This is a genomic window from Nocardia concava NBRC 100430, assembly GCF_000308815.1.
Classification (GTDB): Bacteria; Actinomycetota; Actinomycetes; order Mycobacteriales; family Mycobacteriaceae; genus Nocardia; species Nocardia concava.
Genome location: NZ_BAFX01000197.1, coordinates 1 through 52,697 on the forward strand (window position 1 = coordinate 1; position 52,697 = coordinate 52,697).

General features: G+C 67.8%; 50 protein-coding genes, 9 tRNA genes and 1 riboswitch. Of the genes, 18 read left to right on the plus strand and 41 right to left on the minus strand.

Annotated features, from left to right (window positions below):
* On the minus strand, positions 1-239 hold a 239-nt coding region (locus ON43_RS38400), incomplete at its 3' end, for a dihydrofolate reductase family protein (RefSeq protein ID WP_040815623.1).
* 35 nt (positions 240-274) lie between these two features.
* Here ON43_RS38400 and zapE point away from each other — a divergent pair.
* Positions 275-1,297 (plus strand): cell division protein ZapE, encoded by a 1,023-nt coding sequence (gene zapE / locus ON43_RS38405; RefSeq protein WP_040815650.1) that lies wholly within the window; start codon positions 275-277, stop codon positions 1,295-1,297.
* Between the two features lie 108 nt (positions 1,298-1,405).
* Positions 1,406-2,212 (plus strand): tyrosine-protein phosphatase, encoded by an 807-nt coding sequence (locus ON43_RS38410; RefSeq protein WP_040815624.1) that lies wholly within the window; start codon positions 1,406-1,408, stop codon positions 2,210-2,212.
* An 8-nt stretch (positions 2,213-2,220) separates the two neighbouring features.
* Here ON43_RS38410 and ON43_RS38415 read toward each other — a convergent pair whose 3' ends face one another.
* Positions 2,221-2,631, minus strand: a complete 411-nt coding sequence (locus tag ON43_RS38415) for a hypothetical protein (RefSeq protein WP_040815625.1) — start codon at positions 2,629-2,631, stop codon at positions 2,221-2,223.
* A gap of 203 nt (positions 2,632-2,834) precedes the next feature.
* On the opposite strand from ON43_RS38415, the gene ON43_RS38420 reads away from it, so the two are divergent.
* A complete protein-coding gene (locus ON43_RS38420) occupies positions 2,835-4,532 on the plus strand; it encodes an ABC-F family ATP-binding cassette domain-containing protein (protein WP_040815626.1) in 1,698 nt (565 codons plus the stop codon).
* Between the two features lie 27 nt (positions 4,533-4,559).
* Here ON43_RS38420 and ON43_RS38425 read toward each other — a convergent pair whose 3' ends face one another.
* Positions 4,560-5,090 carry a GNAT family N-acetyltransferase gene (locus ON43_RS38425; RefSeq protein WP_040815651.1) on the minus strand — a complete coding sequence of 177 codons (531 nt, stop codon included), beginning with the start codon at positions 5,088-5,090 and terminating at the stop codon, positions 4,560-4,562.
* Positions 5,091-5,116: 26 nt separating this feature from the next.
* A complete protein-coding gene (locus tag ON43_RS38430) occupies positions 5,117-6,349 on the minus strand; it encodes an MFS transporter (RefSeq protein ID WP_051179931.1) in 1,233 nt (410 codons plus the stop codon).
* Between the two features lie 221 nt (positions 6,350-6,570).
* On the opposite strand from ON43_RS38430, the gene ON43_RS38440 reads away from it, so the two are divergent.
* Together ON43_RS38440 and rox are read left to right on the plus strand one after the other, a co-directional pair.
* On the plus strand, positions 6,571-7,536 hold the full coding sequence (locus ON43_RS38440) for a hypothetical protein (RefSeq protein WP_245568977.1): 966 nt from the start codon (positions 6,571-6,573) through the stop codon (positions 7,534-7,536).
* Positions 7,537-7,757: 221 nt separating this feature from the next.
* Entirely contained in the window at positions 7,758-9,185 is a 1,428-nt protein-coding gene (gene rox / locus ON43_RS38445; protein ID WP_040815654.1) for a rifampin monooxygenase, read from the plus strand.
* 248 nt (positions 9,186-9,433) lie between these two features.
* On the opposite strand, the gene ON43_RS46975 is transcribed toward rox, so the two are convergent.
* The 3 genes from ON43_RS46975 to ON43_RS38460 form a co-directional block, all read right to left on the minus strand.
* A complete protein-coding gene (locus ON43_RS46975; protein ID WP_157514362.1) occupies positions 9,434-10,645 on the minus strand; it encodes a hypothetical protein in 1,212 nt (403 codons plus the stop codon).
* Between the two features lie 300 nt (positions 10,646-10,945).
* Entirely contained in the window at positions 10,946-11,272 is a 327-nt protein-coding gene (locus ON43_RS38455; RefSeq protein WP_157514363.1) for a hypothetical protein, read from the minus strand.
* Positions 11,273-11,358: 86 nt separating this feature from the next.
* Positions 11,359-11,431 (minus strand) — tRNA-Gly (locus tag ON43_RS38460).
* 238 nt (positions 11,432-11,669) lie between these two features.
* Between ON43_RS38460 and ON43_RS38465 the strand changes: the two genes are divergently transcribed.
* A complete protein-coding gene (locus ON43_RS38465) occupies positions 11,670-13,085 on the plus strand; it encodes a DUF1254 domain-containing protein (protein ID WP_051179905.1) in 1,416 nt (471 codons plus the stop codon).
* 206 nt (positions 13,086-13,291) lie between these two features.
* Here the strand turns inward: ON43_RS38465 and ON43_RS43150 are convergent, their stop codons facing one another.
* From ON43_RS43150 to ON43_RS45300, 6 genes are all read right to left on the minus strand, one after another.
* On the minus strand, positions 13,292-14,506 hold the full coding sequence (locus tag ON43_RS43150) for a DUF8176 domain-containing protein (protein WP_051179908.1): 1,215 nt from the start codon (positions 14,504-14,506) through the stop codon (positions 13,292-13,294).
* Positions 14,503-16,167 (minus strand): cutinase family protein, encoded by a 1,665-nt coding sequence (locus ON43_RS38475; protein WP_245568980.1) that lies wholly within the window; start codon positions 16,165-16,167, stop codon positions 14,503-14,505. Before ON43_RS38475 ends, ON43_RS43150 begins: the two co-directional genes overlap by 4 nt.
* Before the next feature lie 26 nt (positions 16,168-16,193).
* Positions 16,194-16,799 (minus strand): hypothetical protein, encoded by a 606-nt coding sequence (locus ON43_RS44505; RefSeq protein ID WP_051179910.1) that lies wholly within the window; start codon positions 16,797-16,799, stop codon positions 16,194-16,196.
* A gap of 209 nt (positions 16,800-17,008) precedes the next feature.
* Positions 17,009-17,824, minus strand: coding sequence for a MinD/ParA family ATP-binding protein (locus ON43_RS38485; RefSeq protein WP_157514365.1), 816 nt, complete (start codon positions 17,822-17,824; stop codon positions 17,009-17,011).
* 249 nt (positions 17,825-18,073) lie between these two features.
* Positions 18,074-18,694, minus strand: a complete 621-nt coding sequence (locus tag ON43_RS43155) for a DUF8176 domain-containing protein (RefSeq protein ID WP_051179914.1) — start codon at positions 18,692-18,694, stop codon at positions 18,074-18,076.
* A gap of 2,005 nt (positions 18,695-20,699) precedes the next feature.
* Complete coding sequence (locus ON43_RS45300) at positions 20,700-21,956, minus strand: hypothetical protein (RefSeq protein ID WP_157514366.1); 1,257 nt, start codon at positions 21,954-21,956, stop codon at positions 20,700-20,702.
* Between the two features lie 360 nt (positions 21,957-22,316).
* Between ON43_RS45300 and ON43_RS38500 the strand changes: the two genes are divergently transcribed.
* Entirely contained in the window at positions 22,317-22,973 is a 657-nt protein-coding gene (locus ON43_RS38500) for a DUF8175 domain-containg protein (RefSeq protein ID WP_051179915.1), read from the plus strand.
* 3 nt (positions 22,974-22,976) lie between these two features.
* Here ON43_RS38500 and ON43_RS38505 read toward each other — a convergent pair whose 3' ends face one another.
* From ON43_RS38505 to ON43_RS38515, 3 genes are all read right to left on the minus strand, one after another.
* Complete coding sequence (locus ON43_RS38505; protein ID WP_040815629.1) at positions 22,977-23,291, minus strand: DMT family transporter; 315 nt, start codon at positions 23,289-23,291, stop codon at positions 22,977-22,979.
* A 9-nt stretch (positions 23,292-23,300) separates the two neighbouring features.
* A riboswitch (guanidine-III (ykkC-III) riboswitch) is annotated at positions 23,301-23,364 on the minus strand.
* Positions 23,365-23,445: 81 nt separating this feature from the next.
* Entirely contained in the window at positions 23,446-23,637 is a 192-nt protein-coding gene (locus ON43_RS38510; protein WP_040815630.1) for a DUF397 domain-containing protein, read from the minus strand.
* Positions 23,634-24,539 carry a helix-turn-helix domain-containing protein gene (locus ON43_RS38515; protein WP_063712714.1) on the minus strand — a complete coding sequence of 302 codons (906 nt, stop codon included), beginning with the start codon at positions 24,537-24,539 and terminating at the stop codon, positions 23,634-23,636. The genes ON43_RS38510 and ON43_RS38515 overlap by 4 nt, the downstream gene beginning before the upstream one ends.
* Positions 24,540-24,712: 173 nt before the next feature.
* Between ON43_RS38515 and ON43_RS45305 the strand changes: the two genes are divergently transcribed.
* The 3 genes from ON43_RS45305 to ON43_RS38525 all read left to right on the plus strand — a co-directional run bounded on the left by ON43_RS45305 (position 24,713) and on the right by ON43_RS38525 (position 25,755).
* Positions 24,713-24,916: a hypothetical protein gene (locus ON43_RS45305; RefSeq protein WP_157514367.1), complete on the plus strand. Its 204-nt coding sequence runs from the start codon at positions 24,713-24,715 to the stop codon at positions 24,914-24,916.
* A gap of 4 nt (positions 24,917-24,920) precedes the next feature.
* Complete coding sequence (locus ON43_RS38520) at positions 24,921-25,196, plus strand: hypothetical protein (protein ID WP_040815631.1); 276 nt, start codon at positions 24,921-24,923, stop codon at positions 25,194-25,196.
* A 97-nt stretch (positions 25,197-25,293) separates the two neighbouring features.
* A complete protein-coding gene (locus ON43_RS38525) occupies positions 25,294-25,755 on the plus strand; it encodes a hypothetical protein (RefSeq protein WP_040815632.1) in 462 nt (153 codons plus the stop codon).
* Positions 25,756-25,803: 48 nt separating this feature from the next.
* On the opposite strand, the gene ON43_RS38530 is transcribed toward ON43_RS38525, so the two are convergent.
* Positions 25,804-26,286 carry a thiol-disulfide oxidoreductase DCC family protein gene (locus ON43_RS38530; RefSeq protein WP_306304995.1) on the minus strand — a complete coding sequence of 161 codons (483 nt, stop codon included), beginning with the start codon at positions 26,284-26,286 and terminating at the stop codon, positions 25,804-25,806.
* Between the two features lie 429 nt (positions 26,287-26,715).
* Here ON43_RS38530 and ON43_RS45310 point away from each other — a divergent pair, with 429 nt between their 5' ends.
* Complete coding sequence (locus ON43_RS45310) at positions 26,716-27,327, plus strand: endonuclease domain-containing protein (protein ID WP_157514368.1); 612 nt, start codon at positions 26,716-26,718, stop codon at positions 27,325-27,327.
* 454 nt (positions 27,328-27,781) lie between these two features.
* Here ON43_RS45310 and ON43_RS38540 read toward each other — a convergent pair whose 3' ends face one another.
* The 3 genes from ON43_RS38540 to ON43_RS38550 all read right to left on the minus strand — a co-directional run bounded on the left by ON43_RS38540 (position 27,782) and on the right by ON43_RS38550 (position 30,487).
* Positions 27,782-29,596 (minus strand): caspase, EACC1-associated type, encoded by a 1,815-nt coding sequence (locus tag ON43_RS38540; RefSeq protein WP_167333497.1) that lies wholly within the window; start codon positions 29,594-29,596, stop codon positions 27,782-27,784.
* 13 nt (positions 29,597-29,609) lie between these two features.
* Positions 29,610-30,023, minus strand: coding sequence for an effector-associated constant component EACC1 (locus ON43_RS38545; RefSeq protein ID WP_157514369.1), 414 nt, complete (start codon positions 30,021-30,023; stop codon positions 29,610-29,612).
* A gap of 152 nt (positions 30,024-30,175) precedes the next feature.
* On the minus strand, positions 30,176-30,487 hold the full coding sequence (locus ON43_RS38550; protein WP_040815635.1) for a hypothetical protein: 312 nt from the start codon (positions 30,485-30,487) through the stop codon (positions 30,176-30,178).
* 207 nt (positions 30,488-30,694) lie between these two features.
* Between ON43_RS38550 and ON43_RS43160 the strand changes: the two genes are divergently transcribed.
* On the plus strand, positions 30,695-31,066 hold the full coding sequence (locus ON43_RS43160) for a hypothetical protein (RefSeq protein WP_157514370.1): 372 nt from the start codon (positions 30,695-30,697) through the stop codon (positions 31,064-31,066).
* Between the two features lie 56 nt (positions 31,067-31,122).
* Here ON43_RS43160 and ON43_RS38560 read toward each other — a convergent pair.
* The 4 genes from ON43_RS38560 to ON43_RS38575 all read right to left on the minus strand — a co-directional run bounded on the left by ON43_RS38560 (position 31,123) and on the right by ON43_RS38575 (position 31,670).
* Positions 31,123-31,197: transfer RNA gene (locus tag ON43_RS38560), tRNA-Val, on the minus strand.
* Between the two features lie 17 nt (positions 31,198-31,214).
* Positions 31,215-31,287 (minus strand) — tRNA-Gly (locus ON43_RS38565).
* A 221-nt stretch (positions 31,288-31,508) separates the two neighbouring features.
* Positions 31,509-31,583, minus strand: a tRNA-Val gene (locus ON43_RS38570).
* Positions 31,584-31,597: 14 nt separating this feature from the next.
* Positions 31,598-31,670: transfer RNA gene (locus tag ON43_RS38575), tRNA-Gly, on the minus strand.
* A 302-nt stretch (positions 31,671-31,972) separates the two neighbouring features.
* Here ON43_RS38575 and ON43_RS38580 point away from each other — a divergent pair.
* Complete coding sequence (locus tag ON43_RS38580; RefSeq protein ID WP_040815636.1) at positions 31,973-33,163, plus strand: glycosyltransferase; 1,191 nt, start codon at positions 31,973-31,975, stop codon at positions 33,161-33,163.
* 69 nt (positions 33,164-33,232) lie between these two features.
* On the opposite strand, the gene ON43_RS38585 is transcribed toward ON43_RS38580, so the two are convergent.
* Together ON43_RS38585 and ON43_RS38590 are read right to left on the minus strand one after the other, a co-directional pair.
* Positions 33,233-34,102: a DMT family transporter gene (locus ON43_RS38585; protein WP_040815637.1), complete on the minus strand. Its 870-nt coding sequence runs from the start codon at positions 34,100-34,102 to the stop codon at positions 33,233-33,235.
* A 426-nt stretch (positions 34,103-34,528) separates the two neighbouring features.
* On the minus strand, positions 34,529-35,020 hold the full coding sequence (locus tag ON43_RS38590) for a MarR family winged helix-turn-helix transcriptional regulator (RefSeq protein WP_218003496.1): 492 nt from the start codon (positions 35,018-35,020) through the stop codon (positions 34,529-34,531).
* A 157-nt stretch (positions 35,021-35,177) separates the two neighbouring features.
* On the opposite strand from ON43_RS38590, the gene ON43_RS38595 reads away from it, so the two are divergent.
* A complete protein-coding gene (locus tag ON43_RS38595) occupies positions 35,178-35,669 on the plus strand; it encodes an anthrone oxygenase family protein (RefSeq protein WP_040815639.1) in 492 nt (163 codons plus the stop codon).
* On the opposite strand, the gene ON43_RS38600 is transcribed toward ON43_RS38595, so the two are convergent.
* Positions 35,642-35,854, minus strand: a complete 213-nt coding sequence (locus ON43_RS38600; RefSeq protein WP_157514371.1) for a hypothetical protein — start codon at positions 35,852-35,854, stop codon at positions 35,642-35,644. The genes ON43_RS38595 and ON43_RS38600 overlap by 28 nt on opposite strands.
* 128 nt (positions 35,855-35,982) lie before the next feature.
* On the opposite strand from ON43_RS38600, the gene ON43_RS38605 reads away from it, so the two are divergent.
* Entirely contained in the window at positions 35,983-37,716 is a 1,734-nt protein-coding gene (locus tag ON43_RS38605) for an N-acyl-D-amino-acid deacylase family protein (protein WP_040815641.1), read from the plus strand.
* Positions 37,717-37,807: 91 nt separating this feature from the next.
* Here ON43_RS38605 and ON43_RS38610 read toward each other — a convergent pair whose 3' ends face one another.
* The gene (locus tag ON43_RS38610) at positions 37,808-38,878 is read right to left on the minus strand and encodes a fused (3R)-hydroxyacyl-ACP dehydratase subunits HadA/HadB (protein WP_245568987.1); all 1,071 of its coding nucleotides are present in this window, start codon (positions 38,876-38,878) and stop codon (positions 37,808-37,810) included.
* A 372-nt stretch (positions 38,879-39,250) separates the two neighbouring features.
* Between ON43_RS38610 and ON43_RS38615 the strand changes: the two genes are divergently transcribed.
* Positions 39,251-39,745, plus strand: coding sequence for a DUF6924 domain-containing protein (locus ON43_RS38615; RefSeq protein ID WP_373283527.1), 495 nt, complete (start codon positions 39,251-39,253; stop codon positions 39,743-39,745).
* A 12-nt stretch (positions 39,746-39,757) separates the two neighbouring features.
* Here the strand turns inward: ON43_RS38615 and ON43_RS43165 are convergent, their stop codons facing one another.
* The 10 genes from ON43_RS43165 to ON43_RS38665 form a co-directional block, all read right to left on the minus strand.
* Entirely contained in the window at positions 39,758-40,282 is a 525-nt protein-coding gene (locus ON43_RS43165) for a hypothetical protein (protein ID WP_051179923.1), read from the minus strand.
* Between the two features lie 98 nt (positions 40,283-40,380).
* The gene (locus tag ON43_RS38625) at positions 40,381-41,898 is read right to left on the minus strand and encodes a serine/threonine-protein kinase (RefSeq protein ID WP_051179925.1); all 1,518 of its coding nucleotides are present in this window, start codon (positions 41,896-41,898) and stop codon (positions 40,381-40,383) included.
* Positions 41,895-43,151, minus strand: a complete 1,257-nt coding sequence (locus tag ON43_RS38630; protein ID WP_040815642.1) for a DUF7373 family lipoprotein — start codon at positions 43,149-43,151, stop codon at positions 41,895-41,897. The genes ON43_RS38625 and ON43_RS38630 overlap by 4 nt, the downstream gene beginning before the upstream one ends.
* The gene (locus tag ON43_RS43170) at positions 43,148-44,581 is read right to left on the minus strand and encodes a serine/threonine protein kinase (RefSeq protein WP_051179926.1); all 1,434 of its coding nucleotides are present in this window, start codon (positions 44,579-44,581) and stop codon (positions 43,148-43,150) included. Before ON43_RS43170 ends, ON43_RS38630 begins: the two co-directional genes overlap by 4 nt.
* 27 nt (positions 44,582-44,608) lie before the next feature.
* Positions 44,609-46,177, minus strand: coding sequence for a serine/threonine-protein kinase (locus ON43_RS38640; RefSeq protein ID WP_245568989.1), 1,569 nt, complete (start codon positions 46,175-46,177; stop codon positions 44,609-44,611).
* Between the two features lie 22 nt (positions 46,178-46,199).
* Positions 46,200-47,441: a DUF7373 family lipoprotein gene (locus ON43_RS38645; protein ID WP_157514373.1), complete on the minus strand. Its 1,242-nt coding sequence runs from the start codon at positions 47,439-47,441 to the stop codon at positions 46,200-46,202.
* A 27-nt stretch (positions 47,442-47,468) separates the two neighbouring features.
* The gene (locus ON43_RS38650; protein ID WP_167333499.1) at positions 47,469-49,025 is read right to left on the minus strand and encodes a serine/threonine-protein kinase; all 1,557 of its coding nucleotides are present in this window, start codon (positions 49,023-49,025) and stop codon (positions 47,469-47,471) included.
* Between the two features lie 113 nt (positions 49,026-49,138).
* Positions 49,139-49,894 (minus strand): hypothetical protein, encoded by a 756-nt coding sequence (locus ON43_RS38655; RefSeq protein ID WP_040815646.1) that lies wholly within the window; start codon positions 49,892-49,894, stop codon positions 49,139-49,141.
* A gap of 90 nt (positions 49,895-49,984) precedes the next feature.
* Entirely contained in the window at positions 49,985-50,647 is a 663-nt protein-coding gene (locus ON43_RS38660; protein WP_040815647.1) for a putative DNA-mimic protein, read from the minus strand.
* A gap of 42 nt (positions 50,648-50,689) precedes the next feature.
* Complete coding sequence (locus ON43_RS38665; protein WP_157514374.1) at positions 50,690-51,169, minus strand: chorismate mutase; 480 nt, start codon at positions 51,167-51,169, stop codon at positions 50,690-50,692.
* Positions 51,170-51,321: 152 nt separating this feature from the next.
* Here ON43_RS38665 and ON43_RS38670 point away from each other — a divergent pair, with 152 nt between their 5' ends.
* The gene (locus tag ON43_RS38670; RefSeq protein WP_157514375.1) at positions 51,322-51,870 is read left to right on the plus strand and encodes a hypothetical protein; all 549 of its coding nucleotides are present in this window, start codon (positions 51,322-51,324) and stop codon (positions 51,868-51,870) included.
* Between the two features lie 67 nt (positions 51,871-51,937).
* Here ON43_RS38670 and ON43_RS38675 read toward each other — a convergent pair.
* The 3 genes from ON43_RS38675 to ON43_RS38685 all read right to left on the minus strand — a co-directional run bounded on the left by ON43_RS38675 (position 51,938) and on the right by ON43_RS38685 (position 52,208).
* A tRNA-Val gene (locus tag ON43_RS38675) sits at positions 51,938-52,012 on the minus strand.
* Positions 52,013-52,041: 29 nt separating this feature from the next.
* A tRNA-Cys gene (locus ON43_RS38680) sits at positions 52,042-52,112 on the minus strand.
* 23 nt (positions 52,113-52,135) lie between these two features.
* Positions 52,136-52,208, minus strand: a tRNA-Gly gene (locus ON43_RS38685).
* A 404-nt stretch (positions 52,209-52,612) separates the two neighbouring features.
* Between ON43_RS38685 and ON43_RS38690 the strand changes: the two genes are divergently transcribed.
* Positions 52,613-52,687 (plus strand) — tRNA-Val (locus ON43_RS38690).
* Positions 52,688-52,697 lie beyond the last annotated feature (10 nt).

Sequence of the window (52,697 nt, forward strand, 5' to 3'; positions counted from 1 at the left end):
GCCGTCCCCGCCCCGACCAGCACCACATCGGCCAGATCCCGCAACAGCGCGAACACCTTCTTGTCCGCGGGCGTCCCCAGCCCGCCGGACCGCCCGTCCACCGTGACCGCCCCATCGATGCTGGTGACGAAGTTGACACGCACATACGGGACGGATGGCTCTACCGGATAGGCGTACAACTCCACCAGGTCGTCGCGGGTGAGATCTGTGAGCTGAATCGCATTCGGCATGTGCTGCATAAGGGTCCATCTCAGCACGGTTCTAGGCTGTGCCGGTGCAGCAACGCCTCGTCGATCGCCACCCGGAGGTTCCGGCCGACCAGCTCGTGGCCCAGATGGTTCCGCCGCCCACCTTCGACGAGGTGAGCTTCGGTTCCTACATCCCGGACCCGAACGAGCCCTCCCAGGCCGCGGCCGTGCAGACGGCCGCCCAGTTCGCCGAGCGCGTGACCGCCCTGCGCAAGGCCGCGGACAAGAAGCCCCTGTTCGGGAAGAAGAAGCCGGTGCACGGCATCGGCCTCTACCTCGACGGCGGTTTCGGCGTCGGCAAGACCCACCTGCTGGCCTCGATCTTCCACAGCGTGCCCAGCCCCAAGTCCTTCGGCACCTTCGGCGAGGTCACCAATCTGGTTGGCGCGCTGGGCTTCAACAATGCCGTCGAGCGCCTGTCGGCCAACAGCGTGCTGTGCATCGACGAGTTCGAGCTGGACGATCCGGGCGACACCATGCTGGTCTCGCGCCTGCTCACCGAGCTGACCGACCGCGGCGTCTCGATCGTGGCGACCTCCAACACCCTGCCCGGCCAGTTGGGCGAGGGCCGCTTCGCCGCCCAGGACTTCCTGCGCGAGATCAAGAAGCTGGGCTCGCTGTTCGAGGCCGTGCGCGTGGACGGCCCGGACTACCGCCACCGCGACCTGCCGCCCGCCCCCGAGCCGACCTCGCCGGAGGATCTGGTCGAGAAGGCCGCCGCCACACCGGATTCCACCCTCGACGATTTCGACGGGCTGACCAAGCACCTGAGCACCCTGCACCCGTCGCGGTACGGCGCGCTCATCAATGGCGTGTCGGCCGTGTACATCTCGAACATCCATCCGGTCGCCGACCAGGCTGTGGCCCTGCGCATCGTCGTCCTGGCCGACCGCCTCTACGACGCGGGCATCCCGGTGACCGTGTCGGGCGCGAAGCTGGACCAGATCTTCACCCAGGAGATGCTGGACGGCGGCTACCGCAAGAAGTACCTGCGCGCGATCTCGCGTCTGCTGGCGCTCTCGCGGTTCGAGGCGCCGGCACACGCCTGACCGAATAACGGACCCGGCGGTTCTTAAGGTCCCCACAGGTAATAAATTTCGAGGGTCAACGAAAATCGGACGCTGTTCGGTTTTCGTCCCCCCGGAAGGAGAAGTACCTTGCGCACCCGTGCTGTCACAGCCGCCGCGGCGGTCACCATTGCCCTCTCCGCCAGCCTCGGATCGGCCGCGACCGCCTTCGCCGCCGACCCGCCCGCCGCCACCAGCAGCGTGCTGGTCAACACCGACAACCGTGCCCTCGGCCTGACCGGTGTCCTGAACGCCCGTGACGCGGGCGGCTACCAGACCGCCGACGGCCACACCGTGCGCACGGGCCTGGTCTTCCGCACCGGCGACCTGTCCAAGGCCACCGACGCCGACCTCGCCGCCCTCACCGCGAAGAACGTTGTCTCCGTGCACGATCTGCGCACCTCCTACGAGCAGCAGCTGATGGGCGTCGACAAGGTCCCCGCCGGCGCGAGCGAGCACCACGACGACATCATCGGCCAGGCCCCGCCGCAGGTGATGGCCTCGACCCTGTCCGCGGGCACCGACCTGTACCGCGCCTTCATCACCGCGCCCGGCGCGAGCGAGGGCTTCGCCAACGTGCTGCGCGATATCGCCTACAACCCCGGCGGCGTGCTGTTCCACTGCACCGCGGGCAAGGACCGCACCGGCTGGACCTCGGCCGTGCTGCTCACCCTGCTGGGCGTGGACAAGGACACCGTCTACTACGACTACCTGCTGTCCAACTACTACCGCGGCGCCAAGGACGGCGACATGATGAACGGCGTCACCGCCGCCGCCCTGGACTCGGCCTTCGACCAGGTGAACCAGAGCTACGGCAGTTTCGACAACTACGTCCGCGACGGCCTGAAGCTGTCGGACGCGGATGTCGCCGCCCTGAAGGCGAAACTGCTCGCCTGACAACGGCTTCAGGTCAGCCAGTACTTCCTGGCCAATGCCGTCAATGCGAACCCGAGGAGCATGGTGGCGACCGAGGTCCACACCGCCACCTTGCCCTGCGGGTGTCCCTTCTGACCGGCGGCCAGCCCGAGAAGTATTCCGGCCCAACCGAACAGGCACGGCACCAGTAGCGCCAGTCCCGCGAAGACGAAGGCGGTGACGACCAGCCCCTTGCCTTCGGGCTGCGGCGCGTCGGCCTGCTCGGGAAAGGGGTGGTATTTCGGCACCGGCGGGGTGGGGCGGACGGGCTGGTCCGGGTAGTCGAACTGCGGGATGTATTCGCCTGTGCCGCGCAGGTATTCAGGTGGCGGCGCGGGTGTGGCGCCGGGTGTCGGCGGCTTCCAGAAGTCGTCGGGTGATGGTTCCGATGGCGTCCCCATGAGGGTCCTCCCGCCCAGGTCGATACGGCATGACCCAAATAACAATTGACGGCCGGGTCAGGCAGTGCCTACTCTACGAACCCTCATGGGTTTCTTCTTCTTGTTCGTGTGATCAGTTCGCCGCGTTGAGCTTTGCTCCGCCGCGAGTCCCTCATTCACCCCAAAAATGGGAGATCACTGTGCTTACCCTCCAATCTTCTGTCGTGTCCCAGCTCACCCTGTCCGCGGTGAGCAAGCGTTATGCCGACCGTGTCGTGTTCGATGCGGTGAGCCTGTCCATCCGCCCCGGTGAGAAGGTCGGAGTGATCGGCGACAACGGTGCGGGCAAGTCAACTCTGTTGCGGCTCATCGCAGGTCGGGAAGTAGCCGACAATGGTGAGCTGATCGTGTCGGCCCCGGGCGGCATCGGCTACCTGGCCCAGACCCTGGAGCTGCCGCCCACCGCCACCGTCGACGATGCGATCGACTTGGCGCTGAGCGACATTCGTGACCTGGAGTCCCGAATCCGCACGGCCGAAGCCGAATTGGCGGTGCCGGGTGCGCTCGGCCGCCGCCTGGACCGCTACACCGACCTGGTGGCCCGCTTCGAGGCGCGCGGCGGCTACCAGGCCGACGCCCGGGTGGACGCGGCCCTGCACGGCCTCGGCCTGCCCGGGCTCGATCGAAATCGACTGCTGGGCAGGCTGTCCGGCGGCCAGCGGCGACGACTGGCGCTGGCGGCCACTCTGGCCTCCGCGCCGGAATTGCTGCTGCTCGACGAGCCCACCAACGATCTCGACGACAATGCTGTCGAATGGCTCGAACGGCAGCTGCGTGAGCACGACGGCACCGTCGTCGCGGTCACCCACGACCGAGTCTTCCTCGAACGCATCACCTCCACGGTGCTCGAGGTGGACGCGGGCAAGGTCACCCGCCACGGCAACGGCTACACCGGTTACCTCCGCGCGAAGGCCGCGCAACGGCATCGCCAGGAGCTCGAATACCGCGAATGGCGCGCCGAGCTGGCCCGCAACCAACACCTGGCCGAATCCAATGTGGTTCGCCTGGACGCGATTCCGCGCAAACTCCCGCTCGCGGTATTCGCGGCGGGCCCCTTCCGGACCCGCAGCCGCGGCCACGGCGCACAATCCCGAATCCGCAACGCCAAGGAACGGGTGTCGCGTCTGACCTCGGAACCGGTTGCCCCACCGGCGGATCCGCTGCGCTTCACGGCGAGCATCTCAACGTCCGAGCCGCTGGATGAAGGCTCACCTCGTCATTCCGGCGCGCTTTTGGCCGGAATCCACCAGGCGGCGATGGATCCCGGCCGAGAACCTGTCGGGATGACGGGCGAGGCTGTCGTGCCGGTGGCCGAGGTGAATTCGGTTGTGGTGGAGGGTCGTCTGCGACTGGACGGCCTGCGGATCGAGGCGAGGGAGCGGCTACTGGTGACCGGTGCCAATGGCGTGGGAAAGACCACGTTGTTGCGGCTGCTGGCCGGTGAGCTGGCCGCTGACGCCGGCGAGGTGAGCGTGCGCGGCCGGGTTGGGCATCTGCGGCAGGAGGAATCCCCGTGGCCGCCGGCGCTGACCGTGCTGGAGGCGTTCGCCGCGGGCCGGGTCGGCTACGCGGACGAGCATGCCGGAGAGTTGCTGTCGCTCGGTCTGTTCCGCCCGGCGGAGCTACGCCTCTGGGTCGGTGAGTTGTCCTACGGTCAGCGCCGCCGCATCGAATTGGCCCGGCTGGTCACCGATCCGGTGGATCTGCTGTTGCTCGACGAGCCGACCAACCACCTGTCCCCGGCCCTGGTCGAGGACCTGGAACAGGCGTTGGACGGCTACACCGGCGCGGTGGTGCTGGTGACCCACGATCGCCGCATGCGGCAGCGATTCGCGGGCCGCCACCTCGAGCTCGCCGCATGAAGCACAGCGGCGGTGCCGCGGGACAGTTCAGAGTTGGTGCTTCATGACGTAGTCGTGGTGCAGCTGGGTCCCGACCGTGAAGGTCTTGGTCCCGGCCACCGTGAATCCGTGCTTGCCGTAGAAGCGCTGGGCGCGGGCGTTCTGCTGGTTCACGCCCAGCCACACGGCCGTGCTCCCGCCGTCACGGGCGGCGTCGAGGGCGGTGCGCATGAGCGCCCCCGAGACGCCGTTCCCGTGCTGGCCGGGCATCACATACATCTTGCTGATCTCGGTCACCGGCCGCTCGGTAATGACCGCGGCCACATCCGGATCGGCGGGCGGGAAAGTGTTGAGCAGCGCGTAGCCGACGATGCGTCCGTCCTGAACGGCCTTGAGAACCAGCCGTTCCGGATCGGCGAGGTACTCGGCGAATCGGTCCGGGGACAGGTGCTCGGCGATGAACGCGGCCTCGTCCTCGGGCGTGGATCCGGGCGGGCAGGCCAGCGGGAAGGTCGCGGCCGCGACGGCGGCCAGCGCGTCTATGTCGTCGGTTTCGGCTCGGTCGATGGTCGTGTCGATGTCTGTGGAATCGCTCACCGCTCCAGTCAAGCAGGTTCGGGCGCGGCCGCGGCGTCCGAGGTGGTCACGGACGCGCGAGCGTGGAAGATCCGCGCGAACCCGATCAGCACCACCGCGAAGGCGAGCGGAATCGCGAATCCGGCACGGAGATTCGCCGCATCGGCGATCGCGCCCACCACCGCGCCGCCGACCAGCGTGCCCGCGTAGTTGAACAGGTTGAGCCGCGCGATGAGCGCGTCCAGATCGCGGCCGCTGGTGAGTTGCCCGGCCTCGCTGAAGCACAGCGGCGCGATCACCGGCAGTCCGATGCCCGCGATCAGGAATCCGAGGATCGCCGCGATCGGTCCCGGCGCCGCGACCACGATCACCAGGCCGACAGAGCCGATCGTCGCGGCCGCCCGCACCACCGTGCGCGGCCCGAAGCGCCGCACCCACAGGTCGCCGGTGAGTCGTCCGAGCAGCGACGCGCCCTGATACGCGGCCAAGGCCAGCGCGGCCAACGTCGAGGAGGAGAGCAGTTCGTCCTTGAGGTACAGCGCCGACCAGTTGCCGACCGCCAGGTCGATGGCGAAGGCCAGCGCGATCACCACGCCGAAGATCAGGAAGATCCGCGTCGGCACGGAACTGGTCGGTTCATGTTCGGCCGGACCGGCTTCCGCCTCATCGGTGCCCAGCAGCCGCGGCCCGGCCCCGAGGCAGCCCGCCAGCACCAGCGCCGCCGCGATCAGCACCGCGCCCCACACCGGCACGTGCAGCGCCTCCGACGCCGAGACGAACAGCGCGCCCACGATCGATCCCGCACTCCACGCCGCATAGAACGAGGACAGCACGAAGCGGCCATAGCCGTGCTGAATAAAGACCGCTTGCATATTGGTTCCGGCGTCCACGATGCCGACCGCCACGCCGTACACCGCCAAGGCCACGAACAGCAGAATCTTGTTGGGCGACGCCGCGATTGCCACACCCGCCACCGCGATCAGCCCGAGCCCGATGCGCAGCGCGGTCCGGCTCGACCAGCGCAGCGCCAGCCGCTCGGCGGTCACACTGCCCACGCCCGCGAGCAGCGAGATGATCGCGACCAATGCCACGATCAGGCCGTCGGTCAGCGCGAATCTGTCCTTCACCTGCGGCAGTTCGGTGAGGATCACGGCCAGGAAGAACCCCTGCAGCGCGAAGGCCACCGAGTTGGCGGCGCGCGCCTGCCGCAGTGCCGGGGCGAGCGCCCGCGACTGCGGGTCGGGGGACTGCGGGGGGAGCATGGCGAAAGAGTAGCGGCGGCAAGACGGTCCGGCATCCCGGGCATCGGTTACGAACCGCCTCTCGTTGATCACGTGGGGCTCGCGATCGGGTAACGAATCTGGTCGCTTTCCTGCCGGTCGGTGGCCGCGTTGCTGCACTCTGGAAGTAACGGCACGGGCTGGTGGTTTCCGATGAGACGGAAGCGGTCCCTGCGGTGGAGTGTGGTGGCTGGGGTGATCTTGTGAGAACGAGGCGAGTCCAGGGTCCGCGCGAGCATTCGGTGGCCCTGGCCGACCCGGATCCGCGCTCGAATCCGACGACGGCGGTGGGTGATTCGCGTGATTCGCGCGGACATGCGGCGGGGGAGCGGTGCCGGGAATCCGACTGCGCGGATTGCCGCTGGGATGAGCGACGGCTCGAGTTCTGGTTGCGCGGGCGGCTGCTGGCCGCCGGCGCCGAGGACGTTCAGGTGGATGCCGCGTTCGGCACGCACACCGTGGACGTACTGTGGCGCAAGGGCGATCGGGTGTGCGCCATCCAGGTGTCCAGCGCCCCACCCGAGTTGACCCGCGCGCGGGTGCTCACCACCGAGCTGCGGAGCGACGGTTGTAGCGAAGTGCTATGGGTTTGCCCGCCCGGATTCTGGACGGCGCAACTGCCGGCCGTGGGCATCGACGACTTCGCCGCCGACGGCTGCGAATATCGAGTGGTCGGCGGGATGCTGGCCGCCGGACCGGGTGGAGTGGCCGCGGCCCGCCAATCCGCCTGCGAACTGCGTGAATTCATTACGGGCTGGGTAGCCGAGGAGATCGCTTTCGGCTGCCGCGACGAGCACACGGGAGGATGGGCGACGGTGACCGACTGGGAGCGCCACACCAGGACCCAGGCCGCCGTCATCGCACGGCAGCGCCAGGAACTCATGAACCAGCGCACGGCACTGGCCTTGGCGCGCAAGGCAACCCGCGACAAGACCAAACAACTCCTGCGCCTGAACCACCGCCTGGAACGCGCCGAGATCGCCGCTCAACAGCAGGCAGACGACCTGGCCCAAACCCGCCGCAAGATCGCCGACCACAACCGCGTCGACGCGACCCTGCGATTGACGGTGGCAAGCCAGAAAACCGCGATCATGCACTGGCAGCTCATCACCTGGTTCGCGGTGATGGTGATCGTCACATTCATCGTGGCGGGACTGGTGCTGAAATAGGAGGGGTCCGGGGGCGTAGCCCCTGGGATCTCGAGGGGGTTCGGGGGCGGAGCCCCTGAGAGTTACGAGAGTTGTCTTCCCTTCCCCTTTTCAACATATATCGCACCCGGGGGCTTGCGGCAAGCCCCCGGGGATAGCGCACAATCGTCGGCCGAAGGTCAGTACCTGCGGAAATAGCTTCCGTGAATTGCTGATCCGAACTTCGACGATGGGTGGGCTTCATGTTCGATGTGATCATTACCGGTGCCGGGCCGACGGGTCTGATGCTGGCTTGCGAATTGCGCCTGCAGGGCGTCGAGACACTGCTGATCGACCGCGACCCGGAACCGACCAAGGTCGTCAAGGCCATGGGCATGCACGCCCGCACGGTCGAGATCCTCGACCAACGCGGGATCGCCGACCGCTTCCTGGAGCTCGGCACCCAGCACCCGACCAACGGCTTCTTCGCCGGCATCTACACCGCCACGCCGATCGAGCTGGACACCACGTTCCCGTTCGTCCTCGGCCTGCAGCAGCCGATCACCGACCGCCTGCTGGCCGAGCACGCGGTCGAACTCGGCACCGAGATCCGGCGCGGTGCCGAACTGGTCGGCCTGACCCAGGACGACGACGGCGTCACCGTCGAACTCGCGGACGGCAGCACACTGCGCGCACGCTACCTCGTCGGCTGCGACGGGGGCCGCTCCACCGTGCGCAAGGCGATCGGTGTCGATTTCCCGGGCGAGCCCAGCCGGATCGAAACCCTGCTGGGTGAGGTCGAATTGACCACGCCGCGTGAGGAAGTCATCGCGACGGTGATGGAGCTCCATAAGACGCACCGCCGTTTCGGCGCAGTCCCCTTGGGCGGCACCCGCTATCGCGTGGGCGCTCCCGCCGAGGGCCTCTCCGACGACCCCCGCGTCCCGCCCACCTTCGAGGAGCTGCGCCGCCAGGTGCAATCCATCGCGGGTACCGACTTCGGCATGCACTCCCCGCACTGGCTGTCCCGCTTCGGTGACGCCACCCGCCTGGCCGACCACTACCGAGTCGGCCGAGTCTTCCTCGCGGGCGACGCCGCCCACATTCACCCGCCGGTCGGCGGCCAGGGCCTCAATCTGGGCGTCCAAGACGCCTTCAACCTCGGCTGGAAACTCGCCGCCGCCGTCAACGGCTGGGCCCCCGCCGACCTCCTCGACACCTACGAATCCGAACGTCGCCCCTGGGCCGAGGACGTATTGAACAACACCCGAGCCCAAACCGAACTGTCCCTGCCCGAACCGGGCCCGCAGTCGATCCGCCGCCTGCTCACCGAACTCATGGACTTCCCCGAGGTGAAGCGCCACCTCACCGAGAAAGTCATCGCTCTGAGCACGCGCTACGACTTCGGCGATGGCCCCGAGCTCCTCGGCCGCCGCCAACGAGACATCACCCTTAAGCGGGGCCGCCTCTACGAACTCCTGCACGAGGGCGGCGGCCTGCTCCTCGACCAGACCGGCAAGCTCTCCGTCGAGGGTTGGTCCGACCGAGTCGACCACGTCGTCGACGTCAGCGAACAACTCGAGGCCCCCGCCATCCTCCTCCGCCCCGACGGCCACATCGCCTGGCTCGGCAACGACCAATCCGACCTCCGCCCCGCCCTCACCCGCTGGTTCGGCACCCCCGCCGCCTGATAAGCCCCCGTCAACCTCGATCCACGCCCGCCACAACCCGATTCGCACACTGCGGCTCGGTCCCGCCCGCCGCTCCTCGCGCTGGCGGTTGCGGCTTGGTCCGATCCTGCCCGCCCCGGGCGCAGCGGCGTGGATCTCCGGCCACAGCCGGCGCAGGGTTCAAGATCAGGGAGCTCTCACGGTCGAGATTTGTCCGAGTTTGCGCACTGGGAGCTCCCTGATCTTGTTGACGGGCGAGTTCGGCGCGGTCAGATGGGGGAGGCTGCGGAGAGGCGGAAGGGGGCGCGGTCCCAGCGCCAGTTGTGGCGGAGGGTTAGGGTGGCGAGGTCCAGGAGGTCCAGGTCCGGGGTCAGGGCCTGGAGTTCGGGCCAGGGGAGGGGGCCTCGGGTCAGCCGGTTGGTGAGGGCGGAATCGTGGCGGGGGTCGACCTTTCGGGACTTCAGGGATTCGAGGGTGTGGCGGCTGCCGGTCCACGTGAGGTGGCCCCAGCCGTGGGTGTGGGCGTGGGCCAGGGAGGCGGCGGCGCGGGTGCGGTGGATGTGGAGGGCGGTGTGGGCCGGGGGGAGGACGTCGATGAGGAGGGTGCGGCCGTCGGTGAATTGGGCTGCGGCGGTGGGGTAGTGGAGGCGGTCGGCGCCGTCGATGGTGTAGGTGACCGCCGCGGGGAGTTCGCGGAAGGTGGTCACGCGGGGGCTGGCGTCGAGGAGGCGGAGCAGGCGGGCCTGGAGCGCGGTGTCGAAAGTTACTTCGCGGCCGAGCTTTTCGGAGTACATGCGGCCGCGGCCGTCATCGTCGTAGTCGAGGCGGCCGGCGGGCAGCACGGGCAGCTCGTCCGGGCTCCCGGCGGGCCAGTCCGCCTGCTTCAGCCAGGGATTCCAGATGTCGTCGGGCACGTCCTCGGGTTGCGCGTTGGGCATGAGATGCCAGCGCCCCTTCTGCTGCCACCCGGCGATCCGCTGAAACACGAAGCCCGCCAGCCGTTTCGAATCCTGCAGATCGTGCCCGGCCAGCCGCAGCTTCAGATACGCCCAGTCCTGTGCGGCGATATCCCCGTCTGTCGCATAGGTTTCCGCGAGCAGCGTCCGCACCAGCCGCTCGTCACCCCACCCCGCCGGATACCGTCGCGCGAACACCCCCAGATCCGGTTCCCCGGTGGCCAGCGCCTGCCGCACCATGTTCCCCACCGCCCGGGTGTACAACTGCCGCGCCCGATCCCGCGAAACCCCGAACCGAGCCCCCAACAGCATCAACGTCTCGGGACTCTCCCCATCGATCCCCAGTCGGCACGTGATCAACTCCGCGTCCCGCGGCCGATCCCCCGCCACCTCCCCGACCATCCCGGCCAACACCTCATTGACCTGCTCCAGCCCGAAATCCACCCCATCACCCGGATCCTCACCCACCCCGCCCGGATCCTTGCGCGACCCATCGCGCCCGGTGCGTACATCACTCGTCGTCAAGGCGGCCCCTAGTCTTCGCCAGTCTGTTCGACGAGCCTATCCCCGCCCACCGACACATCCGGCGTCCTGCACCCCTCGACACGACTCGAGTCCCGCGCCCATCCACACGGATCGGGCAGCGCGGCCCTCGCACGGATCGGCCGCTCTCCGGTTCGCGACTCCGGTCTGCCGCGGCGGAGAGGTCTGGTTCGGGGCAAACATGCACTGCCGCTGGCCCGTTCGTATCGGTGGCCCGTTGCGCGGCCGGTGTGATTCGTCGCGCTGCGGGCCGACCGGGCCGGGGTGGCGGGGGAGTGTGTGTCAGGAGCCGATGGCGGCGTTCATGATGGTGCCGGCGCTGGTGGCGATGATGCCGCCGATCATGGCTCCGGCGACCATCTTCGGGGAGGCGAGGCCGCCGCCGGACCACTTCTCCCAGGCGAAGCGGCCACCGGCGTAGGTGATGCCCATGACGCCGGAGAGCAGTACGAACCAGGTGAAGTAGCGGACGAGCTTGAGGAGCTTGTCGGCGACCGGCGGAGTCTCCGGGGTGGGATTGCCGAGCTGGGCGAGCACGGCGGGCTGGGAGAGCGCCGTATCGAACTGGGAGAGCACAGTGTCGTGGAAGGCGCTGAGCAACATGGTCACCAGGCAAAGGTACCGCGAAATCATGGCGACATGCCCGGGATGTGTGCGAGATCTACTGCGCGGGAACAACTTTCGTTGTCGTGTTGAGCGGATGACGAGATTCGAACTCGCGACCCTCACCTTGGCAAGGTGATGCGCTACCAGCTGCGCTACATCCGCATCGCTTCCTTCGGGGCGTTTCGGCCCGTCCGGCTGCGAGAGAGAACGATAGCCGACCCGCCGCGCATTTCCAAAACGCCTGGCAAACCCCGAGTTTTCCGGCGCGCCGCCGGGGGCTCGGCCCGAAATTCAGCGAATCGGCGGCGTGCCGTGTCAGCGTGTCAGATGTCGATGGTTGCCACCGGCTCGATTATCTTGCAGCCTTGCTGCAAGTAGTTCCGGAAATCAGGAGGTCAGCGTGGCGAAGTTGTCCGGCGGTATCAGCCGTCGCGGTCTGTTCGGCGTGGGTTTGGCGGTGGCCGCGGGCGCCGCCCTGGCCGCGTGTAGCTCCGACAAGGACAGCGGCAGCGCGCCCACCACCTCGGTCAGCAACGACCCCACCGCCGTCGCGGCCGACGCCTACGTCTTCGGCTACCCGCTGGTCCTCATGGACGCCACCCGCACCGCAGGCGGACCGACCAACCAGTTCGTCCACGCCGATTCCCTGCCGACCTCGGAGGATCGGTACGTGGTTCGCATGAACCTGGACACCCTCTACTCCCAGGCCTGGCTGGACCTGACCGCCGAACCTCTGGTGCTGCAGGTCCCCGGCATGGAGTCGGACCGCTACTGGCTCATGCAGATCCTCGACGCCTGGACCAACACCATCCACGACCCGAACAGTATTCGCCCCCAGGTGAATTCGGGCCAGCAGACGCCGCCGTTCACCTATCTCATCACCGGCCCCGGCTGGACGGGAACCGTGCCCGCGGGCATGACCCGCCTGCAGATGCCGACGAATACCGTCTGGGTCATCGGCCGCGTCCAGGTCAACGGCACCGACGACATCCCGGCCGTGCGCGCCATCCAGGAGAAGATGAAGCTCGCCCCGCTCAGTGCGTATCAGGCCGACCCCGAGATCTCCACGCCCGGAGTGCTTTTCAGCGCCGGTCCCAAGGGCGCGTCGCCGTCGAAGGAAGTCGCGAACCTGAACGGCCCGGCCTTCTTCGCCAAGCTGTGCGCGCTCATGGCCGCCAACCCGACCACCGCGGGCGACGCCCCCGCCCTGAAGCGCTTCGCCGCCTTGGGCATCACCCCCGGCGGCACCCCCACCGCCGATGCCGCGGTACTCGACGCCGGTGTCACCGCCGGGAAGAAGCAGCTCGCCGACTACCGGAACCCGCAGGCCACGGAGGCCAACGGCTGGTCGTACTCGGCCAATGTCGGGGCGTACGGCACCGATTACCCGCTGCGCGCCCGCACCGCCCAGGTCGGCCTCGGCGCGAATCTTCCACAGGACGCGCTCTATCCGACCCTCAACGCCGTAGCCGACGTCAACGGCGCCCCGCAGCGCTTCCGCCTGCACTTCGCCCCCGACCAACTCCCGCCCGTCGACGCCTTCTGGTCGATCACCGCCTACGACGCCGATAGCTTCCTGGTCCCCAACCCCGCGAACATCTACGCCGTAGGCCACCTGATCCCCGTCACCAAGAACCCCGACGGCTCCCTCGACATCACCGTCCAGAACGCCGACCCCGGCCCCGCCGTCCCCACCGGCAACTGGCTCCCCATCCCCGCCACCGGCAAATTCTCCCTCACCCTCCGCCTCTACGCCCCCAAACCCGCAGCGTCACAGGGTAAATGGCAACCCCCGAAGCTGGACACGGTCTCCTGACCCCCTGAGCACGGCAGCAGAAGGTCCCCTTGTCATCCCGGCGCGCTTTTAGCCGGGATCCATACTTGCCGGGTGGATTCCGGCCAAAGGCACGCCGGAATGACGAGGAGTACCTCCAACCAGCCGCTTAGGCGGTGAGAATGCGTTGGTGGACATGGCTTCTCGGCCGATGTGTCCACCAGCGCATTCTCGGCGGCTGGGTGGGGCTATTTGGGGGTGTCGGCGTTCAGGGGGACTATGGCGGAGATGAGGGTGGCGTCGCCGATCTTGGTGGTGAGGACGAGTTGGGGGGCCCAGGTGCGTTTGGTGGCGTCGGGGTGTTGTTCGGTGACGACCATGACGTGCTGGCCGTCGAAGGGGCCGGGCATGATCTGGACGCAGTAGGTGGTGCCGGCGGGAATGGAGTCGATGCCGGCTTGGATCTGTTCGATGGTGGGGGCGGCGGCGTCGGGGGCGAACATCTCGCGGACGGCCTTGCCGGAGCGGTCGACGTAGTACCGATTCTGTAGCGCGAGAATGACATCCGGTCCGGATTTGGTGCTGCCGGGGCCGTTGCCGCGGACATTGCCGCCCTTGGTCTCGTTGGGACAGAGACCGGCGGGTACGGCGGCGGCCGGTTGGTCGAAGGCGGAGGCGGTCGGGGGTGTGGTGACCGCCGGTGCGACGGCGGGCGGGGTCGCGGCGGGTGGGGTGGCGAGGCCCGGTTTCGCGGAGGTGCTGTCGCCGGTGAGCTTGGCGATCTGGACGGCGACCGCCGCGGTCACGGCGAGTATTGCCAGCAGGCCCAAGAGCGGGACCGCCCATTTGCGTCCGCTGAGGTTCAGGGAGAAGCCGAATCTCTCACGCTTAGGGGACGTGCGGGTCTGTCGTTTGAGCGGTCGCCGCTCGGTCGGGTAGCCGGGCGGCGGGCCGTCGAGGTCGCCGCGCGCGGGCCGCGAAGACGGATCGAACGAGGCTCGGGCCTGCAGGACGTCGTAAGCCGTTCGGGCACGGGGTGATTTGTAGGTTGCCCGGCGTGGAGTGCCGCTCGGCCGGGCCGCCGGTGGCTGTTCGGCCGCTCGAGCGTGCTGCGGATGCTCGCTCGAACGGCTGTACAGCAGGGCGTCGCGGGATCCCGGGCCGGACTCGGAAGACTCTGCGCGGGAGGGGGAGTGGGGTTCGTAGTACTCCTCATCCGGCTGCGGCTCGAAATACTCCTCACGCGGCAATGGCCGGGGCTCGAAGTATTCGTCGTCCTCGTCGCCGAAGTCGTCGTATTCGTCGTAGCCGGAGGCGTATTCGTCGTCCCGGGTGTGCCGGGCCCGCGTCGGGGCGGGTGCGCCGGTGATCCAGTCCGACCAGCTGCCGGTGTATTCGTCGTCCTCGGCCGGGTTCGGCGGTTCCGATCCCGTTGTCCGCGAATTCGATTCGGTGGTGCTCATGGCGTGGTCCGGCCGCTGAGATCGGGGATGAGAGGTGACCCGCTCGAGGGCGGCGTGCTGGATCCGGGGTTGAGGTCCAGTACCGACGCCCCGCTGGTCGGTGTGGTGGTGGCCGTGGTGCCGCCGCCGAGCGGGAACTGTCCGTTGGGCGGGACGCTGGCGGTCACGGTCGAGGTGCCCGCGAAATCCATTCCCACGCTGGGCTTGTCGCTGCCGCCGCTGGGGATGGCGCCCGGCTTGGCGGCTCCGGACAGGTCGTGGGCGACGGCGGCGAACCACTGTCCGACCCAGCCGGTCGGGCTCGCCCCGAATCCGGCGCCCTGCGCGTGGGTGTAGTCGTGCTTCTGCGCGGTGTCCCAGTACCGCACCCAGGTGGTGATGTCGAGCAGATCCTTGTTGTCGGTGATGTTCTGGGTGACGGCCGAGAACGACTGGGTGACCAGCCGGCTGATCGTGGTGGGCGGCACCAGGTTGGTGACCGCACCGAGCAGCTTGCCGCCGAATACCGCCAGCCCCGCAAGGGGATTGGCGAGTCCGGCGGTGGCGATCTCGGCGATATTGGCGGGCGTCAGGATGTCCTTCACCACGGCCACAATGGAATTGATGGCGATGGTGCCGACCTTGAGCAGCGCCTGCAACGCGCCCGGGATATCGACCTGGGTATTCGGGTTGGAGGCGTCGGCGATGCGTTGCGAGATCGACTTCTGCGGCTGATATGACAGATCCGAGAGCGACTTGCCCGACACGTCGTTGTTCACCACCGAGGTGACGGTCTTGATCGAGGTGAACGCCAGCGCCTCCGCGATCGACTTGAGCGAGCCGATCGGGTCACCCGCCGAAAGCTCCACCTGCCCCGCGATATTGGCGACGGTCCGCACCAGCGGCGCGCCCACCGGGGTATCGCAGGCCAGATCGCCCTCGGTGCAGAATTCCGCGACCCGGCCGACCAGCTGTCCGAAGTTCTCGAGGGTCGCGCTGTCGGGTGCGATGCCCGCCCCGGACGCGGTCTTGGTGGCGGGCGGATCCGAAAGCTGGGCCACCGCCTTGCCATCCGTGCCCGGTGCCGCTGTGGGCAGCTTCTGATCCGGCTTGCCCGGGAACAGCGGGGCATTGGCATTGCGGTTGGGATCGCCGAAAAGCGCTACCGCCGCGATCTTCTCGGCCGCGACCGTGCCCTTGCCCGAGCCAACCTCCTCCGCGAACTGCGCGGCCACGTGCGCGCCCTGGGAGTACCCGGCCAGCGCGAGTTTCGTGCTGGGGCAACGCTCGACGACCTGTTTCGCCATGGAGCGCAGCCGATCCAGCCCGTCGCCGACGGATTTGGTGTAGCTGACGGTGCTGACGCCGGTCGCCCCGCCGAAGGACGCCTCGTAGGGCACGTAGGCGCGATCGACCAGGCCCGCGTCGCTGGCGGCGGCCATCATGGGCCGGAACACTTCCGAGAGCATGCCGGTGTCGGTGGTGACGGCGGCGTCGGGGGAGGATTCGCCGGTGCCCTGGATGCCGAGCGCGAACAGCGCCGGGCATTTGTCGATGGGGACCGTGGTGTCCGGCGGTCCGCCGTGGGCCAGCCCGACGGCGGCCGTGGCGACCACGGTGACCGCCGCGGTCAGTAGGACGGAACTCCGGAACCCCAGGGTGGGCAGCAGTTTTCGATGCACGTCGCACCTCGTTCAGGTCATGGACTTCAGGTTGCCGCGCCGTGCTGCGCGCGTTCGGTGATCCGGGCCCCGGCGGTTCGCGCCGCGGTGAGGATCTGCTCGGCGAGAAGCCGAACCGGTTGCGGGGGAGTGCGGGTGGGGTCGCCGTCGTCCACCGGAGAGCCACCGGCGGCGGGATCCCAGGCCGCCAATTCATAGGGTTCGAGTGCCCGCCACTGCTCCAGCCAACCCAGCCGCCACGTGCGGGCGCCCAGGGCCAGAGCCAGTCCCTCCATTTCCTCGCGCCGCTGCGCCACCGGAACCGGCAGCGGGCGAGCGGCATCCGCGACGGTCAGCACGCCGACCACGTAACTTCCGGCCGGTGCGGCCTGCGCCTCGTACGCGAGCAAGGCGCGGTGCAGTGCGTTGACTCCGCGCAGATGACTGCGGCCCACGAGCACCACCAACGGCGAATCCATATCGCCCGTGAGGCCGATCCGCGCGGGCCACCGCTGCCCGGCATCCCCGGCCCAGCTGAGGCTGGCCGCGAGACTGCTCACCCCCGCGCCCCCATGCACCCCGACCAGCCAGACGAGCGGTGGGCGCGCGGGCCGGTTCGGGACGGCCCGATGCCACATCGGTACCGGCTGCATCGCCGGTGCTGGTGCCGCCTGTGCCGACGTGGGTGCCGACTGTGCCGACGTGGGTGCCCCACTCGTCATCCCGGCGTGCTTTTGGCCGGGATCCACTGCCGCCGCCTGGATTCCGGCCAAGAGCGCGTCGGAATGACGAAGGGTGCTGTCGGTCGCCTGGTGGGCCGCTGCGAGTCCCCAGAGTTGGGTATTCCTCTGTTCGGTGTTCGTCATCGCAGTGCTCCCAGCAGGGCCAGGTACGCGTCGCGGGTTTCGGCGGTGAGGCGATGCCACGAGATGGGCCCGCCACTGGCCAAGTGGATGTCGAAGGGAATCTGCACGACCGCCCGCACCCACGAACCCAGGTGTGTCCGAACATGATCGACGACCGCGGCCGCCGACCCCGGCACCTGCTCGGTGAGCACAATGACCGCGTCGCCGACCACGAATTCGCTGAAGTTCTCGTCCAGCCACCCCAGCGCGGGTTGCAACCGGTTGATGGCGTCGGGCCGCGCCGCGACGGTGATCACCAGTCCCTCCCGCGGATCCGCCAGCAGCGGCGCGGCCAACCGGCTGGTGACCGGCGCGCCCGCATCGAAAACCCCCAGCAGCCCGGCGGTTTCGAGATGCCGAGCCACCGACACCAGAGATTCCCTGCGCGGCAACGGGTCCGGCGTCCGCGCCAGCACCCGCACCCCCGTCGACGTCTGCCCCGAACACGCGCCCACACTCGACGCCAGCCCCGGATACGCAGTCCCCAGCCACTTCTGCAACGTGCTCACCGGCGCGACCGCATCGCACCCTCGCAACGCCACGTCCCCGCCCCCGAGCGTCGCATCGACGACGACGGGCCAGACTTCCCCGTCACTGTCCACCGCAGCGGCCGCAGCCAGCCCCAACGCCGTCGTCGACGCCCCGGACGACCCCGACCCGCCCAGCACCAGCACCGACGGCACCGCCGCCCGCACCAGCCGCCCCTCCCCACCCCGCAACGGCACCGCATCGGTAGGCGACCCCGCAGGCGCAGCCTGCATCAGCTCACTCACCCGCGAATCCCCCTCGCCCTCTTGCCCACTCACCCGCACCGCCTCGATCAACCGCGCCGCCACCGCACTCCGCCTCGCCGACTGCCCCGACCGTGCCACCGATTCGTCGGCCAGCGACGTGCGACCGCTGTGGGGCAATGCGGGGTTCTGGGGCACAGTGGCGTCGTGTGGTGCGTCGGGGTTGTGGAGTGGGGTGGGTTGGTCCGGCCGGTGGGGTGGGCGGGGCCGGTCGTCTATGTCGACCATGGGTCACCGGCTTCCGGCGACGATGGAGGTGATGCGGACCTGGCCGTCGCGGGTGGTGGAGGTGGTGATGACCTGTTGCCAGGTGGTTTGGGTGCCGTCGGGGTGTTTCTCGTCGACGGTCACGTTCCACTGGTCGGGGCTCGCGCCGGTGATGGTGACGCAGTGTTTGGTGTCGGCGGGGGTGGCCGCGATGGCGTCGCGGGTGGCCTGTTCCGGGGCGACGCGCGCGTCGGGGGCGAGCAGGGCGCGCACCGCGGCCGCGTCGCGCTGGACGTACCAGGCGTATTCGAGGCGCATGATGACGCCGGGCCCGCTGCCCAGATCGCCCGCGCTGGCCCCGCTCACCCGGTCCGGCGTGCTGACCTCCTGGCACCACGCCACCAGTCCCGGCTGGTTCGCGGAGGTCGTCGTGGGCGCGACCGCGGTGGCGGTCACCGGAACCGCCTGGGGCGCGGGCGAATCCGCTGGTCTGACCACCAGCCACACCACGACGGCCGCGATCACGAGCACCAGCGAAGCTCCAGCTATCGCGATGGCGCGGGTCCGGATCCGCAGTCGCCGCTGCGTCTGCGCCGCCCGCCGCCGCGCCTCCACAACCAGCGCCGCCATCGGATCCTCGGCCATCAATTCATAAGGACTGACGGCCCTCTCGCGCTCACCCCCGCGCTCGCCACCCTCCCCGGCCCACGAGGCCTCGTTCAACCACGAAGCCCACCCCGGCGTCCCCGCCGCCGCAGGCGCGACCTGCCCACTCCCGGAAGGCGCGAGCGCAGGCATAGGCGGCCGCCCAGCCCCCAGCCCCGCCCGGTCGCGACCATCGCGACCCACGTCGCCGCTGCCGCGACCCGTGTTGTCGTTGCCGCCACCGCTGCGACCTGCGTTGCTGTCGCCGCTACCGCTGCGACCTGCGTTGCCGTTGCCGCCACCGCTGCGAGCCGCGTCGCCGCTGCCGCCACCACTGGGGCTCGCGACGCTACTGTCGCCAGCGTTGCGACCGGCGTTGCCGCTGTTGCGATTACCGGGGCTCGCGTCGCCTCTGTCGCCAGCATTGCGAACGGTGTTGCCGCTGTTGCGATTACTGGGGCTCGCGTCGCCTCTGTCGCCAGCATTGCGACGGGCGTTGCCTCGGTCGCCACTGCTGCGCTTGGCGTCGCCTCCGTCGCCCCCGGCGCGACCAATGTCGCTTCTGTAGCCTTCGTCGCCGCTGTCGTCGCGGCGTGTGAATCCGCCATCGGCTCGGCGAGCCGACGTGGCGTCGTCTCCACGAGGCCGCTCCTTGTTGTCCCCGTGCGCTTTCGGACGCGACCAGTAATTGGGGTCGTCACCCTGAAGCGACGAGATCCTGCGCGGCCCAGTGTCCTCACCGATGTCGCCCGGTGCGCCGCCGCCGAGTTGACCTGCGCCCGAACGAGTTGGAGAGCCGCTACCCGCAGGCAGGTCGGGGCCGCTGCCGGTGGGTTGGTTGGAGCTGGTGCCGGATCGAGAGGCATCGCCGATGGATTGGCCGGTGGCCGGTCCGCTCAGCGGGGTCCCGCCAGCTGGTTGGCCGGTGGACGATCCGCCCAGCGGGGTCCCGCCAGTTGGTTGGGCAGTGGACGATCCGCCCAGCGGGGTGTCGCCAGTAGGTTGGCCGGTGGCCGGTTTGCTTAGCGGGACATCGCCGGTAGGTTGGCCGGTCGCCGTGCCGGTTGGTTGACCGGAGCTGCCGCCGGGTTGCGGAGTGTCGCCGGTCGGTGTGCCGGGGTTGGTGCCGGTTGGCGGCGCGGCGGTCGTCGGTTGGGCGGGACCGGTGCCGGGCCGGGCGGCATCGCCGGTGGGTCGGCCCGTGGACGGTCCGAGTGGAGGGGTGTCGCCGGTGAGGCGGCGGGTGGTCGATCCCGTGCGGCCGGTGCCGCCCAGGCGCACCGTGCCTGTTCCGGGACGTGGGGTATCGCCGGTGAGGCGAGCCGTGCCGGGCCCCGGGCGCGGGGTGCCATCGGTGGATTTGCTTGTGCGCGGGGCGGATCGCGCGGTGTCGCCGGTGAGGCGGACGGCGGGGAATCCTGCCCGGGTTTTGGCGGCACTGGATTCGGTGGGGGTGGCACCGGATTCGGTGGGCGCTGCCTGCGGGGTCGAGTCGGCTGGTTCGGATTCGTCGGATATCGGATTCGAAGCTCCCTGCGCGGCACCGGGAGTGGTGGGTGCCGTGTCCGGGGCGGCGGGAATGGCACCGGATTCGCTCGGCGATCGATCCGCCGCTGAGTCGAGGGTGTCCGACTTCGGTTGTGCCGCAGACGTCGCGGTGCGGGCTTGAGCCGAGGCGGGCCCGGTGCGGGCCGAGTCGGATGGCGCCGCCCGTGAGGCGGGTTCCCCGGAGGTTCGCGGCGGCGCGGGTTCCTCGGAGGTTCGCGGCGGCGCGGGTTCCGTCGAGTTCTGCGCCGCCGCGGGTTCTTCCGAGTTCTGCCGCGCTGCCGCCCCCGTCGAGGTTTGCCGCTGTGCCGGTTCCGGTGAGGTTCGCGGCGACGCGGGATCAGGCGGGGTGGGGGTGAGGTCGGTGAAGTCGGGGGTGGGCTCCGGGGTGGGGGATAGGTGGTCGGGGGAGTCGGCGGGGGTGTTGTTCGTGGTCACGGCGTTGCCCGTGTTGTTTCGGTCACGCACCGGGCGCGGCGGGTTGTAGCGCGGCCATGAATGCATCCGGGGTCAGCGCGGGCATTTGCGCCACCGCCGTCCGGAGCGAATCCACCTGTGTGTTCACGGCTTCCGCGACCTGATCCACCACGGGCGCGGCCTGCGGCAGCACCGCGCTCACCTGCTGACCCACGGCCGTGACGGCCTGCTCGACCACCGGCGCCGCGGCCTCCACCACCGGCTGCACCTGCTCGACCGCGGTCACGGCCTGCTCCACCACTGGCGCGACGGCCTCCACCACGGGGGTGGCCACCTGCGCGATCGGCGCGGGCACGCCGGGCAGATTGGCAATCGCCGAAACCGGCTGCACCGCGGGCGAACCCGTTGCTCGATCGGCACTATTGGCCGGGTCCGAACCCGGTACCTGCGCAGCGGCATCGATCAGCGATGGGACATTCGCCGGAGGTTGGGGGTTGTTCTGCGGTGATACGAAGCCGCCCCACGCACCGCCGAAAATGGTGCCCGCTGTGGCACCAATCAATACTCCGGGCACGCCGAGGGCCGCTGCGCCGAGGGCACATCCGGCAACGCCGCCAACCACAGCGCCGACAGGGGCTCCAACGCCCGCCGTCGGAACGCCGCCGATCAGCGCACCTGCGAGCGCGCCCATCGCCGCGCCAGTGGCGCATCCACCAGCGACGCCAATCGCCGCAATCGCCGGTGCGCCTGCGACGCCGCCGAGAATTCCGCCAGCCAGTGTCGAGGCGGCTCTGCGATCGGATTCGTCCTTGGGCAAGCCCAATCCGTCATAGGCTGCGGCCAATTGCCATTCGGCCATGTCGACATAGGCTTGCGCCTTGTCGCGCGTCTTAAGATCGACCCAATCCGGAAGCGCGAGACTATTGGTGCCCAACCGGAGCTGATGCGGGTCAGCTGGCATTACTTCCGGCGCATTCGCCTGCTGGTCAGGTTGCGTAGCCTCCGGTTGCGTCGGCTGGACCTGCGGCTGCGTCTGCTGGGGCTGGATGATCGTGTCCTGCTGCGGCTGGGTTTGCTGCTTGGGCCGCGGCCGGTTCGGGGGAGCCACCGGTGGGTCCGGAATCCAATCCGCCGGGCTGGGGGCCGAATTCGCCGGCGGCTGCGGGGTACTCAATCCCGGCTGCCCATCCCCCGGAACCGCAAGCCCCGGCTGCCCCGGAGCGGCGGCCGCAACCCCTTGGCCCGCAACCAACGCTATGGGCAACATCGACAACAGGATCGAAGTTCGCTTGTTCTTCATATCCCCAATTCCCATTCACCGAATGGACAGCGACGGGCTCGCGACCCGAATGTCCCGGATGCCAGGGCCTTTCGCATCACGGGGGCCATCCCTACCACCGGCCGACCGCCCAGGTGGCCCATCGGAACCGGGTCGGCCCCGATGATCCGTCATGAAACCCCACCACCTGCGATGATCGTGTTGCGGCCCTGATCTTACCCGGATCGTGAAACCCCACAACCGGTTCCGTGACAGGAGTGACGAATTGTTAAACCCAACCGAGCCTGACTCGTAGGATCAACCGGATCCTGCCCCCGGCATCCGATCTCGCGCCACCCCAACGCTTCTCGATCACCCCGTGATCTACCCGAAGGAATCCCCATGCGCGCCAAGCCAGCACACTACGCGCAAACATTCGCCACCCAGGCGGCCGCACTATTGCTGACGGCCTGCGCGCTCACCGCCTCTGCCTGCGGAGTCGGTGACAACAATGCCTCCGGCCCGAAGACGACGACGGTCGATCCGGCCCGCGCCCCCGCGAACGTACGCTGGGAAAACTATCAGGGCGTCCAGCTTCCTATCGGCGACCATGACGGTCCCAGCAAACTCGGCACCACGGCCGCGGGCTACTCGCACACTCCGCAGGGCGCGGCGCTGGCCGCCATCAACCACAGCACGCGGCTGTCTCTAGCCCCTGACGGTGTCTGGCCACAAGTTGCCGCCATCTCCCTGATTCCGGGTCCGGCCAAGGACTCCTGGGTCCTGGCCCGAGCCCAGGTCTCCGTCACCGCCCCCGCCGATCCGGTGGTCGCCCCCCGCATCACCGCCTACAAGATCACCAACTACACCCCCGACCGCGCCGACCTCACCGTCTACGCCACCTACTCCGACGCCAGCATCAGCGCGACGGCGGAAACCGTCCTCTGGGTCTCCGAGGACTGGCGACTCCTCCTCCCCGACCCCGCCGCCAAAACCCAGACGGTCCAATCGGTCCCCGCCATCCCCGCCGACACGGTCAAACTGGAACCCCCGAAATAGCCGCTAACCCACCAGCTTCAACCCGATCACGCACGCCACGATCCCGCCGAGCAGAAGCAGCTTGACCGCACTGACGGCAGCCCCACCGGTAGCCATCGAGTAAACAACGGTCAGCACCGCCCCGATCCCCACCCACACGGCATAAGCGGTCCCCACCGGCAGCCCGCGCATCGCATAGGCCAACCCGGCCATACTCGCGATCAACGCGGCACCGAACACAACTGTCGGCCCGAGCCTCGTGAACCCTTCCGACTTCCCCAGAGCCGTGGCCCACACTGCCTCGAAAACCCCGGACACGACGAGCACCAGCCAAGACATGACAACCTCCGAAGGCCGTCTTGTCGCACACCGGGTACGGCTCCATCGTCCGGGTCCCAGATCGGGACTACCTACAAGATGGCAAACATCCAGCGACCGGGGCAAATTCCGTGCTGGTGATCTCCGCCTCCATCAACGGAGATCACCAGGTCACTCACCGGAAGAGCCCGATAAACCGATCCCACTGCTCCCCGGAGAACACGAGCGCCGGGCCTCCCGGATCCTTGGAGTCCCGCACGCCGACAATGTGAGCCCCATCGCCCACAAAGGCGACCTCGACGCATTCCGATGCATCGGCTGACTTGGAGGACTTGAACCATTCGGCGTCGCGCAGACTGTTGATCATGTCGCGTACTCCTTCGCGGTGGCGGACAGCAGGTCTCTGGTGTCGTCTTCACTCAAAGCTACTCGTCTGAGGTCGGTGATCGCTCGTCTGAATCGGTCGATCACGTCGGTCTGATCCAAATACAGTGCGCCGACGGAACCTTCGACGTAGACGACTGGAGGCTCAATGAGATGGTTTGCGAAGGGCGGAAATTCAAGCAGGGTGAACGACTGGACGGCGAAACCGGCATGGGTGCCGGCGGCGAAGGGCACCACCCGGATGGAAACGTTCTCACGATGCCCGATATCAGCCAGGTGTAGCAACTGGTCCCGCATCGTCGCCGGGCCTCCGAGTCCGTGCCGAAGCGCGGCTTCCGACAGCAGTGCATCGAAGCGAAACTCCTTGTCGGCGAGTCGCTCCTGTCGCCGCGCGGCGAGTTCCAATCGGCGTTCCATGTCGACGGCCGAAAGATCTGGATGTGTGGCCTCCGTCAGACTGCGCCGGTATTCGGAGGTCTGTAGGAGCCCATGAACCATTACCAATTGGTGCGTGGTGAGGTGATTGGCCGCAGTCTCCAGATTCAGGTAGTGGTCGAAGTGCGGTTTGAACTGGTCGCTGTAGGACCGCCACCAACCCTTTGTGTTGCCAAGCGCTTTCGACACCAGATCCTGTTGCTTCACCTCTTCCCACAGCCCCAGCAGCTCATCTCGTTCGGAGCTGGGGTTCGCGACGCCGTAGAATTCGAGCAGGTCACGTATTTGAGCCGTTGATATTTTGACCCGCTGACCATCTTCCATGCGACTTATGCTTTGCGGAGACATCTCGGCGACACGGGCAGCGACGAATTGCCCCTTGCCTGCTCTTAATCGGAAGTTGCGGAGACTTCGCCCGAGTGCCCTTCGTGGAAGTGTTGATCCGGCCATTTTGTTAGCCTCGCTATCTGGGGAGCGCCGTACTGGAATAGGCCAAACTGGATGTCCAACGAATTCGATGGAATTGCGCTCTTTGATAGTGCCAATTGCTGCCGCCTGATGTCTACTGGGTTTCGGCGCGCCACACCGAATCTCGCAGAAGTGATTGCTAAAGGGAGCCTGAAATGTCCTGGGACGCTTGGGCGCTGCTGTCCATCATCGCGCTCTGCCTCACCGTGATCGCCCGCACCTGCTGGGACTCCTACCGGGTCAACCACCCCGGCAGCAGCGACACCCTCCGGCTCTCTTTATCCACCGGCGGTCATCTCGACATCCCCTGTCCACCAACCCATTCCACCGGCCGCCACCGCACACGACCCAGTAGGTGACCCCATGACCCCCGCCGAAATCGCCGTCCTCGCGGCCCTCCACCCCGACCGCACTCTCACCTGCCCCCAGATCCAGAAATCCGCCACCCTCAGCGCCCACCGCACCCGAACCGCTCTCTCCCACCTCCAATCCCGGGGACTCATCACAGCCACGTACCTCCGCGGCCACTACCGCATCACCCCCCGAGGCCGCGCCGCCCTGGTCACCAAAGGCCGCCGCTTCGGCGCAGCTGCGCCGGACACTCGTGGCCCGGGCGGCCTGCGCGATCAACCGAGCTGAGCCCGCACTATCGCCGGGGAGATGACAAGAAACTGCCTCTCGGGCATGGATAGTGCGGGATAGGCGCGGTTTCGCCCGCGCTGATACGTTGACTGCGATGGGAATTGTGAAGACCCTCTGGGAGACCGGGAGGGTACTGGGGGATGACGCGCTGTACCGTGCCGATGACACCGGCCTGGAGTTATTCGTCGAGGGGCCGGGGGCGTACCACCCGGATGCGGGCCAACCGATTCCGTTTCGGCTCGGTGAGCCGTTCGATGTGGCCGAGGACTTCGAGGCGGACGACCCATTCGAGGAGTGCTTCTGGGACGAGGTCGACGTCTTCTTCGACATCCCATTGCCGGACGGCTCCGGGCGGACGTGCGGCGGCGGCGCCGGCGGTATGGGCAATAAGGGCTTTCTCGCACGTCTCGACGCCGACGGCTCGTTGCGGTGGGTGGCCTACATGTACCTGTCCAACCCGTTCATCAACGTGCGCTACGAAGGCACGACCGCCATCTTCACCAACGACTGGCGCAACTGCCTGACCCTCAACCTGACGAGCCCCGCCCTCCTCTGACCCCGCCCGACCGCGTATCGGATCCTTATCCGCCGCTGATCGCCGGGTTCAGCGCTCGCTCGGTCCGGGGAAGGCGCAGGCCGGGGTGCCGCCGGGGAGACGGTGCCGGTTCTGCGCGACGAGACGGTAGACCACGGCGGCGACCCAGCTGAACGGTGGGATCAACATGACCGTGCCCAGCAGCCGCCAAGGCCGTGCGGCACGCCGCAAAAGCATTGCCCCCGCACGTGCTCCGGAGGCGCGACCCCCGTCACTGCCGATCCATTGCACAGCGTTTTCGACCTGCTCCTCCGTCAGTCCCAGAGCGGGTAGGTCGAGCCGCTGCCACGGGACGAATTCGACATCCGGCCGAATTCGATTCCGTATGCGATCGACACTGGCGGTGCAAAACGCACAGTCGCCATCGAATACCACGAGCGGCCGAGCCGCCGAGCGCAAGCCGAATACTGACTCCATCATGGGCCTTCCCGCCGTTGGGATCGCACCTCCAATCCTAGAATTCCCTTGGCCCCCAGGGAATCCCATCCACATCCGACGAGACCGAACTCACCCCGCCCACTCCAACATCAGCGCCGCCGAGCGGCACATCCTGGAGGGGAATTGATCGTAATGTCCGGCTTTTGCCTCCAGGATGTGCCGCTCGACGAATTGGGGGGTGCGAGGTTGGGAAGTGGGAGGGGGAGGTGGGGGATTCGGGGGAGGATTGTGGGTATGGGAGATGCGGGGGAAGCCTTCTTGGGGAGTGCGGCTGTTGCGGCGGGGGTGAGGACTCCGTGGGGGTTGAGGGGGTGTCGGAGGATTGGGCCGAATTTGTATACGGCACAAGAGGTTGAGTTGGATCTTCGGGGGCGGTTCAGGTCGGCTGTCTTGTGGGGTGGGGACGACGCGGTGTTGGTGAGGAGTTCGGCGGGGGTGATGCATGGGGCGCTTTGGATGGATGACAGGCCGGTTGAGATTGCGGTGCCGCGTCGGACGCGGGGGCTGGAAGGCGTGCTGGTGCATCGGGATGTCATTGCCGAGGACGAGGTTTGCCTGGTGGATGGATTGCGATGCGCCACTCCGGTGCGGACGGTGTACGACCTCGGGCGATCGGTCCCCGGTGACCTTGCCATCGCACTGATCGATTCGATCTGTCGTGCAACAGGAGTCAAGCTCGAAGAGGTCGAAGAGTTCACGACGCGGTATCCGGGAGCACGGAACTGCCGGAGGTTGCTGAGCCTGCTGCCATACGCGGACGCCGGCGCGGAATCCATCCCGGAGACCATGACCCGCCTACTGCTGCACCGATCGGGCCTCCCGAAACCCGAGACCCAGATAGTCGTCTCTCACCACGGAGCATTCATCGCCCGCCTCGACATGGGCTACCGCAATTGGCAGGTAGCCATCGAATACGACGGCGCCCAACACTGGACCGATCCCCGCCAACGCACCCGAGACCTCGACCGCCACAACGACTTGGCAGCCCTCGGCTGGCTCGTAATCCGAACCAACGCCACCCTCCTCGCCGCCCACCCCCGAGACCTCGTCGACCAAGTCCGCTCCGCCCTCCTCGACCGCGGCTACCGCCCCTAGCCTGCCGAGCGGCACATCCTGGAGGGGAATTGATCGTATTGTCCGGATTTCGCCACCAGCATGTGCCGCTCGATGGGGGGGTGGGGTGGGGGATGAGTATCGGGGGCTTATTTGGCGGCAATTCGGGCGGGGTAGCTTCCGAGATGGGTGCGCCCAATGTGGTGGTGCACCAGCGATATTCGTACAAGGGGGGCTGATGATGAACCGTCCATACCCGTATGCCCGGCGAGTCGAGGGTGGGATTCTCATTCCGAAGGCGGTTCACGGGCCAGGTGGGATCATCGGGGACGGGCATGAGATCGTGGGGCCGGAGGATCCGCGTTATGCCGAGTTGGATCGCTTTCTGCGGGAATGGGATTCGAAGACTACCGAGGAGCCGGATGCTCCCTTGGATGAATCGCGGTTGACGAAGCGGCGGTGGTGGTCGCGGCGCCGCTGATCACCTGTCAATGGCTCAGTTGGTGATTCCGCTCGGGTTGAGTTCCCAGAGCTGGATCGTCTTGTCGCGGGCTGAGGTTGCGATCAGGCGGCCGTCGGGGCTGAAGGCGGCGCGAGTGGTGATGGTGTCGTGGGTGATGGTGTGGAGGCAGGAGCCGGTGTCAGGGTTCCAGATTCGGATGGTGTTGTCGCCGGTCACGGTCGCGAAGAGTCGGCCGTCGGGGCTGAAGGTAAGCGACCGCGCATCCCCTCGAGCGCTGTTGGCCTCCTTCGAGGCATGCGCGGACCTCCGCCAGTCGCGGTGACGAAAGGCACGTGAACGTATTGCCGCGCGGATGTCCCACAGAGCGATGTCGCCATCCATATCGATGGTCACGAATCGATCTCCACGCGGATCCCACTCCAGCCAGAATGCCCGGTTCGTGGTTATTGCTCTGAACTGGTCTTCCCCGTCCGTATTCCAGATCCGGATCTCCCCTTCGCGCCTTGTGGTCGTGGCGAGAAATGCCCCATCGGGGCTGAATGAGCACCGTGCGAAATCGTAGGTCGAGATGACCGCCCGGGGATCGCCGCCACTCTGGCTGTCGTACAACAACACGCGCCCCTCGTCGAGCGTGGCGAGCAGTTTGCCGTTCGGGCTGAACCGAACTCCGTGCACCGCGCCGATATTCGCGAGCTGTGCTACCTCATCGCCCGTCGCGGCGTCCCACAGCTTGGCCGCACCCTGGCCGACGGCGGTGGCGAACCTGGATCCATCGCGTGTGAAGTCGATATCGTGGCAGGTGGAGCGGCTCTCGATCACTTTCCGGCGGTTGAAAATCAAGTCGGTTCGAGGCACGACTCGGCGGCCATGCCGTACCGGGAGAATTGGCCGGCCCGAGAGGTCCATGACAACGGCCCTGCCGTCACTACAGACCAACCCCAGGTGTTCGCCGAACGGGGAGAATGTTAGTGCGAGAACCGGTGCCGGTGCCTTGATCGTTCTGAGGCATCTAGGGTGGAGTTCCACCTCGGACACACCATCTGGTGCCTGCGGGCCGATGACTGGTGGCTCGATAACAAGCGGTGAACTCCTCGCCCGCCTACGAACCGGACGCGCCTCGACGGGTGCGATGGGAGCTGAACTCCACTCCGCATTACGGGCCAGCGCGAGTTCGGCGGCGGTGTTGCGGCCCGTAGCGCGTGGGCGGGGAAATCCCGCACTCCGGAGTGCCGCGTCGAGAAGCGCGAAAAGCCGTGTGAAGGTCAGGAATTCACCGCCGTGTGGATCGCCGGTACGCAAAAGGCGGAGCATTGTGCCGGTGAAGGCCGTGCACCCGTCGGGCCCATGGGCAGCGGCGAACCTGGTGGCGGCCGTCAGGACGTATGCGCCTTCGATCTCGGCGTAACTCCGAAGCGCCTCGCCCTCACTCTCTCCGGCGAGTGCACCATGGCCGAACGCCTTGCCGCTGTGGCAGCAGTCGAGGATCACCACTTTTACTGCGGCGCGAGAGGATCGGATGTCGTCGCGGATCACCGAGTAGGGCAGCGTCGAGTAGCCCGGCCGGCGTAGGGATGACGCGCGGTGGGTGAGCGCCAGTTCAGTGCTGTCGTTACCGATGGTTACGCCGTGCCCGGAGTAGTAGAACAGCAGGAGGTCCTCGGCCGCCTCTACAGCGGGTTCGAGTGCCCGGGCGAAGTCCTCCGGGCCATCCGGATCGACCAGTACCTCGATGTGGGTGAGGTTGGTCAGCTCCCGCAGCAGCGCTGCGAACCGCGTCAGGTTCTCGGCGACCTGCGGTACCGGGGCGAAGCCGGAATCCTCCGCGTACGTGGATGTTCCGATCAGCACCGCCCGCGAGCGTTCACTGTGGGGGAGCCGCATCCCCCGGTTCCTGACCGTTGTCGTCGACGGGTTCCGCACCCTCGAGTCGCTTCTGCTCCGCCGAAACCTGCTCCAGCGCCTGCCGAACCAGGTCCTCGGAGACCTGCCCGTTCACCGAGATCGACTTGTCTCCGATCTTCAGCGTGAATTTCGTTCTGCGAGTGGACAACCAGTGAGTCACGCACGCCGTGACCGCGCCCATCAGCGGCGCGGATTCCACGACCAGCCGGATGATGTCCTCGGCGCCCAGCACATCCGGATCCGGCGCCCCGCTGACCAGTTGCTTGCGGACCACGCGCAGATCGTCGTCCTCCACGATCGCCTCGAACAGCGAACCCAGCTCGCCGACATCATCCTCGGCATCGGTGATCGAGATGGTGATCGAAACGGCCACGTGCATCCTCCCCGCGAACAGTGTCCCGCAATTCTAGGTCGCACCCACGGGCTGCGCGTTGCCGATCCAACCCTCGGATTCCCGGGTGAGACATTTCGGGCCGGGGCGCCATGTGGCGACCCGGCCCGAAATGCGCTGCGGAAGCTGGACGGCTATGCGCCGCGCTGGCAGATGCCGTTCAGGATCGGGATCGCGGCGCCGATCATCGAGTTGTCACCCGACTCGAGGGCGCTGGCGTAGTTGTCGATGGCCCACTTCTCGTCACCGGTGGCGTCGAGGGCGCGCAGGCGGTTGGCGGCGTCCTTCAGCTGCGCGCCGTACGGGCCCAGCGAGCCGTAGCTGTTGCTGATGTCGGCGGCGCCCTGGCAGGCGGGGGACAGGGCGTAGGCGTTGCCGGCGGGCAGCACCAGCAGGGCGCCCGCGGCGCTGGCGGCCATCACGGCGGAGGACAGGATCTTGCGCATTCATTCACTCCCGAGTAGCTCGTATGACGTTAGCGACATCGAGTCTGCCTGATACACAGCCGGAATCGATCATCGACGTCCGCGGAACGGCCCGCCGCCGCCAGAATTAGGGGAAATCCCCCAACGCTCCGCCGAGTGGCACACCACCGAGGGATATGCCCGATCTGCCCGCGCCGGCGTGCCACTCGGCGGACTAGCCTTGCCGGGGTGAATGCGCCGAAACTTCGTGTGTCCGAGGCGAGTGGCCGGACGCTGGACGACCCGACCGACACCCAGGTCTACGACCTGTTCGCGGATCTGAACGCGCGCTGGAGCTTCGCCATCGTGGACCGGCTCGACCGTGAACCGGAGGGGCAGTTCTACTTCCAGGTCCGGCTCGATTATGTGGATTCGGAGGGGTCCGTGGACTACGAGGTCGAGTTCCGGGCCGGAAGTCCGGTCGAGCACTACGCCGCGCGAATCAGCGGGGCGAACGGATTCGCGGGAATGGATCTCGTGCACAAGGTGTATCGCGCGTGGCGGGCGGACGACCCGGCGTTGCGAGACCTGGTGTCGTGGGCTCCGGTGGACTTCGACTGAAGCCATGGGCTGAAAAGCGTTGTGGCCCAGTCTAAACCGGGCCACCAGCCTTCCGATGGTGCGCGATACTGGGATTGAACCAGTGACCTCTTCCGTGTCAGGGAAGCGCTCTCCCGCTGAGCTAATCGCGCGGGTAAATCCCCCGTTGAGCGGATGACGAGATTCGAACTCGCGACCCTCACCTTGGCAAGGTGATGCGCTACCAGCTGCGCTACATCCGCGTGCTCACCCGGCCTTGTGGGCCGATTGGCTTGCGGGAGAGAACATTAGCCTACAAGTAGGTGGTTGACGCAAATCGCCAGGACAACCTGGATTTCCGGGCGTGTCAGGCGGCGAGGTTCAGTAGCAGATTGCGGCAGCGCTGCGACACCGGCGACCGAGGGGGCTTGCCGTATGACAGCAGAAAGGCCCGGCGGGAACCGGGCCTGATCTGGGATTTCTATGGTGCGCCATACTGGGATTGAACCAGTGACCTCTTCCGTGTCAGGGAAGCGCTCTCCCGCTGAGCTAATCGCGCAAAGTTGTGTTCTGAGCGGATGACGAGATTCGAACTCGCGACCCTCACCTTGGCAAGGTGATGCGCTACCAGCTGCGCTACATCCGCATGCTCACCGGGGCTTGTGGGCCGATCGGCTTGCGGGACAGAACATTAGCCTACCGATGGGTGGTAATAGCAAATCGCCTGGAAAACCGGGTGATTCGGGCGCGGCGGCGGGGATGGGAGGAATGGCTGCGGTCGACGGGCCGAGGGGACGGAAATCTCACCGACTGCGGAAACCGAAAGGGAGACTCGGCGTGCTGCCGAATCTCCTTCCCACTTCACCATACCGCGCGGGGGAGGGCTTGCGGCAAGGGGCGGGCGGTGGGCTATAACTGCTGGTCGAAGGCCGGACGGGAGGAGTTTCGATGCGGGTGCTGCTGTCGACGATCGGGTCGCGGGGTGAGGTTCAGCCCATGCTGGCGCTGGGGCTGGAGTTGACGCGGTTGGGGGCGCGGGTGCGGTTGTGCGCGCCGCCGGATTTCCGGGGACTGGTCGAGCGGTTCGGGCTGGAGTTCGTGCCGGTCGGGCCAGAGGTGAGTCGGGCCGGGGCGCGTACGACGCCGCCGACGCCGGAGGAGCGGCGCGCGATGATCGCGGGGACGGTGGGCGATCAGTTCGACGCCGTAGGCGCAGCGGCCTCCGACTGTGATGTGCTGGTTGGTTGCGGGGCGCTGCAGATCGCGGCGCACTCGATCGCCGAGCTGCGTGGGATCCCGTACGTTTACGTCGCGTACGCCGCCAATACCCTTCCCTCCGAACAGCTTCCGCCGCCTCCGCTGGGGCCCGGAGTCGACGCCAGTGCCGACAACGGCACGCAGTGGAAGCAGGATGCCCAGCGCTGGAACGCGCTGTGGTCGGAGCCTCTCGACACCCACCGTGCCGCCCACGGCCTGCCCCCGGTCGCCGATGTCCGCGACTACATCTTCACCGACCACCCATGGCTTGCCGCCGACCCCGTCCTCGGCCCCTGGCCTACGCCATCGGATCTCGATGTCTGGCAACCGGGCGCGTGGATGCTGCGCGATCGGAGCCCACTCGCCGCCGAGATCGAGGAGTTCCTCGCCGCGGGCGAGCCGCCGGTGTACTTCGGTTTCGGCAGCATGCATATGGCGGCGGAGGCGAGCCGCGCCGCCATCGACGCCGCGCGTGCGCTCGGGCGGCGGGCGATCGTGCTGCGGGGTTGGTCGGAGCTCGGGCTGATCGACGAGGCGCCCGACTGCCTGGCGATCGGCGAGGTCGACCACGCGGCCCTGTTCCCGCGTGTCGCGGCCGTCGTGCACCACGGCGGCGCGGGCACGACCACCGCCGTGGCCCGCGCGGGCGTGCCACAGGTGGTGGTTCCGCAGCGGTTCGACCAGTACTACTGGGCCGACCGCGTGCGGACGCTGGGCATCGGATTCGCCCACGCCCCAGGCGAAGTCACCCGAGACTCCCTGCTGTCGGCGCTCGGCCACGCCCTTATGCGCGAGACCGCCGCCAGCGACCTGGCTCCGACCATCCGCACCGACGGCGCGACCCGCTCCGCCGAACGAATTCTCACCCTCGCCGGATCCTGACTTCCCGGCGGCGCGCGTATCGGCCGCACACAGACACGGGGGTGACCCACCCACGGCTGGAGCGGCGGCTCAATCCAGGGCGGGCTGAGCCTCGGGCAGGGGAGCGGCCTGGGCGCGCGAAAGGCGCACGGCCGCAACGCACATGACCACGACCGAGGCCGCGACGAAGGCGGTGCCGACCGGGCCGCTGCGCAGGCGCTCGTCCAGGACGGTCATGCCGAGGAATGCCGCGCCCAGCGGTTCGGCGACGGTGAACGCGGGCAGGGACGCCGACAACGGACCCACCTGATATCCGCGCTGCTGCACATACAGGCCGAGGATGCCGCAGGCGACCAGCACGTACAGCTCCCAGCTGGTGAGCGCGGTCGCGACGCTATCGCCGAACAGCTGGGTGACGTTCTCGGTGAGCGCCGCGGAGATCCCGAACAGCAGGCCCGCGACCGAACCCAGCAACAGCGCCTGCAGCGTCGGCACTTTCACCGTCGCGGCCACCACGATCCCCGCCACGATCACCGCCGCCATCAACCCCAGGGGCAGCACCCACCTGTGCCACGGCGCCTCCGACACCCCCTCGGTCGGCTCACCCACCACCAGGAAGCACGCCAACGCGATCGACAGCGCCGCCGCCTGCCCCCACATCGCCCGCGTCACCCGCCGCCCGCTGTAATGCGCCGCCAACGGCAGCGCGAACACCAGCGCCGTCACCAGAATCGGCTGCACCACCAACACCGACCCCAAGGCCAGCGCCGCCACCTGAAACCCGAACCCGCCCGCATCCCCGATCAACCCCGCCACCCACCGCGGATTCCGAATCAACTTGGCCAGCAACGCATCCCCCGCCGGCACATCCGCCGCCGCCCGCTGCTGCGCCACCGCCGACACAGCGAACAACACAGCCCCCACGAAAGCACACACCACAGCCGCGATAGGTAGGTTCACCCGGCCAGTCTGCCCGACCCACCCACCCTGGTCCGTCGCCAGACCCCCGGCCTCTCCATCCACTGAGCGGCACACCCTGAAGACATTCAACGAACGGCACATCCTGGAGACGAAATCCAGGACAAACCAGACAATCACCCTCCAGAATGTGCCACTCGGCCATCGTGCGCGGATCGATCGACATGGCTGGCTGCAGCCCCTTTCGTCCGAAGCCGGGGCGCGGACTGCGGCGAGTGGCTGCCGCGGCCGTGATTCGTCGAGCGGCACATCCTGGAGGCGCAATCCAGGAGAAAGCGGACAAAAGCCCTCCAGGGTGTGCCGCTCGGCATGCTGGTGTGCCACTCGGTGATCGGCGTGTGGTGCTGGCTGGTTCGGGTGTGTTGGTCGGGGGTGAATTCGGGTGCTCGATGGTGAATCGGCGGGCGGTTAGAGGTCGAGTTCTTCGGACCAAGCCTGGAGGCCGGCTAGGAAGCCTTCGCGTTCGGTGGGGGTTAGGCGGGTCATGGCTCGGAGGAGGGGGTTGGAGCGGCGGGTGATGAAAGCGGCTACGTCTTCGCTGCGGGCTTCGGGGAGGGAGAGGAGGGTGCGGCGGTTGTCGGCGGGGTCGTTGTGGCGTTGGAGCCAGCCGGCTCGGTTGAGTTCTCCGGCAAGTTGACTCGCGTTGGTGAGGCTGATGCCGAGGCGGCGGGAGAGGTCGCTGACGCTGATGCTGCCGGCGGCGAGGACCTGGGCCAGGACCGCGCCGTGGCGGTTGCCGAGGCCGTCGGCGTCGAAGGATTCGCGGAGGGCGGGCGGCATATCGCCGTGGGCGCGGCGGAAATGCGTGGCGATGAGGGGCGCCAGCGCTTCCAGTCGCCGCTGGTCCTCGGCGCTCACCGGACTGCCGGTGGGGCGTACCGGAGTTCCGGTGGTGCTCACGGGGCTGCCCGTGGTGTCCGCCGCCCGCTGTCGCCGAGACATATGCGACACGAACCCTCCGATCGATCTCGAACTCTGTCTTGACACAGCAAGGATACAGGTTCAAAAATCAGAACAGTTCGGAAGTCTGAACTATCTGATGACGGAAGGCTCACCCATGCGCACCCGCCTGCTCACCGCGGCCGCCCTGCTCACCACCGGATATCTTTGCGGCGCTTTCGGTTACGGCTTGATCAATGTCGCCCAAGCCTTAAAGACCGTGCCGCTGGATGTTCGCTTCACGTTCCACACCGCCCTCATGAAGGTGAACGGCCCGGTCATGCAATCGACCATGGCATTGGCCGCCCTGACCTCCCTGCTGCTGGCCGTCTACAGCACCGGACTCGTCCGCCGCTGGGCCGCAACGGCTTTCGCGCTGGAGGTGACGTCGTTCCTGATCACGCGTTTCGGCAATGTCCCCATCAACGGCAAGATCAAGCAGTGGGCCGTCGGCCCGGTCCCGTCCGATTACGCCCAGCTCCTGCACCGCTGGGAGCTGTTCCACATCGCCCGCACCACCGCGGCGCTGCTGGCGTTCCTGATCATCATCGCCGTGGCCGTCTCGGCCCAGGCCCCGGCCCGTCAGCCGGTTCTGGTGGCCCCCAACTGAATTCGCGCCGCCGGGGCGGCCCCGTGATAGAAGTGCCGCCCCAGCCCGACCGAGAACACCATCATCCCGTACGCCGCGTGCTCCACCGACGCGGTGAACAGCGACTGCGTGCGCAGATACCGCGCCGCGAACCACGCCGCGTATTCGGCGGCCAGATAGGCTCGCTGCCACCGCCGAATCCTCATGGGATCCACCATAATTTGCGGCCCGCGAACGCGCTGAACACGGCGAATTCTCGCGATTCCGAACTCGGTAGACGTAATGTCTAGTTAGTCTGTGCAGTGTTAGCGAAACCCCACCGCTAGGACCTCTCGTGAGCTATTCACTCATCATCGCCAATGGCACGATCGTCGACGGCACGGGCGCGGAACCCTTCCGGGCCGATATCGCCGTGCAGGACGGCCGCATCGCCGTGATCACCGCGCCCGGTGAACTCGCGCACGCCGAGGCGGAGGAGCGAATCGACGCGGACGGTCTGCTGGTGACGCCCGGATTCGTCGACATCCACACGCATTACGACGGTCAGATCACCTGGGACCCGCTGCTCACCCCGAGTTGCTGGCACGGCGTCACCACCGTGGTGATGGGCAATTGCGGCGTCGGCTTCGCGCCGGTCACGCCGGAGAAGCGGGAATGGCTGATCGGCCTGATGGAAGGCGTCGAGGACATCCCGGGCGCGGCGCTCTCGACCGGAATCCGTTGGAACTGGCAGTCTTTCCCGCAATTCCTCGATGCCCTCGAACAGCTGCCGCTGGCCATCGACGTCGGCACCCAGGTACCGCACGGCGCGGTCCGCGCGTATGTGATGGGGGAGCGCGGCGCGAAGAACGAGGCCGCCTCCGCCGAGGACATCGGCATGATGGCCAAGCTGGTGCGCGAGGGCATCGAGGCTGGGGCGCTGGGGTTTTCGACCTCCCGCACCATCGTGCACCGCGCCATCGACGGTGAACCGGTGCCGGGCACCTTCGCCGCCGAGGAGGAGCTGTTCGGCATCGGCCAGGCGCTGGGCGACGCGGGCCGCGGCGTGTTCGAGCTGGCTCCGGCCGGGATCATGGGCGAGGATCTCGCCGCCCCCGACCGCGAACTCTCCTGGATGCTGCGCCTGGCTGAAAAGACCGGCCGCACCGTGAGTTTCGGCCTGCTGCAACACGACGGCGCACCCGACGACTGGAAACGACTGCTGGACTCCGCCGCCGAAGCCTTCGACTCCGGAATCCCCTTGCGCCCACAGGTTTCCGCACGACCGTTGGGGCTGCTCATCGGTCTGCAGACCTTCAACCCCTTCTCGTTCCGTCCGTCCTATCAGGCCGCGGTCGCCCGCGCCGGTCAGCATCTCGACGCCCTCGTCGCCGAACTGCGCGACCCGGCATTGCGCGACACCATCCTCACCGAGGCCGACCTGCCCGACAATCCGATGGCCTTCATCAGCATGGGCCTGGATCGCACCTTCACCCTCGGCGACCCGCCCGACTACGAACCCGACCCGGCCGCGAGCCTCGCCGCCGACGCCGACCGTGCGGGCATCGAACCGTTCCGCTACATCTACGACCAGCTGCTCGGCCGCGACGGCCGCGCCCTGTTCTACCGTCCGCTGCTGAATTACTCACGCTTCACCCAGGATCCGATCCGCGACATGCTGACCCATCCGGTCACCGCGGTCGGCCTCGGCGACGGCGGCGCCCACGTCGGCGCCATCTGCGACGCCTCCAACACCACCTACCTGCTCACCCACTGGTCCCGCGATCGCGCACGCGGAGAACGCATTCCGCTCCCGCTGGCCATCCGCAAGATGACCCTCGACACCGCCCAGATGTACGGCCTGCACGACCGCGGCGAGATCGCACCGGGAAAGAAGGCCGACCTCAACATCATCGACTACGAGGCCCTCCGCCTGCTCCCACCCGCCGTCGCCTACGACCTCCCCGGCGGCGCCCGCCGCCTCCTCCAACGCGCCGAGGGCTACCGCGACACCATCGTCTCCGGCCGGGTAATCCTGCGCGACGGCCAGGACACCGGTGCCCGCCCCGGCTCCCTGATCCGCTCCTGACCCGGATTACTCGCCGAATAGCATGCAGGCCCTGCGGCCCCGCCGCCGGACTTGCCCGGTGGCGGGGACGTGGATGTGGTTGGGCGGGAGGTCAGCTCAGCTGGACGACGGCGGTGGCGCGGCCGAAGACCTTGCGGCCCTCGTTGAGTGCGGTGATCGCGACTACGGCGGTGGCGGTGTCCGGGTCGATCGACTTGATCTTGCCGGTGTAGTCGATGGCGGTGGTGCCGCCGGTGGCGAGGTAGACCGGGTTGCTCATGCGGACGCTGTACTGCTTCAGCGCGCCCGGGTCGCCGAGCCAGGAGGTGACGAAGCCCGCGCCGTAGGCCATGGTCAGCATGCCGTGCGCGACCACCCCGCGCTCGAGCCCGACCCGGTGCGCGGCCTCGGTGTGCCAGTGGATCGGGTTCGCGTCGCCCGCGACTCCGGCGTAGCGGACCAGGTCGCCGATCGTGAGATGGATTGTGTTGCCGGGCAATTCGTCTCCCACGTGGACCGTGTCCAGCCGCCGCGAGCGGGTGCTGCGGTAGGTCGCGATCACCGGATCCCAACCCGGCAGCGCCAGGCGGCGCGGCGTCCGCGCCAGGAACGTGTCCATCCCGCGATGCACCAGTTCACCCAGCAGCCGATGCGTTTCGACATGATCCTCGGATTGCTCGGCGCGCCCGATGACGCTGGTGGATCCGGTCAGCACCGCCACCCCGTCCGCATCGGTGATGACGTTCTCGAACACGAACATGTCCCCGCCGAACGCCCGCCGGACCGAGCGCAGCGCGACATTGCTGGTCAGTCGATCGCCCACCAGGATCGGGCGATGGAAATCCAGCACCTGATCGGTCTGCACCGAGGCGCGCAGGTCGTATCCGGTCAGCATGCCGCTCATGGCGTGCTGCACCGGCGTGGCCAGCAGAGACGGGAACGTCGGCGAGGCGAGCAGCGCCGGGTACCCCAGTTCCGCGGCAGCCTCCTCGGACCAGTGCGCGAGATGGTCGTCCTGTACGGCGGCCGCGTATTCGCGCACCTTCTCCCGGCCGACCTCGTAATAGGAGTCGAGCCGGAACCGGCGATCCACCATCGAGGCCGCGTGCTCGATCGGATCGGCGATCGCGGGCCTGACCGGATCGGTCATCACAGGCACAGCGTCGGATTCCAGAATGCTCAAGACAACCCCTCTGCGGTATCGGATGTGAACTGGCGGAATGGCACCGAGATCGAGGGGGAGTCCGCGGTGACCCCGCCGCCCACGCCCACGATCCATCGAGGTCGAGCGGGCGGCCGCGGTACGGCGGTGTGCAGAGCCACAGCGTGGCGATATGCGCAGAGAATAGCCACCGCTGCGATTCCGGACCAATGCAGGGGATGTCAGCCGCCGCCGTCCCGATCATCCATCACGCTGAAGTCGAGAAGCCGGGCCTGCTCCATATTCCTTCTCGCGGGAAATCGGAGATGAGGCGCAGGCACAGTGCGCATCCTCGCTCTGGCAGCGAACAACCGGCAGTTGAGCCGGTGGGCCGACGCTGCGAGGGTGTAGGGCATGACGACAACTTTTCCGGAAACGCCTGCCGTGCCGGTGGTCCGAACCGATTTCTCCGATCAGGCGGCCTGGGAGCGGGTGAAGGCCGGGATCGGCTGGGTGACACCGGATGAGTTCGAAGCCGATGTGACGTTTGTCGATGACCGAGCGTTCGCCGGCTTGTCGGCCACCGAGCTATTGGAGCGCATGCCGGTCGACAGCGAGCATTCGTTGCTGCTGGTCGTCGACGAGACCACGATTCGATCTTCCGAGCACCCGGTTCTGGTCGTGGATCTCGGCTCGAAGCCCAGCCCGGACGACAACTGGCCGGGCCGACCCGCCGGGCGATCGTTCCGTGCCCTTCCACACACGATCCAGGAGATCGAAAACAACCTCTCGATCTCGAACATGGATTGGGAGGACTTCGCCGAGGGGGTCGACGACGACGGGGTACGCCGGGAACACCTGCTTTACGGACGCGTCGAAGATCTGGCTGACAACCAGGACGCCGAATAGTCGAATTCGGCCCTAGCGCCCAGCGGAATTCGCGCACCGCCGCGTATACCGCGCCCAGAGCATCGCCACGATGACCTTTCGCGCGGTCGCCCTGGCGCCCTGCACCCGCTCACCCCAACGCGGCCGCGGCAATCTCCCGCGCACATATCCCCAAATGCGCTGTGCCTCACCGTCTCCGAGAGGGGACCGCCCCGCCGGTTCCCCCTCGGAACGGTCCGCCCCCGTCTGCCGGTGAGCCCCGTGCATCCGGTCGCGCTCGATGATCCGTGCGCACAACCGCACCACGACATCCTCGAGCCCCATCCCGAGCGACTCGGCCCGCAGCTCCGCCATCTCCAGCGCCCACTCCCGGTCGATGGCCGAGGGATCACTGAGCATCTCGTCCAGCGCCATCCCGTCGATCGCCTGCTCCCGGGTCAGATCCCACCCCGGCAGCCAGCTCAGCGCCCACGCGCCACCGCCGGGACCGGGCACCAGGTGCGCGGTCTCGGGAGTGCGGTCGCTGGTGATCGCGCGACCTGATATGCGGAGTGCCATGGCCTTTCCAGTCTCTCGGCGGGATACTCCGAACGAATGTACGGGCGGGGGCTTATGACTCTCTATCGAATTCCTTGCGGTCGGCCATTACCGGAGCTTCAGAGCGGCACTCCCGGCCACCAGCCGTCGACCAGCGCCTGCGCATTGCCTTCGGAGAAAGCGAGCAGTTCGCAGAACGAACGGCCGCTGTCGTTGAAGTCGATGGCGAGCATGCCCGCGGATTTGGTCTTGTCGGAGTCGAAGAAATGCCCCCACGTCATCCAGCCGCTGGTCGTCGGCCGTGTCCACGCCTGCGAGCCATCCGTGATGGTGTCGTCCGGTAGCTTCGTCGGCTTCAAGGGTTCGCGATTGGTCTTGCACCCGACCCGCAATCGCACCAGCGGCTGCTTGTCACCATTGCAGGCCAGCATCGCGAAGTCGGATACGGGGACCGTCATGTCCGCCGGTTTTCCGGCGTCGTCGATGGCCGCGCAGCGTATGCCCTGATACCCGGCGGCGTCCGGTGACGCGGGCAGCAGGCCTGGAAACGCCCGGGGGATGAAGGCGTAACTGCCCCAGTTGGCGGTGGGTGTCGCGGAGGTGGTCGACGATTGGGATACCGTTGTGGTTACGGTGGCTGAGGCGACCGGCACCGGTTGTCCCGGACCGGTAGTCGAATGACGGTGCATCGCAACGGCTGTCGCCGCGGCGAGGGCGGCCGCCACGGCCACGGCGGCCACTGACAGGCCGAGGCGTCGGCCCCTGGAGAACCGATGAGGCGAAACCGCCTCCGGCGCGGGGGCGCACGCGGCCCGCGCGGCCGCCGCCAGTTCACCGCATGAGGGATATCGCCGATCGGGGTCCTTGTCCATGGCGCGGCCGATCACCGAATCGAGCGCCGGCGGCAGGTCCGCGCGCAGCGAGCTCGGCCGGGGTGGCGGCTCGCTGAGATGGGCTTCGATGACCTCGGCCGCCGACGCACGCGGAAACGGAACGTAGCCGGTCAACAGCTGATACAACGTGGTCCCGAGGGCGTATACATCGGCGCGGTGATCCACACGCTCACCCACGAGCTGTTCCGGCGCAGCGTAGGCCAGCGTCGCCAGTACCGTCCCGGCGGCGGTGAGCGCGGTGGAATCGGCGACGCTGCGGCCGATCCCGAAGTCGCTCACCAGTACTCGATCCGTTCCGTCCGCACGCTCCTCGATGAGCAGATTGGCCGGCTTGACGTCGCGGTGGACCATTCCGGCGCGATGCGCCTCGTCCAATCCGCGCGCCGCCTGCTCCACGATGTGCACGGCGCGCTCGGCGGACAGCGGTCCACGCGCGACCAGCTCCGCGCCGTTGGCCCCGGGCACGTACTGCATGGCGATCCACAGCCACCCGTCGGACACGCCACGGTCGTGCACCGCAATGATATTCGGATGATTGAGGCGCGCCGCCAGATCGGCCTCGCGCAGAAATCGGGCCCGGAACTCGGGATCGGCGAAATGCTCGGCCGACAGGATCTTCAGCGCATCCCAGCGCGGCAGCCGGGGATGGCGCGCCATATAGACGGTACCCATCCCGCCCTCGCTCAGCAGCCGCTCGATCCGGTATCCGGCGAAGTCGGTGCCGGGCAACAGCTTTCCGCTCATCTGTCCGACTCCGCTCGTACCAGCAGCGCGTATTGTGCCGCGATCCGGTGCTGGGCGTCGGCCAGCGAGCGGCTGTAGGTCTGCACGTCATAGGCCCCGTAGAGGGCCCGGCAGGCGAATCTGACCGCATAGCGGGAATCGTTCACCCCTTCCAGACAGCGGACGTCGGGGATTCCCGCCGGGGTGGGGGCGACCCGCATGCCGGACTCCTTCGCCTCGTCGGCGGTATCGGTGAATTCCTTGCGAGCCGCCGCCGGGCTCTTGAAGCGGACCAGGATGTCGTAGCCGCGCACCGCGATAATCGTATGGCCGCCATCGGGATCGGGATCACCCTTCTTCCAGCCGCCCCAGCGATGTGCGGCCCGCGGGCCGTAGACGAGGCCGTAGGGGAACAGCTTTGCTGTCCATCCGGCATTCGCCGTCACGTTGAGGGCGATCACCGCCGGCCGCGGCCAGACGCCGGGTGCTTCCGGAAGCATGCGCGCGAGCATGCCGTCGGTGTCGAGCGGCAGGGCGGCGAAGGCGCCCACCGGTGTCGGCTTGAAGTCGCGTAACCGGGTCGCCTGCGCGGTGAGCGCGTTGCGGGCGAGTCCGGTGAGCGCACCCGGATCGGTGGTGGGATATCCGGCGAGAACGGTGACCACATAGGCGTCCTGGGCCTCGGTCGCGGCCAGCGTCGGCACGGTCGGCCGCCAATGCGCATGCGCGTCACGATGATCCGGGATCGACACCGCCACGTTGTCGGGGCTGACCGCCGCGTCCACGGCGTCGATCTCCGCCGCGGCCCGCTGGGCCCTGGTCGCATCGGAAAAGCGGATGATCATCACGGTCAACAGCCGGGCATGACCGACAGCGACGGACGGTTCGATCTCCGAATCCGCGCCACCGACCGAGAATCCGGCCAGCATGCCGTACTTGGCGAGCACCGCGCGGCCGGGCGCGGCCAGGTACACCGCCTTCTCGGCCGACGGAATGGGCACCGACGGGTTGGAGCCCAGGCCGTAGACCAGCGTCGGATCGGCCTCGATCGGATCGATCACCGCCTCGCCCATCCGGACCGATTCGAGGATTCGACCGTCGGCCTCGGTGCCGACCGGCGCCGCGCCCAGCGGCTCGGTGCTGTACGGGCCGACGTCCAGAGCGGTCAGGTCCGGTGTGGCCGGGCGCGGGTGCCCGGGTACCGAGCAGCCCGTCAGCAGCAGGGAGGCTGCGGCCGCGAACGCGGCGAACAGGCGAATCCCGGTGCCGCTCATATCGATACCCCCGGCCACCACTGGGCGTGCAGCGTGCTCGCGGGAGTTTCGGCGACGATTTCCAACTGACAGAACGACTCCTGCGGGTTGTCGAAGAAGACCTCGAGCTCCGCCATGGTCTTGCCGGTGGCGGAAAGGTAAGTGCCCCAGCGCAGATATCCGGTCCCGGTCGGCCGGGTCCAATGCTCGTCGCCCTCGACTTGCATGTTCGGACTTTGCGGGTGCCGCGGCGACTTGTCGGCATTGCACGTCAGATTCACACCCCACACCGGGGCGTGGTTGCCCCAGCACGACAGAATGCCGACCGGGGCCTGGTCGTAGAGAGACACATCATCGCCGTACTTGTCGACCGGGTGGCAGTTGAACAGCTCCTGGTAACCGACGCCGAGGCCCTGCGCGGACACCGGCAGCAGGTTCGGAAAAGCGTCGGCGATATAGGCATAGGTGCCCCATAGCGCCGCTTTCAATTCCGGTGATCTGCTGGTGGCGGTGACCGGCCGCGAGCGCGGCGGCGCGGCGGAATCCTTGCCGGGTACCAGCCACGTCGTCAGTCCCGCGGCCGCGGCGAGTATCGCCACCGCGGCGACGAGGAGTGTCCGACGTCGGAGGCGTCGCCGCGGTGACACGGTGGCGACCATGGCAATGCCCGCGGCGTCCGCCGCCGCTTGCGCCAGCGAGACGCAATCGGGGTAGCGCCCGGCGGGCTCCGGCATCGTCGCCTTCGCGACTACCGCATCGAATTCGACCGGCAGCCAAGGATTCTGCTGCGTCGGCACCGGCGTTCGGCCGGGCTCGGGCCGAACGCCGGTGAGCATCTCCGAGAGCAGACAGCCCAGGGCGTACACCTCGCTGCGATTGTCGGCGGGCACTCCGGCGAGCTGCTCGGGCGCCGGATAGGTCAGTGCGGCCGGATCCGCGGTGGGCCGGGACAGCCCGAATCCGGTGAGCACCACCTCATCCGGCGCACCCGGCCGTTCGGCCACCAGGATGTACCGGGGTGCGAGGTCGCCGTGCAGCAAGTCGTTGGCATGCAGTTCGTCGAGCCCCTTGGCCACCTCGCCGGCAATGTGGACCGCGCGGGCCGGATCCAGCCCGCCCCGCCGGATCGCCTCGGCGACGTCGACGCCGTCGACATGTTGGCTGGCCAGCCACAGCCGCCCGTTCTCCTCGCCCGCGTCCCGGACCACTGCCAAGTTCGGATGACGTTGCCGCGCGGCCAGTTCCGCCACCGCCAGGAAGTGCTCGCGGAATCGTTCGTCGCCGCCGAACCGCGGCGACAATACGGTCAGATCGTCGACACGATCCACGCGCACATGCCGGGCCAGGACCGTCTCGCTCATCGGGTCCGCACCGGAGGTCCGCACGGTCGAGTCACCGAGCGGCCGCTCGATCCGGTAGTCGGCGAACCTGGTTGTGGTGTCTTCGTTCATTGGGCCTTCCTCGCCCCGCGCGCAGCGTCACAGGGGTGCATCGCGCCACCATCCATCGAACAGGTCGTTGCCGGTCGTGCCACCCGTCACCGTGATCGAGCAGAAATTCCGTGCCGGATCATCGAAGTGGATCAGTAGGAAACCCTCGGTGCCGCCGCCGTAGGCGCCCGCTGTGTATGCCCGGACCACCCCGTGCCCGGTGGGCCGGTCCCACGGTTCGTTCCGCAACAAGGTGATGTCTGTCTCGATGTCCGGCAACTCCCGGGGAGCGCGATTCACCCTGCAGGCGGCCACCAGCATCGTGACTGGACTCTTGTTCCCCCCGCAACGCAGGAACGCAATGGTTCCCAGCGGCTGGGTGAGCGTGAGCCGGTCGCCCTCCTGGTCGATGGGTTCGCACCGCAATCCCTGATAGCCGCTGGCGATCGGGGCCGCGGGCAGCAGGTTCGGGAAGGCCTGAGCCACGAACTGATAGGCACCCCAGGCCACCGGGCTACCGGTCGTCGAGGTGGGGGCACTCGGCGTGAGGGTGAGCGAGGACGGCGCACCGATGGAGCCTGATTCGTTCCAATCATGCGTCAGCGCAACAATTCCGGCGATGACCAACAGGGCTGCCGCGCCCACCGCGCCGACCAGGGCCCGACGTCCTCTCGGCCGCGTACCCGGCTGCCCTCCGGCGAGATTCGTTCGCAGCCCCCGGAGCGTGACCGTTCGACGTGGTCTCAGTCGTGCTGTGGCGGTGGTTGTTTGCGTCGGCGCACCGCTGGAGCCGAGTGCGTGCGCGGCAGCCCGCGCGAGCTCGCCACACGACGAGTAGCGATCGGCGGGCCGCTTCGCCATCGCCCGCGCGATCACCGCGTCGATCGCGGCGGGCAGGGCCGGATTCACCGCGCTGGGGCGCGGCGGCGGCTCCATCAGATGGGCCTGCATCACCGCCGCGACATTCGCGCGCGGGAAAGGCTTTGCACCGGTGAGCAATTCATACAGCGTGCCACCGAGGGCGTACACGTCGGCGCGATGATCGAGGACCGCCGCGCTCAACTGTTCGGGTGAGGCGTAGGCCACGGTCGCCATCACCGCCCCGGCCTCGGTGAGCTCGGTCGACTTGGCGATGACGCGCGCGATCCCGAAGTCGGAGACATACACCCGATCGAGTCCGTCCGGTCTTGACTCCAGCATGAGGTTGGCCGGTTTGATATCGCGGTGCAGCATGCCTGCCCGGTGCGCCTCGTCGAGCCCGTGCGCGGCCTGCTCGAGGATGTGCTGCGCTCGCGCCGGCGGCAACCCGCCGGGATACCGGCCGACCAGCGCGGCGGCGTCGGAACCGTCGACGAATTGCATGGCGATCCACAGGCAGCCGTCCGTCTCGCCGCGGTCGCGCACCGCGACGATATTCGGATGGTCCAGGCGCGCGGCGATTTCGGCCTCACGGGCGAATCGGGCCCGATACTCATAGTCCTTGCCGAAGTCAGCGGGAAGCACCTTGAGGGCCTCGAAGCGCGGCAGACGAGGATGCTTCACCAGATAGACGGTGCCCATGCCGCCGCGGCCGAGCACGCGTTCGATCCGGTATCCCGCGAAAAGGGTTCCTGCCACCAGAAGTTCGTTCGTCGCCATTTCAGCCGCCGCTCGTCAGCAGGGCGTACTGGGCCGCGGCCCGCTGGCTGGCGCCGGTCGCGTCACGACCGAGCACGACCGAGTTGTAGCGCCCGTACTGCATCCGGCAGATGAAGTTCGACATGCCGGTGAAATCGGGCTTCAGGTTCTGGTAGCAGCTGACATCGGAGGTACCGGCGGGCGGATCGACCGGGCGCAGGGTGGTGTCGGCCGCATCGGTGGCGCGGCTCTTCTCCAGCCGCCGATGCGCCGCGACCGGATCCGAATAGCGGAGCACGATCGCGAATCCATTGGTCACCATGGCCTCCGGCGCGGGACCTCGCTCCTTGTCCTCGGGGCCGCGGTACAACAACGTCGCCCGTGGGCCGTACGAGACGCCGGTACTGATCAGATCGGTGTCCCAGCCGGCGTGCCGATGCTCGGTGAGGGAGACGACACCCGGATACATCCAGCGGCCGGGTGCGTCCGGCACCATCAATCGCACCATTCGGTCGGGATCCAACGGCAGGGCCGCGAGCCGGTCCTCGGGCGTCGGCTCGAAGTCGCGCAGCAGCGGGGACTGTGCGTCGAAGGCCTTGCGCGCCAGCCCCGTGAGAATGGTGAGGTCGGGAGTGGTGTGGCCGATCAAGAGGCTGATCACGTAGTTGTCCTGCGCGAGGGTCGCCGCCAGGGTCGGGACCGTCGGCCGCCAATGAGCGTGTGCGCCAGGATGATCCGGGATGGTAACCGCGACATTGTCGCGGTTGACGGCGGTATCGACGGCGTCGATCTCGGTGGCGGCCTGCTGGGCGGCCGTGGCGTCGGGAAATCGGATCACCAATGCGACCAGGGCCCGGCCCTTTCCGACCTCCAGGCCGTAGACGCCGCCGTCGATGTCGCTGCCGCCGACCATGGCTCCGGCGACCATCCCGTGCCGTTGCAACACCGGGCGCACCGGTTCGGCGAGCAGCATGGCCGCCCGGGACGGCGTGGGTATCAGCTCGACCGCGATACCGGTCGGGGAATGGACGAGCGTGGCATCGATCTGGGCCGGATCCAGCAGTGCCTCGGCCATCCGGGCGGATTCGAGCACGCGGCCGGTTGCTTCGGTGCCGGTCGGGGGTTCGAGTGGATCGACGCCGTAGCGTCCGGTGTCCAGCGCTGCCAGATCCGGGTTGTGCGCCAATGGTTTTCCATCGATCGTGCAGCCGCTCAGCAGCGTCGCCGCGATCGCCGCCCCGAAGGCGATTCTCAGTGTTCTCATCATCGTTTCCACGGTCTCGACCGCCTGTCAGAGCGGTGCGCCGGGCCACCAGGCGGCGCGAAGTTCCGCGCCGGTCGTGGGAAGCCCGACGACTTGGATCCGGCAGAAGTTCCGGTCCGCGCGGTCGAAGTACAGATCCAGCACCCCCGTGGTTCGGCCATCCAGATCACTGCTGCCGCTGTTCTCGAAAGTGGTGTGGCCCCAGAACAAATGCCCCGAACCCGAGGGCCGGGTCCAGGCCTCGTCGCCCTCGGGATAGTCGGCCAGGCTGGGCACCGGCTGCATGACGGTGCGGTCGGCGTTGCAGGTGATCGACACGTCGATGGCCGGGTCGTGGTCGCCGAGGCAGAACAGCTCGCCGACCGGCAGCGAAGTGTCATAGGGGACGCTCTTGGAATTGGGGTCCTGCGCGACGCACCCGGACAACTGCTGATATCCCGATCCGTACGGGAAGCCCGGCAGCAGATCGGGGAAAGCCTGCGCGATGTAGGCGAATGCGCCCCACTGCGAGCCGTCGATCGAACCGGTCACCGGGATCCGGACCGGGCGGGCCTGCGACTCGGTTGTGCGCGAGGTGAATCCGATGATCGCGGCGGCGACAACGATGGTGACCACCAGAGCGGTCGCGGCCAGCAGCCTGGCCCGGCGACGTGAGGGAGCGGGTGCCAAGGCGGCGTGCGCGGCGGCGGCGAGGTCGGAGCAGCTGGCAAAGCGGTCGGCCGGATTCTTCGCCATGGCGGTCGCGATGACGGCGTCGAAATCCCTGGGCACGCGCGGATTCACGGCAGAGGGCCGCGGCGGCGGTTGATGCAGGTGCGCGTACATCACCGAGCCGCTGCTGGTGCGCGGGAACGGGACCGAGCCGGTCAGCATCTGGTAGAGCGTGCAGCCCAGGGCGTAGACGTCCGCGCGGTGATCGACCGGACCACCGCCGAGCAGTTCGGGCGCGGCGTAGGCGAGGGTGGCGGCGAGGCCGCCGCTGTCGGCCTCGGTGTCCTCGGCCGGGCGGGCGATACCGAAGTCGGTGACCAGCACACGATCCGAGCCGTCGGCGTTGGTGGCCAACAGAATATTGGCGGGCTTCACGTCGCGGTGCAGCAGACCCGCGCGGTGGATCTCGTCGATACCGTGGGCGGCCTCGCCGAGGATGCGCACCGCGCGCTCGGCGGTCAGCACCTGGGGGCCACGGTGGATCAACTGTGCCAGGTCGCCGCCGTCGATGTATTGCATCGCGATCCACAGGCGGCCGTCGTGCTCGCCACGGTCGTGCACCGCGACCAGGTTCGGATGGTGCAGCCGCGCGGCCATTTCCGCCTCGCGCAGGAAGCGGGCGTGGAATTCGGTATCGCGGTCGTGGCGGTCGTTGAGCACCTTGAGCGCATCCATGCGCGGGAGTCTCGGATGCTGCGCCAGATAGACCGTGCCCATGCCACCGCCGCCGAGCCGCCGCACGATCCGATAATCGGCGACGACCATGCCGTCGGCCACTTCCATCAGGCTGTTCCCCCGCTCCCGTCCTGCCGTCGACGGGTCCGTCTCGTTCACCACCAGGCCACCCAGCCTCGCGCCATCATCCCGTGTCACGATCAACATCGGATTGCCGCTGAATATAAACGGCTGGTGGAGCCTTCGAAAAGGGTTGCCGGAAAACCTATCCGGCACAGCGAGTCAGGCAGGTGGGCGATCGCGCGTCGGGATCAGCTGTGTACGCCGGTTTCGGCCAGCACTTGGCGCAGGATGTGCTCGATGCCGGTCAGGCGGACACCCAGCACATCGGCTTGCAGGATCTCCAGTACCTCGTCCCGATCCGCGGTCCCGAGGGCCTGCGCGGCCCCCGCCGAGGGGTCCGCGACCAGGCCGATCGACACCATCCCGACGGTGAGCGGCCAGATGTCGTACCGTTGCGACAGCCGCGCGGCGATGTCGAGCGCACGCGCACAGGCGTAGGTGAGCGGGATGCCTTCCCAGGTCGCCGCCGCATAGTCCACGGGATCCAAGACGACGCGGCCGGTGATCGTCTCCAAACCCCCTGCCCGGAGCCACAATCGATACCACTGCCCGGCCGAGTCGGCCCGCATCAGCGTGATCAACAGCGCCTGGGTATCCAACGCGCGTGGTGCGACAGCGGCCCCGGTCGCCCGCAGCGCCAAGTCCACGGTCCCCTGCACGGGCACGCCCACCAGTATCCGACGCAGCGCTGTGGCTTCGGTAGCGGACTTCTGTGCTGTCACAGCGGTTTTCGGCGGCCGCGCGGCCGCTCCCCGCAGCGAGGCTCTGGCCGCCAAAATCAACACGAGCCCCGAGACAGCCACGGCCACGGTCACCCCACCGGCGGCCGCGATTTCCCGCAGCCCGTCGAGCAACCCGAACAGCCCGAGCATCCCGGCCAGAATCCCCGCCGACATCAGCACCAGAATCACAATGTCGGTCACCGACAACGTCTTCTTCGCCATCCGTCCTCCCCGCCCCCGATGCTACGCGCGCGCGAAACACCGAAGTCAACGCCGAATAAGCGCCGGATAAGCGAGCGGACGCGCTGGCCCTCAGCAGAACTCGATGAGGGTGCCGTTCTCGAGGGAAACCCTGGCCGCCTCGAACAGAATGATCCAGGTCTCCAGCTCCCGATCGAACGGATGCGCCTCCTCGCCGGATTGGTCCAGCGCCGCGTAGATCCGATCGATCTCGTCATCGGCGAGCACCCCGTCGACCAGGTTGATTCCCAAATATGGTGCGACATAGACGAGTTCGCGCATCAGCACCGTGCTTGACCCGACCATCCCGCCGCCGGGTATGCCGAGCTCCTCATCGGCGAACAGGACGTCGCCGAATTCGACAGGGACGTAATACCCTTCGCAATCCGAGTGCACGATCAGGTGACAGTCGAAGGTGCACCCGACCTCCTCGATGGCCGGATCATCGGACGCCTGCTCACCGTCGGCAACCGGGGTCAGCGGCTGATCGGGATATTCGTAGGCCCGGGCATACGCGCGCCGCAGATAGTGCAGGAAGGAATACGGAATCCCTGACGTCCGAGCCCGCGACACCGCAGCTCCCTGCACCGTGGGCTCGTCATGAGCCGGAATCCCCTCGCCGGCAAGCAATTCACCCAGCGCCCGCAGCTGCCCGGCGTGCCACTCGAGATCCTCCGGATCGCCACCGTTCTCCATGCTGTAGGCCAGTCCACCGGTGGCCACACTCAATCCCATGCCGCCGAACCTAACCCGCCCGACCGACAGACGACTCCTCGATCACGCCTCGCACAGCGGCAACGCGGCCCGAACCAGCGCGGCCTGATGCAGCAGATCCACGTGCCGTGCCCCGGCGACGGCCAGCACGCTACCGGTCACCCTCGCCGGACAATCCCCACTCGCCAACTCGCCTCGCCGAGCAGACAATTCATCCACGATCCCAACATTGGCGCGATCGATAACGGGCCGAATACCGGCCAGATCCGTCGCCGAAACGGGCGCAGTCACCACCTGGCTCCTCCACTCCGCCACCAGCCCCCGCTGCACCATCTTGTTGGCCTCGATCTGCCCCTCGAACACGTTCCGCACCCACGCCGCGGGCAACTGGTGCTCGCCCCCGAGCGCGGTCATCGCGTCATAGATAGCCGCCTCGCGGGCCGGATCATCGATCATCGGCTCGCCGCCATCCCGAACCGCGGCGGCCCATTTGATCGCCGCGACGGTATCGGCCGTATCGAGCCGTTCGATCAGCAATCCCACCAGCCGATCCGTCGATCCCGAATCCTCTTCCGCCGCAGCCGCACCGGCACTTCCTGTCATCAGAACCATTGCCGCCGCAGCAGCGATCGCAAGTTTCCTCAACTTCCCGGTCCTTCCGTCCCTGCCACGCTACCGCGAATAGACTCGCACCCATGGGCGGCAACGCTCCCACCGAGATCTATGCGTCGAAATCCTTTGCGGTTGTCGCAGTCATGTTCTGGGGCCTTTTGTTGGCTCTCATGGTCTTCGCCTCACTAGCAGCTCCCGGGTATATCCGTCTCGAAGGGATCCTCAGGGTGCGGGCGGCCTATGTCTTCGGCGCCTTCGCGGTTCTCTGTGCTCCGCTGGCCGTGGGAGCCGCGATCAAGCTCGTTCGCCGGGGCCCTGAGCTAGTGCTGACCGATGAGGGACTGGATACCAGGCATTATGGCTGGATGGACTGGGTGGAGATCCGCTACGTCCAGTCGGTCCGCATGCGTCAAAACCATGCGACGTATCGACGGGTCCAGGTACGACTTCGGGACCCCGCCGCCTTCGCCGCTCGCAGCTCGTTCCGGGTCCGCGCGTTGCTGCGCTGGAATCGCATCATGGGATTGTCGGAGATTCCCCTGATCGGCGGCGCGGCGGGCTTCTCACCGGCCTTGGTGCTCGACGAGATTCGCCTGCACTGTCCACCCGAGTTGCCTGTGGGCGGTGAGTGATCGGGCCGTGTCGAGTTCGGAAATGCAGAAAGGCCCGGCGGGGGCCGGGCCTGATCTGGGTGAAACTTGGTGCGCGATACTGGGATTGAACCAGTGACCTCTTCCGTGTCAGGGAAGCGCTCTCCCGCTGAGCTAATCGCGCGGGTCTATTCTTTGCTCTTCGTAAAGAAGAGGCGGCGACGGGAATCGAACCCGTGTGCACGGCTTTGCAGGCCGTTGCCTCACCACTCGGCCACACCGCCAAGCAGGCCGTGTTGGCCTCTCGAGCGGATGACGGGATTCGAACCCGCGACCCTCACCTTGGCAAGGTGATGCGCTACCAGCTGCGCTACATCCGCATTTCGTCCCGGGCGCCTCTCGGCTGTCCCGCTGACGAGGTAGAACATTAGCCGACTATCTGCGCAGGTAACAAATCGCCTGGTAGATGGGGGTAAATATGAACTACAACGGTGTAGTCCGGCGCGGCCTGCCGAGCGCAGGACGAGGCCGCCGCGGAATTCGGCGGGACCGCCCGGTCGCGACGCGGGCCGTCCTCATCCCACCCCACGACCCCCAACCGCCCATGGCCCGCGGGCGACCATCCGGTGAACCCCACGCGACACGACAGACCCGCCCGTCGCAGCCCTATTTTTCGCCCATACGCACGCGATTTGGTGCGACGCCGCAGATCTGTGTAAAGTTCTGTCTCGTTCGAAGCGCTGAAAACGCCGCCGAGAACACCGCCCACCAGGGCGGGAGCTACGGTTCTATAGCTCAGCGGGAGAGCACTCGCTTCACACGCGAGGGGTCGCTGGTTCGATCCCAGCTAGAACCACCATAAGGGGCTT

Bases quoted from the DNA above. Each gene is read 5' to 3' on its own strand.
- ON43_RS45300 (WP_157514366.1), bottom strand. From the start codon at position 21,956: ATGAAGAACAAGCGAACTTCGATCCTGTTGTCGATGTTGCCCATAGCG.
- ON43_RS38645 (WP_157514373.1), bottom strand. From the start codon at position 47,441: ATGAGAACACTGAGAATCGCCTTCGGGGCGGCGATCGCGGCGACGCTG.
- ON43_RS38430 (WP_051179931.1), bottom strand. From the start codon at position 6,349: ATGCTCCCCCCGCAGTCCCCCGACCCGCAGTCGCGGGCGCTCGCCCCG.
- ON43_RS38525 (WP_040815632.1), top strand. From the start codon at position 25,294: ATGGGAATTGTGAAGACCCTCTGGGAGACCGGGAGGGTACTGGGGGAT.
- ON43_RS44505 (WP_051179910.1), bottom strand. From the start codon at position 16,799: ATGCAGCCGGTACCGATGTGGCATCGGGCCGTCCCGAACCGGCCCGCG.
- ON43_RS38520 (WP_040815631.1), top strand. From the start codon at position 24,921: ATGACCCCCGCCGAAATCGCCGTCCTCGCGGCCCTCCACCCCGACCGC.
- ON43_RS43150 (WP_051179908.1), bottom strand. From the start codon at position 14,506: ATGAGCACCACCGAATCGAATTCGCGGACAACGGGATCGGAACCGCCG.
- ON43_RS38625 (WP_051179925.1), bottom strand. From the start codon at position 41,898: ATGAGCGGAAAGCTGTTGCCCGGCACCGACTTCGCCGGATACCGGATC.
- ON43_RS38660 (WP_040815647.1), bottom strand. From the start codon at position 50,647: ATGGGATTGAGTGTGGCCACCGGTGGACTGGCCTACAGCATGGAGAAC.
- ON43_RS38550 (WP_040815635.1), bottom strand. From the start codon at position 30,487: ATGCGCAAGATCCTGTCCTCCGCCGTGATGGCCGCCAGCGCCGCGGGC.
- ON43_RS38510 (WP_040815630.1), bottom strand. From the start codon at position 23,637: ATGATCAACAGTCTGCGCGACGCCGAATGGTTCAAGTCCTCCAAGTCA.
- ON43_RS38500 (WP_051179915.1), top strand. From the start codon at position 22,317: ATGCGCGCCAAGCCAGCACACTACGCGCAAACATTCGCCACCCAGGCG.
- ON43_RS38655 (WP_040815646.1), bottom strand. From the start codon at position 49,894: ATGGCGAAGAAGACGTTGTCGGTGACCGACATTGTGATTCTGGTGCTG.
- ON43_RS38600 (WP_157514371.1), bottom strand. From the start codon at position 35,854: ATGAGGATTCGGCGGTGGCAGCGAGCCTATCTGGCCGCCGAATACGCG.
- ON43_RS43170 (WP_051179926.1), bottom strand. From the start codon at position 44,581: ATGAACGAAGACACCACAACCAGGTTCGCCGACTACCGGATCGAGCGG.
- ON43_RS38515 (WP_063712714.1), bottom strand. From the start codon at position 24,539: ATGGCCGGATCAACACTTCCACGAAGGGCACTCGGGCGAAGTCTCCGC.
- ON43_RS38580 (WP_040815636.1), top strand. From the start codon at position 31,973: ATGCGGGTGCTGCTGTCGACGATCGGGTCGCGGGGTGAGGTTCAGCCC.
- ON43_RS43165 (WP_051179923.1), bottom strand. From the start codon at position 40,282: ATGGCACTCCGCATATCAGGTCGCGCGATCACCAGCGACCGCACTCCC.
- ON43_RS38415 (WP_040815625.1), bottom strand. From the start codon at position 2,631: ATGGGGACGCCATCGGAACCATCACCCGACGACTTCTGGAAGCCGCCG.
- ON43_RS38530 (WP_306304995.1), bottom strand. From the start codon at position 26,286: ATGTGGATGGGATTCCCTGGGGGCCAAGGGAATTCTAGGATTGGAGGT.
- rox (WP_040815654.1), top strand. From the start codon at position 7,758: ATGTTCGATGTGATCATTACCGGTGCCGGGCCGACGGGTCTGATGCTG.
- ON43_RS38670 (WP_157514375.1), top strand. From the start codon at position 51,322: ATGGGCGGCAACGCTCCCACCGAGATCTATGCGTCGAAATCCTTTGCG.
- ON43_RS38505 (WP_040815629.1), bottom strand. From the start codon at position 23,291: ATGTCTTGGCTGGTGCTCGTCGTGTCCGGGGTTTTCGAGGCAGTGTGG.
- ON43_RS38630 (WP_040815642.1), bottom strand. From the start codon at position 43,151: ATGAGCGGCACCGGGATTCGCCTGTTCGCCGCGTTCGCGGCCGCAGCC.
- ON43_RS38595 (WP_040815639.1), top strand. From the start codon at position 35,178: ATGCGCACCCGCCTGCTCACCGCGGCCGCCCTGCTCACCACCGGATAT.
- ON43_RS43155 (WP_051179914.1), bottom strand. From the start codon at position 18,694: ATGGCCGAGGATCCGATGGCGGCGCTGGTTGTGGAGGCGCGGCGGCGG.
- ON43_RS45305 (WP_157514367.1), top strand. From the start codon at position 24,713: ATGTCCTGGGACGCTTGGGCGCTGCTGTCCATCATCGCGCTCTGCCTC.
- ON43_RS38615 (WP_373283527.1), top strand. From the start codon at position 39,251: ATGACGACAACTTTTCCGGAAACGCCTGCCGTGCCGGTGGTCCGAACC.